Source organism: Pedobacter sp. GW822-FHT03F06 (assembly GCF_058801365.1).
Genome location: NZ_JBXANE010000002.1, coordinates 174,220 through 220,245 on the forward strand (window position 1 = coordinate 174,220; position 46,026 = coordinate 220,245).

General features: G+C 39.0%; 37 protein-coding genes and 1 tRNA gene. 20 read left to right on the forward strand and 18 right to left on the reverse strand.

Features of this window, described 5'->3' with window-relative positions:
• Positions 1 to 363 precede the first annotated feature (363 nt).
• From AC1RJ8_RS03290 to AC1RJ8_RS03300, 3 genes are read right to left on the reverse strand one after another with little or no spacing between them, the layout of a single operon-like run.
• A complete protein-coding gene (locus AC1RJ8_RS03290) occupies positions 364 to 918 on the reverse strand; it encodes an NUDIX domain-containing protein (RefSeq protein ID WP_492952513.1) in 555 nt (184 codons plus the stop codon).
• Between the two features lie 28 nt (positions 919 to 946).
• A complete protein-coding gene (locus AC1RJ8_RS03295; protein WP_492952514.1) occupies positions 947 to 3,376 on the reverse strand; it encodes a TonB-dependent receptor in 2,430 nt (809 codons plus the stop codon).
• Between the two features lie 56 nt (positions 3,377 to 3,432).
• Positions 3,433 to 5,919, reverse strand: a complete 2,487-nt coding sequence (locus tag AC1RJ8_RS03300) for a TonB-dependent receptor (RefSeq protein WP_492952515.1) — start codon at positions 5,917 to 5,919, stop codon at positions 3,433 to 3,435.
• 215 nt (positions 5,920 to 6,134) lie between these two features.
• Here AC1RJ8_RS03300 and AC1RJ8_RS03305 point away from each other — a divergent pair, with 215 nt between their 5' ends.
• The 3 genes from AC1RJ8_RS03305 to AC1RJ8_RS03315 all read left to right on the forward strand — a co-directional run bounded on the left by AC1RJ8_RS03305 (position 6,135) and on the right by AC1RJ8_RS03315 (position 8,285).
• A complete protein-coding gene (locus AC1RJ8_RS03305; protein WP_492952516.1) occupies positions 6,135 to 7,061 on the forward strand; it encodes a 2-hydroxyacid dehydrogenase in 927 nt (308 codons plus the stop codon).
• Positions 7,062 to 7,219: 158 nt separating this feature from the next.
• Complete coding sequence (locus AC1RJ8_RS03310) at positions 7,220 to 7,678, forward strand: hypothetical protein (RefSeq protein WP_492952517.1); 459 nt, start codon at positions 7,220 to 7,222, stop codon at positions 7,676 to 7,678.
• Positions 7,679 to 7,817: 139 nt separating this feature from the next.
• Complete coding sequence (locus AC1RJ8_RS03315; RefSeq protein WP_086548810.1) at positions 7,818 to 8,285, forward strand: OsmC family protein; 468 nt, start codon at positions 7,818 to 7,820, stop codon at positions 8,283 to 8,285.
• 59 nt (positions 8,286 to 8,344) lie between these two features.
• Here AC1RJ8_RS03315 and AC1RJ8_RS03320 read toward each other — a convergent pair whose 3' ends face one another.
• Positions 8,345 to 10,225, reverse strand: a complete 1,881-nt coding sequence (locus AC1RJ8_RS03320; protein ID WP_492952518.1) for a M1 family metallopeptidase — start codon at positions 10,223 to 10,225, stop codon at positions 8,345 to 8,347.
• A 319-nt stretch (positions 10,226 to 10,544) separates the two neighbouring features.
• Between AC1RJ8_RS03320 and greA the strand changes: the two genes are divergently transcribed.
• Together greA and AC1RJ8_RS03330 are read left to right on the forward strand one after the other, a co-directional pair.
• Positions 10,545 to 11,018, forward strand: a complete 474-nt coding sequence (greA, locus tag AC1RJ8_RS03325; protein WP_029276724.1) for a transcription elongation factor GreA — start codon at positions 10,545 to 10,547, stop codon at positions 11,016 to 11,018.
• 88 nt (positions 11,019 to 11,106) lie between these two features.
• The gene (locus AC1RJ8_RS03330) at positions 11,107 to 11,505 is read left to right on the forward strand and encodes an HIT family protein (protein ID WP_492952519.1); all 399 of its coding nucleotides are present in this window, start codon (positions 11,107 to 11,109) and stop codon (positions 11,503 to 11,505) included.
• A 57-nt stretch (positions 11,506 to 11,562) separates the two neighbouring features.
• Here AC1RJ8_RS03330 and AC1RJ8_RS03335 read toward each other — a convergent pair whose 3' ends face one another.
• Positions 11,563 to 12,423, reverse strand: a complete 861-nt coding sequence (locus AC1RJ8_RS03335; RefSeq protein WP_492952520.1) for a hypothetical protein — start codon at positions 12,421 to 12,423, stop codon at positions 11,563 to 11,565.
• A 174-nt stretch (positions 12,424 to 12,597) separates the two neighbouring features.
• Here AC1RJ8_RS03335 and AC1RJ8_RS03340 point away from each other — a divergent pair, with 174 nt between their 5' ends.
• The gene (locus tag AC1RJ8_RS03340; RefSeq protein ID WP_492952521.1) at positions 12,598 to 13,236 is read left to right on the forward strand and encodes an RNA polymerase sigma factor; all 639 of its coding nucleotides are present in this window, start codon (positions 12,598 to 12,600) and stop codon (positions 13,234 to 13,236) included.
• Entirely contained in the window at positions 13,233 to 14,429 is a 1,197-nt protein-coding gene (locus AC1RJ8_RS03345) for a porin family protein (RefSeq protein WP_492952522.1), read from the forward strand. Before AC1RJ8_RS03340 ends, AC1RJ8_RS03345 begins: the two co-directional genes overlap by 4 nt.
• A 27-nt stretch (positions 14,430 to 14,456) precedes the next feature.
• On the opposite strand, the gene AC1RJ8_RS03350 is transcribed toward AC1RJ8_RS03345, so the two are convergent.
• The 6 genes from AC1RJ8_RS03350 to AC1RJ8_RS03375 form a co-directional block, all read right to left on the reverse strand.
• Positions 14,457 to 15,347 (reverse strand): pirin family protein, encoded by an 891-nt coding sequence (locus tag AC1RJ8_RS03350; protein ID WP_492952523.1) that lies wholly within the window; start codon positions 15,345 to 15,347, stop codon positions 14,457 to 14,459.
• A gap of 578 nt (positions 15,348 to 15,925) precedes the next feature.
• Positions 15,926 to 17,026: an NADH:flavin oxidoreductase gene (locus AC1RJ8_RS03355; protein ID WP_492952524.1), complete on the reverse strand. Its 1,101-nt coding sequence runs from the start codon at positions 17,024 to 17,026 to the stop codon at positions 15,926 to 15,928.
• Between the two features lie 12 nt (positions 17,027 to 17,038).
• A complete protein-coding gene (locus AC1RJ8_RS03360; protein WP_492952525.1) occupies positions 17,039 to 17,341 on the reverse strand; it encodes an ArsR/SmtB family transcription factor in 303 nt (100 codons plus the stop codon).
• Between the two features lie 454 nt (positions 17,342 to 17,795).
• Positions 17,796 to 18,347, reverse strand: a complete 552-nt coding sequence (locus tag AC1RJ8_RS03365) for a hypothetical protein (protein WP_492952526.1) — start codon at positions 18,345 to 18,347, stop codon at positions 17,796 to 17,798.
• 78 nt (positions 18,348 to 18,425) lie between these two features.
• Positions 18,426 to 18,824, reverse strand: coding sequence for a winged helix-turn-helix transcriptional regulator (locus AC1RJ8_RS03370; protein ID WP_492952527.1), 399 nt, complete (start codon positions 18,822 to 18,824; stop codon positions 18,426 to 18,428).
• 103 nt (positions 18,825 to 18,927) lie between these two features.
• Positions 18,928 to 19,122 carry a hypothetical protein gene (locus AC1RJ8_RS03375; protein ID WP_492952528.1) on the reverse strand — a complete coding sequence of 65 codons (195 nt, stop codon included), beginning with the start codon at positions 19,120 to 19,122 and terminating at the stop codon, positions 18,928 to 18,930.
• Between the two features lie 147 nt (positions 19,123 to 19,269).
• Between AC1RJ8_RS03375 and AC1RJ8_RS03380 the strand changes: the two genes are divergently transcribed.
• On the forward strand, positions 19,270 to 20,148 hold the full coding sequence (locus AC1RJ8_RS03380) for an oxidoreductase (protein ID WP_492952529.1): 879 nt from the start codon (positions 19,270 to 19,272) through the stop codon (positions 20,146 to 20,148).
• 138 nt (positions 20,149 to 20,286) lie between these two features.
• Positions 20,287 to 21,090, forward strand: a complete 804-nt coding sequence (locus tag AC1RJ8_RS03385; RefSeq protein ID WP_492952530.1) for a helix-turn-helix domain-containing protein — start codon at positions 20,287 to 20,289, stop codon at positions 21,088 to 21,090.
• Between the two features lie 176 nt (positions 21,091 to 21,266).
• On the opposite strand, the gene AC1RJ8_RS03390 is transcribed toward AC1RJ8_RS03385, so the two are convergent.
• The 5 genes from AC1RJ8_RS03390 to AC1RJ8_RS03410 all read right to left on the reverse strand — a co-directional run bounded on the left by AC1RJ8_RS03390 (position 21,267) and on the right by AC1RJ8_RS03410 (position 24,761).
• The gene (locus AC1RJ8_RS03390) at positions 21,267 to 21,491 is read right to left on the reverse strand and encodes a CDGSH iron-sulfur domain-containing protein (RefSeq protein ID WP_057931468.1); all 225 of its coding nucleotides are present in this window, start codon (positions 21,489 to 21,491) and stop codon (positions 21,267 to 21,269) included.
• 84 nt (positions 21,492 to 21,575) lie between these two features.
• Positions 21,576 to 22,259 (reverse strand): GNAT family N-acetyltransferase, encoded by a 684-nt coding sequence (locus tag AC1RJ8_RS03395; RefSeq protein WP_492952531.1) that lies wholly within the window; start codon positions 22,257 to 22,259, stop codon positions 21,576 to 21,578.
• Positions 22,260 to 22,317: 58 nt separating this feature from the next.
• A complete protein-coding gene (locus tag AC1RJ8_RS03400; RefSeq protein WP_492952532.1) occupies positions 22,318 to 22,584 on the reverse strand; it encodes a MafI family immunity protein in 267 nt (88 codons plus the stop codon).
• Positions 22,585 to 22,622: 38 nt separating this feature from the next.
• Complete coding sequence (locus AC1RJ8_RS03405) at positions 22,623 to 23,405, reverse strand: alpha/beta fold hydrolase (protein ID WP_492952533.1); 783 nt, start codon at positions 23,403 to 23,405, stop codon at positions 22,623 to 22,625.
• Between the two features lie 102 nt (positions 23,406 to 23,507).
• Positions 23,508 to 24,761: an ROK family protein gene (locus AC1RJ8_RS03410; RefSeq protein WP_492952534.1), complete on the reverse strand. Its 1,254-nt coding sequence runs from the start codon at positions 24,759 to 24,761 to the stop codon at positions 23,508 to 23,510.
• 230 nt (positions 24,762 to 24,991) lie between these two features.
• Between AC1RJ8_RS03410 and AC1RJ8_RS03415 the strand changes: the two genes are divergently transcribed.
• The 4 genes from AC1RJ8_RS03415 to AC1RJ8_RS03430 are packed head-to-tail and all read left to right on the forward strand — an operon-like array spanning position 24,992 to position 32,352.
• Positions 24,992 to 26,278: a Gfo/Idh/MocA family oxidoreductase gene (locus AC1RJ8_RS03415; protein ID WP_492952535.1), complete on the forward strand. Its 1,287-nt coding sequence runs from the start codon at positions 24,992 to 24,994 to the stop codon at positions 26,276 to 26,278.
• Between the two features lie 23 nt (positions 26,279 to 26,301).
• The gene (locus tag AC1RJ8_RS03420; RefSeq protein WP_492952536.1) at positions 26,302 to 29,778 is read left to right on the forward strand and encodes a DUF1080 domain-containing protein; all 3,477 of its coding nucleotides are present in this window, start codon (positions 26,302 to 26,304) and stop codon (positions 29,776 to 29,778) included.
• A 22-nt stretch (positions 29,779 to 29,800) separates the two neighbouring features.
• A complete protein-coding gene (locus AC1RJ8_RS03425; RefSeq protein WP_492952537.1) occupies positions 29,801 to 31,258 on the forward strand; it encodes a Gfo/Idh/MocA family protein in 1,458 nt (485 codons plus the stop codon).
• Between the two features lie 8 nt (positions 31,259 to 31,266).
• Positions 31,267 to 32,352 carry a Gfo/Idh/MocA family protein gene (locus AC1RJ8_RS03430; protein ID WP_492952538.1) on the forward strand — a complete coding sequence of 362 codons (1,086 nt, stop codon included), beginning with the start codon at positions 31,267 to 31,269 and terminating at the stop codon, positions 32,350 to 32,352.
• Positions 32,353 to 32,523: 171 nt separating this feature from the next.
• Here the strand turns inward: AC1RJ8_RS03430 and AC1RJ8_RS03435 are convergent, their stop codons facing one another.
• A complete protein-coding gene (locus tag AC1RJ8_RS03435; RefSeq protein ID WP_492952539.1) occupies positions 32,524 to 32,964 on the reverse strand; it encodes an SRPBCC domain-containing protein in 441 nt (146 codons plus the stop codon).
• Between the two features lie 157 nt (positions 32,965 to 33,121).
• Between AC1RJ8_RS03435 and AC1RJ8_RS03440 the strand changes: the two genes are divergently transcribed.
• From AC1RJ8_RS03440 to AC1RJ8_RS03470, 7 genes are all read left to right on the forward strand, one after another.
• Positions 33,122 to 36,850, forward strand: a complete 3,729-nt coding sequence (locus AC1RJ8_RS03440) for a tetratricopeptide repeat protein (RefSeq protein ID WP_492952540.1) — start codon at positions 33,122 to 33,124, stop codon at positions 36,848 to 36,850.
• A gap of 778 nt (positions 36,851 to 37,628) precedes the next feature.
• Positions 37,629 to 38,246 (forward strand): TetR/AcrR family transcriptional regulator, encoded by a 618-nt coding sequence (locus AC1RJ8_RS03445; protein ID WP_492952541.1) that lies wholly within the window; start codon positions 37,629 to 37,631, stop codon positions 38,244 to 38,246.
• Positions 38,247 to 38,315: 69 nt separating this feature from the next.
• The gene (locus tag AC1RJ8_RS03450) at positions 38,316 to 39,653 is read left to right on the forward strand and encodes a TolC family protein (protein WP_492952542.1); all 1,338 of its coding nucleotides are present in this window, start codon (positions 38,316 to 38,318) and stop codon (positions 39,651 to 39,653) included.
• Positions 39,654 to 39,669: 16 nt separating this feature from the next.
• Positions 39,670 to 40,719 (forward strand): efflux RND transporter periplasmic adaptor subunit, encoded by a 1,050-nt coding sequence (locus tag AC1RJ8_RS03455; RefSeq protein WP_492952543.1) that lies wholly within the window; start codon positions 39,670 to 39,672, stop codon positions 40,717 to 40,719.
• A gap of 11 nt (positions 40,720 to 40,730) precedes the next feature.
• Positions 40,731 to 43,781, forward strand: coding sequence for an efflux RND transporter permease subunit (locus AC1RJ8_RS03460; protein WP_492952544.1), 3,051 nt, complete (start codon positions 40,731 to 40,733; stop codon positions 43,779 to 43,781).
• Between the two features lie 22 nt (positions 43,782 to 43,803).
• Positions 43,804 to 44,580 carry an SDR family NAD(P)-dependent oxidoreductase gene (locus AC1RJ8_RS03465; RefSeq protein ID WP_492952545.1) on the forward strand — a complete coding sequence of 259 codons (777 nt, stop codon included), beginning with the start codon at positions 43,804 to 43,806 and terminating at the stop codon, positions 44,578 to 44,580.
• Between the two features lie 23 nt (positions 44,581 to 44,603).
• On the forward strand, positions 44,604 to 45,623 hold the full coding sequence (locus AC1RJ8_RS03470) for an NAD(P)/FAD-dependent oxidoreductase (RefSeq protein WP_492952546.1): 1,020 nt from the start codon (positions 44,604 to 44,606) through the stop codon (positions 45,621 to 45,623).
• Between the two features lie 324 nt (positions 45,624 to 45,947).
• Here AC1RJ8_RS03470 and AC1RJ8_RS03475 read toward each other — a convergent pair.
• Positions 45,948 to 46,019, reverse strand: a tRNA-Glu gene (locus AC1RJ8_RS03475).
• Positions 46,020 to 46,026: the final 7 nt, after the last annotated feature.

Consider the following 46,026-nt stretch of genomic DNA (forward strand, 5'->3'; position numbering starts at 1 on the left):
CCGCCGTTAAAAGAACTAATAAGCAATATTCATCTGAGACATTATAATTTTTTAGGATGATTTAATATTTAGGGATTACACTAGCAATTTAAAACAAATGACGCTATAGAACAAGTGCTGATGCAATATTTTGTAGTTATAAGGTAAATTTCATAGCAAACCGCTGTTAAAAGAACTAATAAGCAATATTCATCTGAGACATTATATTTTTTAGGATGTTTAATATTTGGGGATTGTTTTAGCATTTAACATAAATAATTTTAACATTTAATGGTGCAATGTCCCATTGGGACATATGCTGGGTAGAAAAAAATATGCAACATTTTTTTATGTTCCGTTAGGAACATTTGGTGGTTGCCACGGCTACAATTCGCCATTCAATATCATGAGCTTGGCTTTTAAGATCGCAGCTACGCTCATCGAATCGGTAATCTCTCCATTCAAAACCATTTGATACGCTTCATCAAAAGACAATTTTTTAACCACAAGTTCCTCTGTTTCTTCAGGCATGGCGATACCTTGGATGAGATCGGTAGCAATGTAAATAATGCTAAGTTCATCACACACGGAGTTAGAAAGGTGCATTCTTTGAATTTCTTTCCAGTTCCTGGCGCTCATACCCGTTTCTTCTAACAGTTCCCGTCTGGCGCTTTCTAATGGCGCTTCATGAAATGGCCCACCACCTTCCGGAATTTCCCAACTGTAGGCATTAATCGCATATCGGTATTGGCCAACCAACCAGGTATTATAATTTTCATCTAAAGGAAGGATTCCGATGGCGCGATTTTTAAAATGAACGGTACCATAAATCCCTTGTCCCCCGGATGGATTAATTACCTGATGTTCGGTTAAACGAATCCAGTTGTTATCGTATTTTACCTCGCTCTCTAGTGTTTTCCAAGGGTTGATCTCTTCCATGCTGCAAGATAAGCAATATGATTTTATCTTACTGTGGTTTTGCACGAGGCGGTGGCGGTGGAATTTTATTTACGGTAATCTTAGTGAAACGATAATTCAGGCTAAAAGTGAAATTCTGTGTGTTGTTGGTCGAATAATTCTCCAGTCTGAAATTCTGGCCTTCATTGTAAAAAGTATTGGTTCTGTTTCCTAAAATATCATTTATCGTTATGCGAAGGTTTAACCGGTTACCCAAAAAGACTTTCCTTGCCGAGAAATTAGAAGTCATAGAACCTTTGTTCCGGCCTTGTGCATTGGTATTGTTGGCATAGTTTAAGTTCGATTCGAAAGCCGTTTTTAGCGGTAACTGCATCGATAGGCCAATTGCTCCTCTAAAACTCAAACCATCACGGTTTAGCGAACTATTTAATTGCGATTTATAATTACTTTGGATCACACTGAAATTTCCATTGGCCGATATCTTATTGGTAGGGCGATAATTCCCGATTAGGATAAGCGATAAAGAATTATTGCTGCCCACATTATCGTAAGTACTTTCAGATCTGGCTGTATTGGAGCCAGGAATTAAGGTGACTGTGCGGTAACGTTCTATAACCCCCTGACTGGTTGAATAAGAGAGCCGTGGGTTAAATGACCATTTCTGACCAAAAGCCCCAAAGTTAATATCAAATTGATGGGTATAAGCTGGCGATAGATTAGGATTCCCGTAGGAGATATTCAATGTATCAACATTATTAATCTGTGGGTTCAAGGTATTTTCTCTTGGCCGGTTTACACGGATGCTATACGTAGCACCAATATTATACCGTTTTCGGTAAAACCGATTTAAGGATAGGTTAGGGAAAATACTGAGATAAGGTTTTACATTATAATTCTGCCCAGTGGATAAATCGAAGGCTACATCGGTAAGTTCGGCCCTAACTCCTGTTTTAACGCCCCAGCCAACCTTACGGTAGTTATAAGATGCATAGGCCGCAGCTATGTTTTCATTGTATAAAAACTGGTTCGATAATTTGTTATTACGCACAAACTGTTGCGTGGCAAAATTAAAATTCTCGATTAACAAGTCGTTATCGTTCTTTCTGTAGTTAAAAGCCAAGCCGGTTTCAATGCGGTCGCGTTTATTGAATATTGGTTTTTCGTAATCTAATGTTATGTTTAATCCCCTGTTTCCGGTGTTATTATTGTTTTGCTGTATAGTTGGGGCTAATGTGCTTGGCTGTGCATAAGTGGTGCTGTAATCCCTAAAATCGGTACTCTTGTTGGTATTGAAATTTAATCCTAAAGATATTTTACCACCGCTGGTATCGGTCTGAAGATCGTAATCGGCATTAAAAACAAAGTTATTGCTATTGCCTTTACCTGTATTATGCTGATTGCGAAGACGGTTTTCTATCCGTTCTTCACTTAAGTAATGAAGATCGGTTGTAGCATTTGAATTCGAATTATTGAGGTTGTAATTGGTTGATAGGCGTAAACTTTGTTTTGGATTAATGGTCCAGTCTAAACCCATTCTAAAATTCCCACCATTGTTATGGTTGCGATAAGCCCCATATTGGTCATAATAGAAAGTTGTGTCAGGGAAAAAGTTTTCGCGGAAATTGTGGCTGTTACCCTTCCCAACATTATAACGATAAGCTGCGCTTCCATTTATAGCATAAGATTTTCCGCGGTAAGATGCATTTGCGTTAGTATTACCGTTGCCCTGCAATCCGCTCGAAACACCTACATTACCGTTAAAGCCAACCTTAAAGCCTTTTTTCATTACAATGTTGATGATGCCTTCCCCATCCCCGCTATATTTAGATGGTGGATTAGTGAGGACTTCTATCTTATCAATGGCATCAGAAGGAAGTACATTTAGCAGGTCGGCGATATTTGAGGTCATATAGTCTGAGGGCTTACCATCAATAAAAATCCTGGTATTTCTCTTTCCTGCGATGGTAGCATTGCCATCAATATCTACCTGCACCATCGGTACGTTTTTTAATACATCTGTTGCGGTACTACCTTCGGCTAATAGCGTTGAGCCAACATTATAAGTAACACCATCAGCTCCAAATTCGATAGGTGGTTTTTGGACGGTAATGGTTACTTCCTGCAAAGAATTTTGCTCGGAGGTTAGCTTCAATGCGCCAAGGTTTTTATCGAAATCTTTTTCTGTAATGGCTATTCCATTTACTTTTAATGAGGCATAACCAACAAAACTTACCCTAATGCTATAATTTCCTGTTTTTAGATTTTTAACGCTAAAATGGCCATCCTCATCTGTAGCAGATGTAACTATAGGTTGTTCAGATCCATCGATATAAACAGATATTACGGCCGATGGGATAGATAATCCACCAACTTCTTCAACCACTTTTCCGCTGATTACACCTTTCTCTACAGCAAGCGCAGCAAAGGCGTTGAGTAAAATCAATAGGGTAAAGCAAAGCTTAGGTAAAAGTTTTTCCAATAGCTGATTAGTTAAAAAAAGGTGCTTAGAAATATTTTTCTAAGCACCTTCGGTTATTAAAATGATCCCTCATCAGGACGGTTGTCCTGCTGATCGTCTTTCTTCTTTTTTGCTCCCGTAAATGTTGATTTTCCAAACCGGTAAGAGAACGTTAAGTTACCCATTGTCCCCTGCATTTGTCGTTCAAAATCAACAATTGTTGCTTTATCTTCGGTGGTCATGCTCCATCTTCTGGTGTTAAATACATCTCTAACATTGAAACTTAAAGATGCTTTTTTATTCGGGAAATCGTATTTGGCTCCACCGTCGATTCCGTACATGGCATTACGTTTCCCCTGTGCCATCACTTCCGGTGCTCTGTAATCGCCGCGTACCTGTAGCGATACATTTTTTGCAACAGTTAAATTTCCGGTTAGGTTGGCGTTCCAGCTAAATCCACTGCTCGATGCAATATCAAACCTCGCATCTCCGGCAAACTTAGCTTGATATAAGTTTACGTTGGTGGTAAAATTTAAAGCTTTAATCAGATCGAAACGACCAATTAACTCTAAACCACTATTGATTTGGTTTGTTAAATTTTGAGGGGTTGAAGTAATGATTCCATTAACTGGCGTACTTCTTACCCGTTGAATTACATCATTGGTTTGGCGGAAATACAAACTCGAAGTTAAGGTTACTTTTTTCCAGTATTTACTGTAGCCCAATTCGAAAGAATGTACATCCTCTGGCAATAAATTCGGGTTACCACCTCTATAGTTTAAAGGATCCGAAACATCCAGAAATGGATTGGTATCCCAAGGGCGAGGGCGATTTACACGGCGTGTATAACTCAATTGAAGCTGGTTGTCGCCTTTAAATTTTTGCGTTAAGAAAACACTGGGATAAATCCTTTTGTAGTGGATATTTCCTTCTGCTGTAGTTAACACATTGTTTGTATAGCCTTCTAAATGTGTGTCTAAACGCGCATCTTCCCCTCTTAAGCCAATTTGATAACCAAAATCTTTAATCTGGTTCTGGTAATTGAAATAAAGTGCGTGCACCTGATCTTTACTATCGAAACCGTTAATTAACTTATTATTACTGACATAAATATTCGTATTGGTAGGAATCGAATCTGCGTATTGATCGTTGTTTCCTAAGCGGATCTGGCTACGGTAACCAACTTCAATTTTACCCGCTTTACCAACAGGTAGTGCATAATCAGTCTGAATATTGTAATTGGTATTGTTACCGGTATTAAATACACGCTGTAAACTTAAAGTTTCATCAATCGGCACACCATTTCGGTTAGTGGTATTGGTACTGTACGTTTGATCGTTATTGTTTGTACCATACGAATAACCAAAGTTGAAGGTTAACTCTTCTTTCGGTTTTTTAAACTTCTGTACATAATCTAAATTCAGGTCATAACTTTTTCCATAACCGTCATTATTATTGGTTCTGTTGCTTAATAAGACAGGTGACTGGTTTGCACTTAATTGTCTAATATCAAGCAGCTCGTTACGTTCATTTTCTCTTGAGTTAAAACCACCCGATAAGCTGATTACGCTTTTTGGTGCCAAATAATAATCTAAACCAGCTTTAGCATTGTGTCCTCTGTCTAAAGAATTAGAAACTGTATTCTGATTTGCGAAAGCTGTTGAACTGCTTGGTGTTTTGTAGGTAATATCCTGGAAACCGCCACCCAAACGGTTACCATATCGATAGCCATAGTTCCCATAAAGATTTACTTTGCTATTCTGAAAACTTAAATTAGTGTTGGCATTATAGTTATCACGGTTACCTGCAGTTAGTGCAACTGAACCGTTAAAGCCAAGTTTCGTATTTTTTTTCAGTACAATGTTGATGATACCTGATTGACCTTCTGCATCATATTTAGCCGATGGGTTAGTAATTACCTCAACACTTTCGATAGAGCTTGCAGGGATCGACTGGAGGATCTGCGCTACATTACCGCCGGCAATTAAAGATGGTTTTCCATCAATTAACACTTTAACACCTGTAGAGCCACGTAAGCTCACATTGCCATCCATATCGGTAGAAACAGAAGGAACATTCTGTAATAAATCGCCTGCTGAACCGCCCTCGCTGATTACGCTCTGATCTACAGCGAAAATCTTTTTGTCGATACCCATTTGCATGCCTTGTTTTTGGCCTGTTACGGTAATTTCGCTCAGCACATTTCCTTTTGAAGGATTCATTTTAATCTCGCCAAAGTTTAAGGCTCCAGTTGCCGCGGTAATGGCCACATTGTCTCTAACCATGGTTTGGTAGCCAACAAAACTTATTTTGAAGGTGAAAGTTCCGGTAGGGATATCGGCCATTACAAAAGCACCATTTACATCGGTTTGCACAATTTTTGCGTTTTTGGCCGTAGCCTTATCAATTAAAATTGCGGTAGCGAACGGAATGGTTTCTTGTGTTTTTGCATCTTTAAGTATTCCGGTAATTTTTGCCTTTCCACTTGTTTGCGCAAAAAGGCTAAATGATAAGCTTAAAAGTAAAAGGGTAATCTGTATTGTTCTTGATTGTAAAAGTCTCATTAAAAATAAAATTTCGTGTTTTTTATAAAGGGAGACAAAGTAACGGCAACTAAGTTTAATTAAGGAGCCGTAACTATTTTATTACAGCCATTTTATAGTAATATTTTTGTGGGTAATGCACAGTTTACAGTTAACAATTTGCGGTTTTCAGTTTTACGGAAACAATAAAAGAATATTACAATTGAACAATCTGCAAAATGTTACTTTTGTTTATTATGAATAGGATATTAATTGTTGATGATTTGCACCCTGCATTTAAAGAGCAGGCCATTGCTATGGGTTACCAGGTTGATGATGAACCGCAGATTACCCGCCAACAAACATTAGATAAAATAAAAGATTATACAGGTATTGCTGTTCGGACGAAATTTAGAATCGATGCTGAGCTCTTTGCTACTGCGCCGAATTTAAAATTTGTGGCCAGGGCAGGGGCAGGGTTGGATAACATAGACGATAAAATTGCCTTCGAAAGAAATATCGAACTGATTAATGCACCTGAAGGCAATTGTGATGCCGTTGGCGAACATGCTACGGGTCTGCTTTTATCATTGATGAACAACTTCCGCAGGGCCGATATGGAGATTAGAAACGGGGTGTGGGATAGAGAAGGTAACCGTGGTTACGAATTGAAAGGCAAAAAGGTGGGGATTATTGGTTATGGCTTTATGGGACAAAGTTTTGCTAAGAAACTGGCGGGTTTTGAGGTTGATGTAATGGCTTATGATAAATATAAAACCGGATTTTCTGATGCATTTGCCCGCGAGGTAAGTATGGAAGAAATTGTGAAACACAGTGATGTGCTGAGCTTACATATTCCCCTAACAGCCGAAACCAAACAGATGGTTGATGACGAGTATTTCTTCCATTTTAAAAAGCCCATTTTCTTCATCAATACAGCAAGGGGTGAAGTTGTTGACACACAGGCGGTGCTAAATGCGATTAAAAGCGGAAAGATTTTAGGTGCTGGACTGGATGTGCTGCAAACAGAAAAATTCCCGGCATTGGGCGAGCAGGTTTGGTACGATGAACTTAAAAATAACGACAAAGTGATTCTAACGCCACATGTTGGTGGCTGGACATTCGATTCTTACCGTAAAATTTCGGAGGTTTTGGCTGAGAAGTTAAGTGGGCTTAGTTTTTAATTTAAAGCAGGCTGTATCATAAATATAGAATTGTCATCCTGAGCCTGTCGAAGGACCTGTTTAAATTCCTCGCTAAGCGTTTCGACAAGCTCAACGTGACAAGTTCGAATGATATCACAACTTATGATGCAGGCTCCCGGCGCTAAAATTAATATTTTATGACGCATACAGCTATTCAATCCAAAGGTTATATTAAAAATGTCGATTTCGAATATGTTGAAACATACTCTTTTCAACAGCAGGCCTACTATTCGGATGCCACTAGAAATACTGTGGCAATATCTTGGTATGATAACCGCATAACTGATCTGAATGGTAACCTTGATAGCTCTTCGGAAAAGATTAGTTCCTTCCTGCGTAATAGTCAGGATATGATTAAATTAAATCACATTTTAGAAACCGAGGTTGCAAACTTACCTTCTTGGATGTGTCTACCTATTTACAGGGATGCAATCATATTTTATAGTAAGAGTGGAGAAATTGTTTCTGCGCTTAATGTATGTTTCGAATGCTCATACATGGAGGATGATAAAGGGATTAATATTAATGCAGACGAATCTACTTACGGCTTGCTAAAGTCATTCTTAATCTCAAAAGGGCATAAAATTAGGACATAATTTTTTCTAAAATATTTCTTGCGTTAAAATTGTTTCTTGAGATTAAGATATTTAAACATTCTTAGTCAAAAGGGTTGAAAAGTAGATTAATCCTGATAATATTTTCTTAAATTGGCTATACAATCTAACCAATTTTATCATGCCGAAAGATCATTTATATTCAACTACAGTTACTTGGACGGGCAATAAAGGCTCGGGTACAATGGATTATCGTTCGTACGATCGCGATTATGTAATTTCAGTAAAAGGCAAAGCCGATATTTCTGGATCGTCTGATTCTGCTTTTCTGGGCGATAAATCTAAATATAATCCCGAAGACCTGTTATTGGCTTCCATATCCAGTTGCCATATGCTCTGGTATTTACATTTATGCTCTAAAAACGAGATCGTGGTAATCGATTATAAAGATGAGGCAGTAGGTACCATGGAAGAATCGGCTGATGGAAGTGGCCGTTTTAGAGAGGTTACCCTGCATCCGCAGGTTTTAATTGCTGATAAAGCACATTACGAACTTGCAGCTTCGCTGCATCATGAAGCAAATAAAATGTGTTTTATTGCCAATTCATTAAATTTTCCAGTAAAACACGAGCCGGTTCTCAGTTATTAGTTAACAATTTTCAGTTGGTAGTCATATCGAACTGCCAACTGAAAATTGCGAACTGTAAACTATTTAGCTGACCAAACATTATCCGCTGGCGTAGCATCTACATAAATGCCATTATCTAAACCAATTGACTTTACTTTTTTAGTAGTGTTAAGCACTATGTTCACCTCTTTTTGATTCGTTTTCCAAACTGCAGGTGTTTTGTGGATGGTGTCTGCTTTTCCATCGGTATAAGTAACCACCACATTAAATGGAATGGCAAAACCACCTACATTTTTAATGGTTACCGTCGATTTTCCTTTTGCTGGTGTAACCTTGGTAATGGCTAAATCAAGATAGTTGTTGGTGAAATACCAGTTCTGGAAAAACCAGTTTAAATTTTGTCCAGATCCTGCATTCATCGAGTTAAAATAATCCCATGGAATAGGGTGTTTGCCATTCCAGTTGCCCATATAGGTATGAAGTGCTTTTTTAAATAAGTCATCTCCTAACATATCTTTAAGCGCCAAATAAGATAAGGAAGCCTTTCCGTAAGAGTTATTCCCATACCCCGAACCCGAAACCTGATCAGACATCGAAATTACGGGCTGATCTTCTTCTGTCGATTTATCATTGATATATTTATTTACCCTAAAGTTTTTGTAAAACTTATCAGCTGCCTCTTTGCCGTGTTCTGCAATGCCAATTAAATATTCGAATGTTGTGGCCCAGCCTTCATCCATATAAGCATAACGGGTTTCGTTAATGCCCATATAAAAAGGGAAGTAAGTATGTGCTACTTCGTGATCCTGGACCAATTGTGCAAAAACAGGATCGCCAAACTGAGAATCGTTAACCATCATCGGATATTCCATATCGGCAAAGCCTTGAAAAGCAATGGTTTTGGCATAAGGATAGGGGATTCCTGGCCAATTGTTCGAGAACCAATCTAAAGCATTAAGGTTGTATTTAACCGAATTGATAAAATCTGTTCCGGTAGTTGGGTTGTAGGCAGCCTGGGCACTTGCGCGGCGATTGGTTTTTTTATCTACAATTACGCTTGCGCCATCCCAAACATAATGGTTGCTCAGTGCAAAAGTAACATCTGTAATGTGCTTTACGGCAAATTTCCAGGTGTTCCAGTCTTTTTGCTGGGTTACTTTGCCATCTTTCATTTCCTGCTCAGTCGCAATATGGATGAGCTCATCACCGTTATATGATTTTTTTAAACGTGCAGAAATTTCTGGTTGTAACACTTCATCTGGATTCAGGAAATCGCCGGTTGCATAAACCACATAGTTTTTAGGCGCTCTGATTGCGAATTCGTAATCATTAAAGTCGTTGTAAAACTCGGCTCTATCAGTGTGTGGAATGCGGTCCCAACCGTTATAATCATCAAATACAGAGATGCGAGGATAACTGTAGGCCACAAAAAAAGAGTTTGGATCAATCTGTCCCTCACGACCGCTTTCTTTTGATAATGGGTAATCCCACTCTATTTTAACCGCAATTTTCGATTTTGGTAGCAAGGGTTTGTTCAGTTTTACATTACCAACGGTTCCCCAGTTTTTGCTATCTACTTTATACGTTTCGCCATCAACAGAGAAAGAACTGATATTTAAGCCTGTGCTCAAAAAATCTTCGCTTACCGCACCACCTCTCGGGGAGGTTGGTTTGTGCAGGTTGTTTACAAAGCGAATGGCTAAAGTTTTTAAAGTATCAGTGCTGTTGTTGCTGTACAAAATTTCTTCTTTACCGCTCACTACTTTGGTTTCGGCATCAACCTTAATGTCCATGTTATATTTACCATGGTTTTGCCAATAATTAGCTCCTGGCTTTCCACTCATTGAACGGGTGCCCTTAGCATATGCTGCTTTTATGTTCCTGGGCATATAAAGTTCCTGGGCAGAAACAGTATAACCACCCAAACAAATGAGTAGGGCAATAGATAATAACTTTTTCATTTATGAATAATTTTAGCTAAAAATAGAACTAATGATTGAATTTTGGATAAGTGTATAAATGAATGTTACCATTGCGGTGATTCCTGCATATAATTATAATAAGGAACGAATATGTTTATCTTTATTTTAAGGGTTAATTAATGCTTCAAGTTGACCTTGAGCGTCATAAAAGGTTAAAATATTGGTCACTTCTTAATTTTTTATTTGCTTTTGTAATTTCCACATTTTATCTTCGTTATAATTGAAGCAAGACTATGTAGCAAACCAACTATATAGTCTTGTTTGTTTTTTATAGCGTTTGAATAAAATTAATAGAGCAATGACAGAGGTAACATACTACACCCAAGAGGGGTTAGATAAATTAAAAGAGGAAGTTCATTATTTAACAACCACCGGTCGTCAGCTAATATCTAAAGCAATTGCAGAGGCAAGAGATAAAGGTGATTTATCGGAGAATGCAGAATACGATGCTGCTAAAGAAGCGCAAGGTTTGCATGAAGCAAAAATTTCAAAATTAAAGAATACGTTGGCAAACGCACGTTTAATTGATGAGTCTAAATTAGATCTATCGAAAGTACTTGCTTTATCGATTGTTAAAATAAAGAATGTTAAAAACGGTGCTACAATGACTTACCAGTTGGTAGCCGAGACAGAAGCAGATTTAAAGACAGGAAAAATTTCTGTTAAATCGCCAATTGCACAAGGCTTGTTAGGTAAATCGGTAGGCGAATTCGCCGAAATCGAGGTGCCGGCAGGTAAAATGCAGTTCGAAGTTTTAGAGATATCGAGATAAGGTAGAAGGCGGAGGGTTTAAGGCTTAAGGTCTGTTCTCCGCTACAAAGCCCTAAACCTTACACCCTACACCTTTAACCTTCTACCTTATGACTATCTTTTCAAAAATTGTTGCTGGCGAAATCAGTGCACATGTTGTTGCTGAAACCGTAGAATATTTAGCGTTTTTAGATGTTCAGCCTTTAACGGCAGGGCATGTTTTGGTTATTCCGAAAATTGAAACCGATTATATCTTCGATATGGAGGAAGATCTGTATGTTGGCCTTTGGATGTTTGCCAAAATTGTAGCGAAAGGTGTAAAAATAGCTTTCCCTTGCAAAAAAGTAGGCGTTTCGGTTATTGGCCTGGAAGTTCCGCATGCACATATTCATTTAATTCCGATGAATAATGTGAGCGATATGAATTTTAGCAAAGAAAAATTGAAACCAACCAATGAAGAATTAGCTGAGGCAGCTGAAAAAATTAAACAAGCCTTACTAGAAGTATAAAAAAGGCCGGCTGTGAAAACATCAGCCGACCATTCTACCCGCCTAACCCAAATATTTTTATGGCGCTGGAGCAACTGTAGCATTTAGCTGTAATACCGGCCAAGTTAAACCTGGCCCTTTTCCGATTACGATGCCCAGGTTATCGCCTCTTTTTACATCTGATATCCAGTAATATAAAGGCCATCCCTTATAGGTTAATTGTTTTTTGTTAATGGTGGCTACGGTAATTACTGCAACATCAGTTTTTGTAACAGCCGAAGGCACACTAAGCACTTCAGATTCGTACACCGGCCAAATACCTTCTTGTGTAGCGCCCTTGGTATATGTATTTACACCATTTTTATCTGGCGCAAAAGCATACAAAGTACGTCCTTTGCTATCGGTTAAGTAAATGGTTTTGCCATCACCAACAGCATAGGTGCTGGTATAATTGATATTGTTCGCAGTTAGTTGTGCATTGGCCAACATCAATGAATAATCGGGTTTAGCCACAAACCATATTCCACCAACACCATCGCCCTTAATATCTCCTTTTGCAACGTCGCTAGCAAAGTAATAAAGTGGATAACCCCGGTAAGTGCTTTGTTTACGGCCATCAGCACGGGTAACCTCCCCAACTTCTGCTTTGTTCAGGTTTAAATCAGTACTGGCATCGGCTGAGAAGTAAAGTGGCCAAGTGGTTTCGCAACCGCCGGTGCAGGTTGGCGTACCTGCGGCATCAGATGCAAAAAAGTATAAAGTTTTACCGTCTTTATCAGTTAATACCGTCCCGAACTTGGCATCTGTTGCCAATTGAATCCCCTTTTTGTTAGATTCAGGCGGAGTTGTAGGTTCGTCCGAACTACTTTTTTTACAGGCACTAAATACCAAGGCTATATACAATACAGCCAATAGGTTTCTTTTTAAGTAGATTAGCATAAAATTTTTGTTTTTAGTTTTAACTTTAATCATTAATATGCTGCTATTACGCCGTCAGGTTGTAAATGGTTGCTTGTTGAAAAGAGAATTTTAGTATAACCGAACGAATGATAATTATTTTAAAGAAAATGCTTTTTTGAGGCAACCTTTTGTAATTTCTTGCCGTAATGTATTTTGAAAGGAGAACCTGTGACCGCTAGCCGCGATAGTGAAGATATTATACAAAAGTATATTCAAGGGTGCATTAGAAATGAAAGGGATAGTCAAAAAGCGCTATACAAACATTTCTATACCTTTGCTATGGGTATTTGTTTGCGTTATGCAAACGATCGGTTGGATGCTGCAGGAATACTGAATGATGGTTTTTTTAAAGCCTTTAAGAACATAACTAAATATGAGCCCAGCAAGGCTTTTTTACCCTGGCTTGGTCGTATCATAACCAATACAGCTATCGATTATTATCGTGCTAATCTAAAATTTGCTGATCACGTAGATATTCTGGATCATGAAAATATAGCGCAGGTAAGTTCTGTCTATGATAAGTTGGCTTACCACGATTTACTGGCACTGGTGCAAAAGCTGAGCGCGGGTTACCGTACCGTTTTTAACCTTTTTGCCATAGATGGATATACGCATGAAGAAATTGCCGAAATGCTTGGGATATCGGTAGGTACATCAAAGTCTAACCTGTTTAAGGCAAGGCAAAAATTACAGGAAATGTTAAAAGCTACGGAGACGAAAACTTACCAGGTAAGGAATTCGGAAGTAGACAGGAACCTTTTACAGGTGAGGTTAAACACAAATATGCAATGAAAGAGGGAAAAGATATAGATAAATTATTTAAGGATGGATTGGAAAATCCCGACCTTCCTTTTAATGATTTAGATTGGGATAATCTGGAGGAGAGATTGCATCCAGCACCAAAAAGACGGGTAGTGCCGCTAATTTGGTTAACTGCTGTAGCTGGGATAGCCGCAATGTTGCTGGTGGTGTTTTTATTGGTTAAGCCGAATGATAATCTGCCTAAAAACAATTCACTGGTAAAAACGGATACAAATACGAACAAAAAAGAAAACAATAAAGCTTTAGATAATACATCAGATTTAATCGAAACACCGCCAGCGAACAACGCTTCCACAGCGAATAATGAAGGGCGTTTATTGACTGGAAATAAGGAAAGTATTAAAGCTACAAATGAGCCTAAAGTAAATAATGCCGGTACGGCTAATGCACATTTTCCTAAAGTTTTGGATACTGGTCATATTATTAGTCACAACCTTTTAGCCAATGTGTTGTCTACTGCGCAATTAAGTACGGAAAGTAAACCTGTAGCATTTGAAAAACAAACTCTTTTTGCTACCGTAGCCCACAAAAAATCGGAGAAAATGCAACCACAGGTTTTTAAGAAAAGGCCAAGGCTTGTTTTAAGTATCCAGGCTGCGCCAGATTTAACCAGTGTGCAGAAATCAGGCAAAAGTAGTTTAAGTGGCGGTTTTGGGGTAGAAGCTACGCTTTTCTTAACCAAGAAATTGAGTGTTACAACCGGGGCAGCCTACGCTAAGAAAATCTACGACTCAGATTTTAGCCAATACAAGCCTAACAGCAATTATGTTTTTAAGGTAAGCCCAGCAAATATTCACGCCAATTGCGATGTAATTGATATTCCAATTAATGTGAACTATAAGGTTTTTGACGGGCGTAGAAATTCGATTTCAGTAAGTACAGGTTTATCCAGTTATTTAATGTTGAAAGAGAAATACAACTATTCTTATAATGGAGCTTATCAAGGTCCTCAAAGTTACGAAGTCAGGAACGAGAATCAGCATTATTTAGGTATAGCAAATGTTGGTGTAGAGTTTCAGCACAAGATAAATAATAATTTAAGCATCAGCGCTAAACCATTTATGAAAATTCCTTTAACAGATATTGGCTATGGAAACTCTAAACTATCATCAACAGGTGTGGCGGTTTCGGTAAATATGAATTTGTTCAGGAAAGGAAATTAAGTTTTCTAATCTTAATTGATCCAGGGATTACTTTTTGCTGAGCGGATGCTGGTCAGGTAAAGGCACAAACCCTGTTTCACCGGGAACGGGTTTAAAGCTTTGTTCCAGCCATTTAGTTTTGGCCTTTTCAATCAGTTCCTTGTCAGATGCAACAAAGTTCCAGTAAATAAAACGTTCTTCAGGAAAGGGGTCGCCTCCGAAAATATAAACGGTGGTGTTTTCGTGCATGGTAAATTCGCACAGTTTGGCGTCGTTGGCGATTAAAATTAAACGCGGCTCAAAAATATTCCCTTCGCTTTCAATTGCACCCTCTAAAATATAAAGTGCACTTTCCCCAAAAAGGTAATCGCCAATATTTAGCTTTTGCTGCTTCGTACTTTTCAATTCTAAAAAATACAAGGGACTATATACGGGAACTGGAGATTTATAACCAAAAGCTTCTCCTGCAATTAATTTAAAACTTACGCCATCTTCTGTCCAGCTTGGAATGTCTGCCCCTTCTACATGGCAAAACTCAGGGTCCATTTGTTCCAAATCTTTAGGTAAAGCTACCCAGATTTGTAAGCCATGAAGCATTTTATCGGTATGGCGAAGGTATTCAGGAGTTCTTTCCGAATGTACAATGCCACTGCCTGAGGTCATCCAGTTTACCTGTCCGGGTTTAATTACAATATCCGAACCCAAACTGTCTTTATGTGTAATTTCACCTTCAAATAAAAAAGTTAAGGTAGATAAACCGATATGTGGATGAGGTGGAACGTCGAGATTTTCATGATCGCTCATTGCGGCAGGCCCCATGTGGTCTATAAAAGAAAAAGGGCCAACCATACGTTTCTCTCTGAAAGGCAGCAACCTGCCAACCATAAAATTGCCAATATTTGCAGGTCTTTCTTCGATAATGAGTTTAATGTTCGACATGGTACAATCAGTTTTTTGATGACGTGAATTTAAGGAAAAAGGGCGGGATTTAAATTGAAATTCTATTCGTCACGTTATTTCGAGCGAAGTGCAACGGAGTCGAGAAATCTGTCTCAATGGATCTCTTCACTTCGCTTCAGTCGAGATGACGAAAACCTCATTATCAAGAAAAGGCCCTGTTTTGTTTTTGGAAAGCAGTTGCAGAAGCTTTTGGGTTGTTGTCGTCCCGCTCCCGCTTCTGCCAATTTGAAGGAAATCGGCATCTCGCTTTGACTGGCAGCGTTATCCTGATTTTTTCGTGCAGTCAGATGTTACCATCTGACTGATTAAGAGTGATATTTCGAAATAAGGATTCGCTAAGAAATTTAATTATGCTGGTATGTGCGTCAGATGGTAACATTTGGCGGCACATGAACAGGCATTACTTTTCTTAATTTACCCAAGAATTTTTTAGTGCCTTCTTTTAAAATTATATAGTTCTCCAATAGACGTCAGATGGTAACATCTGACATCACAAGAAATAAAAAAGCATCCCTTTCGAGATGCTTTTCCAAACTTAAAAAGAAAAAATAGGATTTTTATACCAATTCCATTAAAGCTTCTTTGCTAAAGCCTTTCAGTTCTTCGGTAAGGTTGTTTTTAATTTTCTCTACCCAGTTCGGGTCTGCTAAAAGCGGACGGCCAACAGCTACTAAATCGAAGTCGCCGCGGTCCATTCTGCGTACCAGCTCATCTAATGAGCTAGGTTGTGAACTTTGGCCTGCGAAAGCACCAAAAAAATCGCCATCCAAACCAACCGAGCCCACTGAGATTGTAGCTTTTCCGGTTACTTTTTTAGCCCAACCTGCAAAATTTAAGTCAGAACCTTCAAATTCAGGCTCCCAGAATCGGCGTTGCGAACAATGAAAAATATCAATTCCGGCTTCGGCCAGTGGCGTTAACCACTGTTCCATTTCCTGCTCGTTTTTAGCCAGTTTAAAATCGTAGGCAGCAGGTTTAAATTGTGATAAACGGATAATCAGTGCAAAATCTTCGCCAACCCTTTTACGTACTTCTTTAATGACTTCAACACCAAAGCGGGTACGTTCAGCTAAGGTTTTACCGCCATAAATATCGGTACGGTTGTTTGTAGCATCCCAAAAAAACTGATCGATCAGGTATTGGTGTGCACCATGTATTTCAACAGTATCAAAACCCAGCGCTTTGGCATCTGCTGCCGCCTGGCCAAAAGCCGCAATGGTATCTGCAATGGCTGCATCAGTCATCGGTACGCCGTTTTCGAAACCTGGTTTGTTCAGGCTTGATGGACCTTCAAAAGGCGCACTTGGTAACCAGCCTGATGCGTGGTTATCCATGATGCCTTGATGCCAGATCTGCGGACCCATTTTACCACCGGCCTGGTGCACACTTTTAATTACGTTCTCCCAACCTGCCAAAGCTTCGGTACCGTAAAAATGTGGAATGTTAGGATCGGCAGAAGAAGATGGACGGTTAATTACGGTTCCTTCTGATAAAATTAAACCCACTTCACCAGCTGCTCTTTTTGCGTAATAGCTGGCAACATCGGCTGTTGGCACGCCACCTGGAGAAAATGACCGCGTCATTGGAGCCATTACTATTCTGTTTTTGATATTTAATGTTTTAAGGCTAAACGGCCTGAATAAACTATCTGTGTTCATATGTTTCTAAAATTATAATTCGGTATTGATGATTTTGCTTAATTTTTCTAAGCCTTCTTTATTGCGTTTGTAATAAGTCCATTGGCCTAAACGCGTTGAACTGATTAAATCGGCGCGCTGTAAAATAGAGAGGTATTCGGAAATGGTACTTTGTGATAAACCACTTTTAAGCTGAATCTGCCCAACGCAAACCCCTACATTTTCAAAATCGGCATTGGGCTGTTCAGGAAAATGTAGCTCAGGCGCTTTTAACCAGCCTAAAATCTGTAAACGTGTTTTGTTCGAAAGGGCTTTGAATATTTCTACCTGATCCATGGTACAAATGTATATCGACTTTTCCCGATATGCCAATTAAAAGGATAAAGTTTACAATTGGATGTAAAACTGGGAGATGGGTAAAAATGAATTAAGGTACAAGCTGAAAGATTCTTTGTTACATATTACATAGTTGCGTCATCTCGACTGGAGTGCAATCCCGAACTTTCGGGAGAGAGATCTTTGAAGCAAATTATTTAAGTGAAATTTAAAAGATTTCTCCACTGCGGTCGAAATGACGATCTGGTGAGAATTTCGGAGTCGTTATTTGTGAACGACTAATTCTAAGATTCTTCGCTTTGCTCAGAATGACAAAGATATATGCAAGGGCAAAAAACTGCCAAAAAAGAACGGGGATAAATCATACCGACCTATCCCCGTCATCTAAATTAACGCTCTCATATATATAAACAACCAAAAAGGTGATTTATTATATTTGATGTAAAATATTTTTTTATTTTTTTGCTGCCGGCTTTTTTGTTGCTGCTTTTGCTTTCTTTTCAGCTACTGGAGCCTCTTCAATCGCTTCCGCTTTTTTCTTCGCAGGCGCTTTGGTTTTTTTTACTTCTACAGTCGGTTCTTCAATTGCTTCAGCTTTCTTTTTAGCAGGTGCTTTTGCTTTTTTAACCTCGGCAGGCAATTCTTCCACTACAGCTTCTTTCTTCTTAGCTGGAGCCTTCGCTTTTTTAACTTCGGTAACCGGTGCTTCAACAACAGGTTCTTCTTTAACCGCTACTGCTTTCGGAGCATGGTCTTGTTGTAGATAGTTGGCCAGGATCTGCCGCAAATATACCTCTGGTTTCGGCATATTGATGATAGTTCCGGGTTCTTTATCCTGAGATTGTTTAATGTAAGCCGATTTAATTTTGCCCCAATCTTTAGAGTAAAGTCTGATAAACATCTCTACAAATTGTTCGTCTGTATATTTTTTAGGCAACCTACCCAGCACTGCCTGAATTTTTTCTTCTTTTTTATGTAATACCGCCATCGATTTTATTTTGTACAAAGATAGCCGAATTTTATCATTATCAGTTTTTTGCTTTTTTTGGCAAAATGGATGGCCTGGCAGATCAAATTTATCGGCCTAAATCGGGGTCGCCATTGCTGCTTCAACCAATTCGGTTTTTCTGTTTTTAACCAACCGTTCGCGATGTTTTAATCCCCAATCCCTTAATTCATCAATTACCCTTTCAAGCGATTCGCTATAAAGGGTAAGTTCGTAAGTTACGGTAACCGGAGTGGTAGAAAATACTTTCCGGATCACAAATTCATTTAATTCTAAATCTTTAAGTTCTTTCGATAATATTTTGGGCGTAATTTCTCCAAGTGATTTTTGAATCTCATTAAAACGCAGTGGTCCTTCTTGCAAAGAAATAATCAGCGGAAGCTTCCACTTACCATTTAACACATAGAGCGCATCCTTTACCGCATTTAAACTTGCCGTACAGGTTTCTAGATTACGGTGTTCTTTTCTTGGTCCCATAGTACAAAGGTATAAGCTTTCGTAAAGGATACCACTATCCTTTGGGATACTAGTATCTTTTAGATAGTTAGCCGTCCAAGTTTTACCGCAGTATAACAAACGGCTACTTTTTCCATCCTTTCTTCATCTTCTTATAAGCCTTTTTACTGATGGTTGATTTCTTCTTCGATCTCGATTTTTTTTTCTTTTTTCGGGCATTAATATTGTTTACCAATGAATTTTTAACACCGAGTTTATTCTTTTTTCCACTTTCTTTCTTCTTTTTTTTATTTTTCCCTTTTTTCTTTTCTTTCGCCATAGTTTATGTATTACTGATTAAATAACAGCAGATGGTGCTTAAAAGTTCTGGCAAGCCAATTGAGCTTTTTAACAAAGTAAATTGAGCCTTGAAGCAAAACTTTACCTTGATTATCAACCTACCTTTGATTCTATAAAATTTAGAAAAATGAAAAAAGTATGGTTTATAACAGGTAGCTCCCGTGGATTGGGACGTGACCTAACAGCACAAGTATTGGCAAAAGGCGATTTAGTTGCGGCAACAGCAAGAAATACAGCAGCCTTAAAAGATTTTGTAGAAAAATACCCTGATCAGATTTTTCCGATCACTTTAGACGTTACCGATTACGATCAGGTGTATTTAGCAGTAGAATCGGCTGTGGCACATTTTGGTAAAATAGATGTTTTGGTTAACAATGCCGGTTTTGGTATTGTTGGTGCAGCAGAAGCTTTTACTGAAGAACAGGTGCGCAGTCAGTTGGAAACAAATTTATATGCACCGATCGAAATTACGAGAGCTGTATTGCCATTTATGCGTAAACAACGTTCGGGTAGAATTCTTCAAATCAGCTCGATAGGCGGGCGGGTAGGTAATGCCGGAGTAAGCATTTACCAGGCTGCAAAGTTTGGGTTGAGCGGCTTTAGTGAAGCCCTGGCAAAAGAAGTAGCAGATTTAGGAATTTATGTAACCAGTGTAGAACCTGGCGGTTTTCGTACCGATTGGGCTGGTGCCTCAATGTCATATGCACCTCATGTTGAAGGGTATGAATCTACCGTAGAAAAACGCTCAGATTTTTTCCAAAGTGGTAACTTTATACCGATGGGCGATCCGCAAAAAGCAGCGAAAGCCATGCTGGCACTGGTAGAGAGCCCTGAACCACCGGTACATTTGGTATTTGGAAGTGAAGCCATTGGAATGCTTAAACATGCCGATGCTACCAGAACTGCCGAAATGGAGAAATGGATGGAGGTAAGTTTATCAACAGATCACGATGAGGCAGAGAATTTTTTAACAACGGATCTGGGTAAATCTTTTACTAAAAAATAGTTTCATTAATCCTCCAGCTTTCATAAGTATATTAACCACAGATGCACACAGATAAACACAGATTTTAGCAGTGCATATTTTATCTGTGTGCATCCTTTTTATCTGTGGTTAAATGTTAAATCCATAAATTTGATTAAGATGCCAAATCAAGAGAAACGTCCCAAGATTCTGTATTCCTGCTATGCGCAAAAAAGCAGTGAGGGCGAACAGTTTATTCCCTATCATTCGCTAGGACTGGTTATTGCGGGTACATCAGAAATTTTTATCGGAGGAGAGAAATTCGTGTTTTCGGATGGCGATTTTCGTTTTTTCAGGCGAAATCAATTGGCCCGGTATACCAAATACCCACCAGCAGGAGGAGAGTTTAAGTCGGTTAGCATTAACATTGATCAGGATATTCTGCATAGTATCAGCAATGAATATGATCTGCATATGCAAAAACCGAATCACGATATTAAAGGCCTGGCGTTAGAAGCCAATGGCCTTTTGAAGAATTATATCGATTCGATATGGCCGTATTTAGACGGAAATAATGAATTTAACCAGGCTTTGATCGATTTAAAAGTTAAAGAAGCGGTAATGATTTTATTGCAGACCAATCCAATATTAAAAGATGTGCTTTTCGATTTTTCCGAACCTGGAAAAATTGATCTCGAAGCCTACATGAATGCCAATTATAAGTTCAATGTAGATATTAACCGTTTTGCTTATTTAACGGGAAGAAGTTTGGCCACATTTAAAAGAGATTTTGAGAAGATCTTTAACCTTTCGCCCAATCGCTGGCTGCAGAAAAAACGCTTGAACGATGCCTATTATCTCTTAACCGAAAAAGGCTGGAAATCATCAGATGTGTACCTCGAAGTCGGGTTTAAAGACCTGTCACACTTCTCCTTCGCTTTTAAAAAAGCTTATGGCATGGCGCCATCAAGGGTAGGTGTTTAATTTATGCTGCTTTCAAAATATAAAAGAGGTTATATCATAAAGGTGATTTTACCTCAGATGCTGCCATGTTGAGCTTGTCGAAACACCTTAAGGAGCAACTTAAAAGGCCCTTCTACAAGCTCAGGATGACAAATCTATATTTATGATATAACCTCTTTAAAAATTTAATTTCGTTATTAAACCTTTTTTGGAGGAAGATCAAAGGCTATTGCTTCATGCTCAAAATGGCCGTTATGTGCACCATCGCAAAAAGGCTTGTTTTTTGATAAACCACAACGGCAGATCGAAAGTACTTCTCTGCCCTGTAAGCCATAAATATTCCCGTTTCTATCTACAATTTCGAAATCGCCCTCAATTTTAACAGAGCCGTTATTGTTAATGGTAAGTTTTGTTTTAGACATGTATATGTTAGTTTAGTGCAAAACTAAAGCATTGAAGTGGTAATTTCTGAACGGTTTTCTATTTAGAAACATTCTCTCCTTGGTTTAAGCCTCTTTTTTAATGACATAGGCAATCATATCAGTCCTGATCTCGAAACCTAATTTATGATAAAGTTTAATGGCCCCTTCATTATCACTTCTAACATGTAAAAACGGTATTTCCGAACGGAGTAATATTCTTTTAATCTGTTCTTGTAAAATCTTAAATGCATAACCTTTGCCTAAGTGATCAGGATGGGTGCAAACCGCACTTATTTCACGGTAAGGGCTGGGATGGAACCGGTGTCCGGCCATAGCAGCCAGTCTACCATCAACAAATATGCCTGTGTAATTACTAAGATTGATCGTTTTTGCTAGAAAAGGCCCTGGTTTAGTTAACTCCACAAGATCGATCATTTCTGCAACATGTTCCAGATCAAGGTCTGCTATCCCAGTTGCATCTACGGTTGGCATTTCCTTGCCGCGGAAAATAAATTGAAACATATCGATATGGGTTAGCAACTTCCACTGTGCAGGTATTTCGACAGGTAATTTAGAGAAAAACACGAAAAGACTTTCTGCTGGACTGATCTGATAAAGGGTGTTTAGATTCTCCTGCGAATTATCTTTTAAGCCTGCAAATGCGGTGATATCTTCATGATAATATTTTACCTCATCATGGCCTTTTGCAATATGGCTATGTCCAGATGTTAAGGCATAATAAATTGGATTATCCAATACGTGTTCCATCTGGTAAAGATATTAAATGGTATTTTATCTAAAGGAGTTAAGTCTTGACTCCTAATTTCTAAGAAATTTCAGTCTTTATGCGAACTAAATCTTTCATAAACAGATAATCATCTTCGGAAAGGCTGAGGTCTTTAGCAACTTTCGAAATTAGCATATATATCTTATGGTCAATTTCTATATCGTACTCATACAATTGTGTTATAACTGTGTCGTAACATAGGCCATATTCATGGTTAATTAAAAAATCACTTGCATAGTCTAGATCACGCTGAGGTAAACCTAGTATTTTAGCCTCTTCAATTAATATTGCTAATTTCTTTTTCATATAGCTGCGTTAATTTTTATGCAGATTAGCTTAAGACATTAATTATTTAAGAAAGTTTCCACCAAATGTACCGTAATCTCAATTGTTTTGTTGCTTACATTCGGATTCAGGTTTTCGCCAATCATAGCGCCATGCACACCAGGTAAAATAACCAGTTGCGCATTTGCAATCAATGCCGACATTTTAACCACATGTTCGGGCTTGATCACATCTTTATCTGCTACCATTAAAAGCGCATCGGAAGTAATTCCGCTCAGGTCATCATCGCTCAGATCCGTAAAATCGAGCATGCGCTGTTTGTCCTTTTCGAACATCGTTTGCAGTGCGTTTTGATCTGGATTTACTGCTAAAAAAGCGGCTTTAAGTGGCTCCGGCATATGGTCGATGGTTGCATCTCCAAAACCATTATAAAAGCCATCAATTAAACCTTCGCGTTGGTAATTGGCTGAAATGACAATGATTTTATTCACCACAGCCGGATGGTGTGCTGCAATATGCAAAGTTGTTGTTCCGCCGTTGCTGAAACCTAGAAAATTGGCTCTTGTTATTTTTAGCTGATGTAATAAAGTGATCACATCTTTCGCATCCTGCTCAAAAGATTCTGCCTGGTCACGGTCGCTTGTACGTCCGTGAGCCTGAAGTTCAACAGCTATAACCCGACCGGATTTTGCCAAAAGCGGAATAAGCCTACCAAACGTAGACTGAATGGTAGAGCCGCCACCATGTATTAATACCAGTGGAATTTCTCCTTCACCGTAAATTTCGTAATACATATTGATGCCGTTTATCTTTTCGTGGCCTGCTTTTTTATATGTTTCCATCAGTCTTGGTTTTTAATATTTGCTGTACAAATCTAATTAAGCTATAGGAAAAAGAGGTGCACATAACAGACAAGTTTAGGGCTTTTTGGGCCAGTTAATGCCCTACTTCTTCAGTTTTTTTGCCTTTCTGATAAAAGCTTCCAGAAATTGATCAATGCCACTTGCTGCGTAGCCGAGTAACCTGGAGTTTTCGCCCAGTTCGGAAGAAACTATCGTTGTTTTTTCTCTAATTTGAGTCATACAATAGGTATTTATTGCCTGTTGCATGGGTAATGTGATGTATTGTTTAGCTCCGGCAATTTTGCCGCTTAAAATAATCAGTTCAGGGTTGAATAACTGGATTAGGACCGCTATTCCTTTGCCCATATGAGTGCCAACATTGGAGAGTAGTTGAATGGCATATTGATCACCTTTATTTGCTGCCTTAATAATCAGGGCAGGCTCAATTCTCTCCAGTTCTTCATTCGAGAGGTTAGTAAGCATAGAATTTTTGCCCAATAAAATACCTTCTTTTGCCATTTCTGACAGCGCGTTTCCAGATGCAACGGTTTCGAGGCAGCCGTGTTTTCCGCAGTAACAGAGTGCGCCATTCTCTACAAAAGGCATATGGCCCAGTTCGCCCGAGAAACCGCAGGTGCCCTGCCTCAATTTTCCGTCCATGATGATGCCCAAGCCCACGCCCCAATCCATTAACAATACGAGTACATTTTTTTTGCCCTTAGCCATTCCGTGCGTAAATTCTGCCATTGATGAGCCATTCACATCATTTTGGATCACCACAGGTATATTCAGCATTTTTTCAAATGCGGCACTTAAAGGAATATTTTCATCATCGTTTAAGAAATAACTGTAGTTTTCTCCCTTTTCAGCATCAATTAAACCAGGCATGCCAACACTACAGCCAATAAACTGCCTGTTTTTAATGCCTGCCGATTTTAAGATATCCTGAAGGTGGGTATGTAGGATATTGAAAAAATCAGTCCTGCTTTTTGAGATCGGCGCTGAAATGGTTTTAACATCCAGCACAAAATTATAGTTGTTATCAATGATGGCTATTTTAGTATGAAATAATTCAATGTCGATACAGAGAATCAGGATCTTTTTATCTTTTAAACGATAAAGGTCGGGTTTTCGCCCACCAATAGATAAGCCATATCCCTTCTTTTCAACCCAACCCTCATCAATCAGGCCAGTCAGAAGTTTTAGAATGCTCGGCGTGCTCATTTCCATGATCCCGCATAAAGTAGATACCGAAGATGCACCTAAATTAAAAAGGTATTTAATGAGCTTGTGTTTTTGGATCGATTGCTTGTCGTTGGTGTCTGATGTTAGGTTATTTAATAGATTAAGATTCATGTTATTGATTGCACTATTTCGATAAATATAGATAACTTCTATTAAAAATTTATTAAAGTTTTTTTAATTCGTAAAGAAATCAACGATGTTTTGTCTTTATAATAATTTCTTATTAACATTAACCTTGTAATTTTAATCTAACCAGATCAATAAACCGTACGTTCCGGCATCCTAATGCTTTTGGAACCAAACTATTATCGTATAAGTTTTTTTACAACACCGATAAACAAATGAAAACTAAAGAAGAACCACAAAAAGAACAGCGCACCAGACGCGATTTTATCAAAAAATCTGCAATTGGCCTGGCAGCATTTACTATTGTACCAAGATATGTATTGGGCGGACAAGGATATCTTGCCCCAAGCGATAAGTTAACCAAAGCCGTAATAGGTGTTGGGGGGATGGGTAGAGGCCATTTTGGCTACGAGGGCACCCAGGTAGTAGCTATATGTGATGTTGATCAGAACCACCTTAAGCAAGCTGCGGCAATGTTAGATAAAGGTGTAAAAACATTTAGTGATTATAGAGAACTTATACAATTACCTGAGGTAGATATTGTACACATTGCCACCCCGCCACACTGGCATGGTATAATGGCTGTAGATGCTGCAAATGCAGGAAAAGATATCTGGTGCGAAAAACCAATGACCCACACCATAGGCGAAGGAAAAAGAGTAGTAGAGGCGGTAAAACAGCATGGTAGGATGTTTAGGCTAAATACCTGGTTTAGGTTTAAAGATACTTTTTACGGAATGGGTACAACTGTAAAACCGATTAAAAAATTGGTAGATAGCGGTATGTTGGGTTGGCCATTAAAAGTAACCGTAAGTAAACATACCGGCTACGACTGGAAATTTTATTGGGTGGGCAAAGACCATTTAGAGACTCAGCCTGTACCACCGGAATTAGATTATAATGCATGGTTAGGCCCTGCACCATATAAACCTTACAATGCACACCGTGTTCACCAAACTTTTAGGGGTTATTGGGACTATGATGGTGGTGGATTAAGCGATATGGGGCAACACTATATCGACCCGATACAATACTTTTTAGGTAAGGATGATACCAACCCAATTTCGGTAGAGGTTGATGCCCCACAACAACATACCGATGCAGTAGGCATTTGGCGCAGGATTACCTATACTTATGCCGATGGCTGCCAGATTATTTTAGATGGGGAAGGTAAAGATACCAATGTGCCCTATATAGAAGGGCCAAAAGGTAAACTGTATCCGGGCTTTAAATCAGATATTCCTGATCTGGAACGTAAACTGGCGCAATTCCCTGATCCTGATCCGGAGATTGTAGAATTTTCGGAATCGGTAAGGACGAGGAAAAAATTCGCTTTAAATGAAGAGAACGGACACCGTTCATGCAACATTGTAAATATTGGTTTGGCTGCCCTAAGATTGGGAAGATCGTTAAAGTTCGACCCGGTTAAGCAAGAATTCGTAGATGATGAGGCTGCTAACAGATTAATTAATCCCGTAATGCGTGCACCATTTTCTATTTAAAACATCCCAAAATACAAACCATCATGAACAAAAAAATATTATTGGTGCTGTTAGCCATTCTAATGCTTTCAAATGCATTATTAACGGTAAGGGCCCTGGCTCAAGATAAAAAAGACGAGAGAACTACAACCACACGTATTGCCGATTTATTGGCGCAGTTACCAGCCAGAGACGCTGCGCAACTAGAACGCAATATGAAAGAAGTTGCCGATTTAGGGGAGGGGGGTTACGTAACCTTAATTAGTGGTTTAACCGCTTCAGCAAAAGGAAACAACGCCCTTATTGAGTATGCAGTAGGTGGTTTTACCGCCTATGCAACCAAAACTGGTCAACAGAATTTAAGGAACATGGCCATCAGTGCCTATTGCAAATCGCTGGCTAAACTATCCGATAAACAGAATAAAGCATTTATCATCAGTCAGTTCGATTTAGTAGGAAATGATGCTGCGGTATCTTGTTTAACAGATTACCTGGCTGACGAGCAATTGGCAGATGAAGCATCGAGAGCACTAGCCAAGATTGGTACTGCCTCTGCTACAAATGCATTGGTTAGCGGTTTAAGTAAAGCAAATGGCAAAGCAAAAATTGCCATTGTAGAAGCATTGGGCCATACTAATACTAAAGCAGCAGCAACAGCTATTGCACCATTGGCTACCGGAGCAGACAAAACATTAACCAAAGCTAGTTTGTATGCCTTAGCCAATATTGGCGATGCATCTGCTAAAGAAATTTTGGTAAAAGCAGCTGAACAGGCAGGCTATAAATACGACCAAACCAATGCCGTTGCCGCTTTATTGGTGTATGCACAAAAAAACGTAGCAACAGATAAAACCGGAGTAGAAACAATAGCGAAAACAATACTAGAAAAAGCAACGGCCGATGATCAGGTAAATGAGCGTACTGCGGCCTTAAAACTACTTTCGGCAACACAGACTGATCAACAGGCTTTGTTAGCTGCAATGACCGATAAGCAGTTCGAATTTCGTGCGGCTGCGGTTAAATTCGCTGCTGATGGCGTAAATGACACTAATAGTGCAGCCTGGGTAAGCCAGTTAAAAAAGGTTGATGCCCCAACTCAGGTTTCTATTTTAGACATGCTGGGCAATAGCAAAGCAAAATCTGCCTTGCCAGCCGTACTCAAACTCATTAGAAGCGACGATGAGCAGGTGAAACTGGCTGCAATTAACGCCGCTGTAAAACTTGGACAGGAAGCGGTTATAGACGACTTGTTAAAGTTAATGGGCAAAGGAGATGCAGCCAGTATTACGGGTATTTCTAATGGTATACTAAGAATAAAAGGCGAAAGTGTAGCCACTAAAGTTGGTGCTTATCTTCCGAAAGCTAAACCAGAAGTACAGGTTGCCTTAATTAATATTTTAGCTGCACGCGCTGCAACAAGCCAAATAGAAGTTATTTATGCGGCATTAAACAGTAAAAAACCTGAAGTACGAAAAGCAGCATTCCTTTCATTACAACATGTTGCTACAGCAGAAAATAAAGCACAATTATTTGATCTTTTAAACAAAACAACCGATGCCGGCGAACTTACTGCTGTACAAGATGCCATTATTGCTTCGGTAAAAGGATCAGCGGATAAAGAAGCACAAACCAATGCCATTCTTCAGCAAATGAACAATACACCGGCTGATAAGAAATTGTTGTTTTATAAGGTACTGGGCAGTTTAGGTGGCCAACAATCTTTGAAATCTGTGTCAGAAGCGTATGCTACAGGCGATGACGCTACCAAAAAAGCTGCAATTGAAGCACTTTCCTCATGGTCGGATGCAGGCTCAACAGATGCATTGATCAGTATTGCACGTACCACCACCAATCCAGACTTTTTGAACCAGGCGATTGTGGGTTATTTAACTTTAGTAAGAAATACAAAGTATACGGCTGAGCAACGTTTACTACTATTGCGCAACGCGATGGCAGTGGCTAAAACACCAGCACAACAACAGCAGATTCTTAAAGATACCGAACAGGCCAAATGCTTTAATGCGATTGTATTTGCAGGCCAGTATTTAGATAATGCTACTTTACAACAGGCTGCAGCAAACGCGGTGATGAATATTACTATGGCAGGAACTTACAATGGCGACATTGTAAAGGGCCTGTTAAATAAAACCATTGCCGTAATTACCGGAGGCGATGCCGGTTATCAGAAAGAGGGTATGCGTAAGTATATTTCTGAAATGAAAGCTGGCGAAGGCTTTGTTCAGGTTTTTAACGGCAAAGATTTATCCGGTTGGAAAGGGCTTGTGGCCGATCCGATCAAAAGATCAAAAATGGATGAAAAAACTTTGGCCGAAGCGCAAATAAAAGCTGATGCCGAAGCAAAGGAAAGCTGGAAAGTAATCAACGGCGAACTACAGTTTCAAAGTCATGGCAATAACCTTGCTACCGTTAAAAAATATGGCGATTTTGAAATGCTGGTAGACTGGAAAATCATCGACGATAAAAAAGGAGAAGGCGATGCTGGTATTTACCTGCGCGGTACGCCACAGGTGCAGATCTGGGATCTTGCCCGTACAAAAGTTGGTGCCCAGGTAGGCTCTGGTGGTTTGTATAACAATCAAACGAACGAAAGTAAGCCGCTTAAAGTAGCCGATAACAAGTTGGATGAGTGGAATACCTTCAGAATCTTAATGAAAGGCGACCGTGTTACCGTTTATCTGAACGGGCAGTTGGTGACCGATAATGTGATTTTAGAAAATTATTGGGACAGAAGTTTGCCGATTTTCGCAGAAGAGCAGATCGAATTGCAGGCGCACGGATCGCCAGTAGCTTATCGCGATATCTATATCAAAGAAATTCCCCGTCCAAAACCTTTTGAGCTAAGTGCACAAGAGAAAAAAGAAGGTTATAAAGTATTGTTCGATGGTACCAATATGCACAGCTGGACAGGTAATACTACCGATTATGTTATCGAAGATGGAAACATCGCTATCCGACCAAAACCAGGTAAAGGATCTGGTGGTAACTTATTCACCAAAGAAGAATTCAGCGATTTTGTTTACCGTTTCGAATTTCAGCTCACTCCAGGTGCAAACAACGGTTTAGGAATCAGAGCGCCTTTAGAAGGTGATGCCGCTTACGTGGGTATGGAACTGCAGATACTGGATAATGATGCGCCGATTTATAAGGACCTGAAAGCGTACCAGTACCATGGTTCAGTTTACGGCACTATTGCTGCAAAAAGAGGGTTTTTAAAGCCTACCGGAGAGTGGAACTATGAAGAAGTAATTGCCAATGGATCGAAGATCAAAGTAATTTTAAACGGCACCGTAATTTTAGATGGCGATATCGAACCATTTAAGAAAAACGGTACACCAGATCATAAAGAACACCCGGGTTTATTACGTGAAAGTGGACATATCGGCTTTTTAGGTCATGGTTCTCCTGTTCAGTTCCGCAACATCAGGATTAAAGACCTGAGCAAGAAAGCGACAGCTCAAAAAGAAACTGATACAAAGTCACAGGTAAAAAGAAATAAGTAAATTTAGCATTATAAAAGGTTAAATGATGATAGAAGATAAGGCAAATTCGAAAACTGAAAATTCGAGAAGAAACTTTATTAAAACAACAGCGCTTGCTGCCGCTGGATTTATGATTGTACCCCGCCATGTGTTGGGTGGGCAAGGTTTTCTGGCGCCAAGCGATCGTTTGCAATTGGCCGGAATAGGTGCGGGTGGAAAAGGAGAGGGCGATATTGCCAGTATTGTTAGGGGAGGAAAAACAGATGTTGCTTTTTTATGCGATGTAGACGATAGAAGAGCTGCAAATTCTCTAAAAAACTTCCCAAAGGCAAAATATTACAAAGACTACCGTGAGTTATTAGATAAGGAAGGTAAAAACATTGATGCCGTAACGGTATCTACACCCGATCATACCCATGCACAAATTGCCATGGCAGCCATGCAATTGGGCAAACACGTGTATGTGCAAAAGCCTTTAACGCACGATATTTACGAAGCCAGGATGTTAACCGAAGCTGCAAGCCGCTATAAAGTGGTTACGCAGATGGGTAATCAGGGTGCTTCGGGCGATGGTGTAAGAAGACTTCAGGAATGGTACGATGCAGGCAGGATAGGTAAAGTTCATACGGTTTACTGCTGGACTAATAGACCAGTATGGCCACAAGGAATTTCGTGGCCAAGCGGGAAAGCCGAAATACCAAAAGAACTCGATTGGGATTTGTGGTTAGGCAGTGCTCCATACAAAGAATATGTAAATAAATTGGTTCCCTTCAACTGGAGGGGATGGTGGGATTATGGTACCGGTGCCATTGGCGATATGGGCTGCCACTTGGTAGAGCCTCCTGTTAGGGTGTTAGGCCTCGATACCCCAATTAGCGTTGAATGCAGTGTAGGTAGTGTATATGTTGATGAATTTAAGCGTGCCTACTTACCAGAAAGCTGTCCGCCATCAAGCCATGTAATTTTAACCTTTGCCAAAACACCAAAAACCAAACACGAGGTTCAGGTGCATTGGATGGATGGAGGCATTAAACCAGAGCGTCCGGAAGAGTTGGGACCTAATGAAAGTTTCGGCGATAACGGTGTGCTTTTTATCGGCACAAAAGGTAAAATGATCTGCGAAACCTATGGCAAAAATCCAAAGTTATTGCCTCTGTCGCGCAATGAATCAGATAGAACGAAAATCACTATTCCGCGTATCGCTAATCAGGAAGAAGGGCATTATACGCAGTTTGCCGAAGCCGCGATTGCTGGTTACGGGAAAATGGAGCTGAGTTCGCCCTTTGAAATTGCCGGACCACTTACCGAAACTTTATTGATAGCCAATTTGGCCATTAGAGGAACAGATGTGCAGCGCAGAGATGCAGCAGGTAAAATCACTTACCCAGGCAGAGATATCAAAATGCTTTGGGACAAAGTAAATATGAAGGTGACCAATTTTGACGAGGTAAATCAATTTGTGAAACGCGAATACCGCAAAGGCTGGACATTGGGTGTTTAAGAATTAGTATGTCGACAAGAAATAAGAATTTAAAGGTATTAGTAGTAGGCTGTGGTAATATGGGTGCGTCCCATGCCACAGCTTATCACACCTTACCCGGTTTTGAAATTTGCGGATTGGTTTCTACCGGTAAAAGCAAAGAAAAACTTAACGAAAAATTAGGCGGACAATATAATCTGTATACTGATTTTTACGAAGCACTTGAAATAACCAAACCCGATGCTGTGTGCATTTCTACTTATCCCGATACGCACGAAGCTTATGCCATAAAATCTTTCGAAAGCGGTTGCCATGTGTTTATCGAAAAGCCATTGGCAGATAGTGTAGCAGGCGCTATAAAGGTGGCAGAAGCGGCTAAAAAAGCGAATAAAAAATTATTGGTGGGTTATATCCTCCGCTATCATCCTTCATGGGAGAAATTTACAGCGCTCGCTCAGGAAATGGGAAAACCTTTGGTAATGCGCATGAACCTGAATCAACAGAGTCATGGCCCCAAATGGACGGTACACCGTAACCTGATGAAAAGTTTAAGCCCCATTGTCGATTGTGCCGTGCATTATATCGATATTATGTGCCAAATGACCCGATCGAAGCCTGTACAGGTGAGTGCTATTGGAGCCAGGCTTACTGACGATATCCCGGAATGGAATTACAATTACGGGCAGCTGCAGATCCGTTTCGAAGATGGTTCTATTGGTTGGTACGAAGCTGGCTGGGGCCCGATGGTGAGCGATAATGCTTTTTTTATTAAAGATGTTTTTGGCCCAAAAGGATCAGTATCTATCACAGCTAAAAAAGCAGGTGCAGCCGGGAACTCCGATAATATTGATGCGCATACCAAAACAGAATCGATTAAAATACATCATGCCGATTTAGATGCCAATGATGAATTCAGCAAAGCTGATGAATGGGTGGATTTAACCGATGAACCCGATCATCAGGAACTGTGCAACCGCGAGCAACGTTATTTTCTAAAAGCCATTACCGAAGATATCGATTTAACCGATGCTACAGAAGATGCGATAAACAGCTTGAGGATTGCTTTTGCCTGCGATGAATCGGTAAAAACCGGTGAAATGATCCGCCTGGAATAAAATTCTTGCACTATTTCTATTTCTGCGATCGTCCTACTGAATTTGTTTTATTAGCAGTTTTTATTGTTTTAAAGGCCTAATAGCTACTTCGTGGTCAGCATCTATGTAGATAGTGAATTCAGAAATAGAACATCTTATGGAAAGACTTGGTTAGTTTTTAGGGGACCTAACCTAATCGGTTGATAGTTCAAAAAGGTATTCTCCAAGTCTTTCCATATTTTCCTTTAACCCATCTTCCGCTTTATGCACTTTAACTATTGTTTCGCGCATCTCAGGAGTGTCGAATAACATCGTCCAGTTTATCTGGGTTTCTTCATCCTTGGCCTCAAAAAGAACTGTAGTGAAAAAATGTGGGTTGAAGTGTTCGAATACAATTTTTTCAAGTGGAATAATCTCTTTAAAAATGCTGCGGTTGGCATAGTCTTTACCATCAGGTCCATGTAAGGTGAGCTTCCATTCACCACCTGCCTGCAAATCCATTTTATGGATGGGGGCACTAAATCCTTTTGGTCCCCACCAGTTTTTAAGGTGCTCGGGTTTGGTCCAAACGTCCCAAAGCAATTGCATATTTGCTTTAAAAGTTCCCTTAATCTGCATCGATCTGTTCTTCATTTTTTTCTATCGCAGTTTAATTCTATTTTTTAGTCTGATTATCTAAGTTAGAAAATATTACCTGCACATTAAACGCCGTAAATGAGTGAGGTTTTTCTTACTTATTTTTAATCTAAATTGCTTTGATTCAGATTTGTTTTTTTTCTATAATTACAAAATGAAATTTAAACTATTAATTCTCTCAATTCTTGTTTCTTCGTCTATTCAGGCACAAACAAATTTGAACCCAGGTTGGGAATATTTTTTCAAAAACAACCGCACAGCGGCACGCGATTTTTTTACCAAGGCAGCACTTAAGCCTGCATTTTCAGATGAAGCAAATGTTGCGCTCTATATGATGACTGAAATGGACCGGCCGGCCAAAGAAGGTTTTAACTATTTAAATAAATTATCCAATACCTCCAAAAACCCACAACCATACCTTGTTGCGCTTTGGAGCGATTTGCCCAATAACGCTTCGAGGATAAAAACGGCCGACCAGTTGGAGTTTTATAAAAAACTGGCCACTAGAAAAGATGTTGACGGTACCATTAATGCATTGGCCTACGCGTCGTTAGGTTCGCATTTCGAAGAGAAAAAACAATACACTGAAGCTGATCAGTATTTCAGTAAGATTGGCGAAATCGAAAATTGGTTAATCACAGGCGAGTATGAGAACATTTCGACCAGTGGTTTCGATAAACAGTACGATGATGTTTTAGCCCACCCAGAACTTAATTATGTTTTTACAGGGAAAAAGAACCGAAAATTTAGCTGGAGAACGGTACCTTATGTACGGCACGATAAATGGTTTGATTTTACTTATTATAACACCTACGAAAATGCATTACAATTTGCCCAAACATTTGTTAATGCACCCGCAAGTACAACGGCACAGTTAAGAATCGGTGTATCCGGATCGGTAAAGGTTTGGGTAAACGATCAGCTTTTAATCAGCGAATCTGAAGAAAGAAACAACGACCTTGATGCATACATTGTACCAATTAAGTTAAATCAAGGCTATAACCGTGTTTTGGTGCAGATAGGCGAAAGCTATGCAGGTAGATCAAATTTTATGCTGCGCTTAACAGATGCCAACGGAATGCCATTAAACAATCTTTCTACTACAAGTACGCCGCAGGCCTATTCAAAAGAGACGAGTCCGGCTCCTGCTCAGCTAAAACCAGTTGGGTTTAAATATTTCGAAGATGCCCTTAAAGCAAAACCGCAGAGCTATTTAAATCAGTTAATGATGGCTAAGCTTTATTTGCGTTTAGGAAATGTGTTCGATGCAAGGTTGATCCTGGAAAAACTTAAAAAACGTTTTCCTGAAAGTACCTATCTCAACCTGATGATGATAGAACTGTTTGTTAAAGCCGATAATAGAACAGGAATTGAAACCCTCAGGGAAGAAATTAAAACACACGATCCGGAATGTTCTTTAGCTTTAGAACTTGTATACACGGAGCACTTTCAACAGAATGATTATGTGCGTGCAAAGGAAGTTCTTGCTAAACTGGAGAAAATTTATGGCGAGAATGAAACGGTGTTGATGAAAAAACTGAATATACTCGGCCAGGAGAAAAAACAACCTGAAATTATAGACCTGGTTGAGAAAATTTATCCACAATATTTGAATTCAGCAGACATTGTCAATTTAAAATACCTGATCGAAGTGCAGATTAGAAAGAACCCTAAGGCGATTGATATTTTGCAGAAATACATTGATGAAAATAACGATTATAAGGCTGCTAAATATGTAGCGAAGCTGCATTTGGATAAAGGAGAAACCGATGCAGGTATAGATATTTACAAAAAGGAATTGCAGAACGATCCGATCGGATTTTCCATCTACACCGACCTTGCAGGTATTTACTATCAGTTGCAACAATATGATGAGGCAGAAAAATTATATTTAAAAGTACTCGAGATCGATCCTAACAATGCATTTGTGTATTCTCAGTTGGGTACGCTGTATAATGCAAATAAACAGAAAGAGAAAAGTATTAAGGCATACGAAAGGAGTTTACAGATCGATCCAAATAATTACACTGTTATCCAGTTATTAAGAACACTTCAGGATAAAAAAGCGGTATTTGATTATTTCGATAAACCTGATGTTAAAGTGATGGTTAACAAGGCGCCATCCAAAACAGAATATCCCGATGGGCAGGTTGTGGTTTTGAACAATGAGGTACAGAAAGTTGTTTATGAAAACGGTGGATCAGAAGAGAAACACTATTTTACTGCAAAAATACTCACCCAAAAAGGGCTTGAAAGTTTTAAAGAATATGTTATTCCTTACAACAGTGACCAGAATTATGCGGTAGAAATTGCTGAGGTAATAAAAAGCAATGGAACAAAAGTGCCTGCCGAAGCCAATAACAGTGAGCTGGTATTTACAAACCTCGAAATTGGCGATGTGATTAATATCCGCTATAAAATCGAAAATTTTCATGTTGGGGCAATGTCTACCCACTTCTGGGATTCTTTCTATTTTAGCGATGGTTTGGATAATCTTAACATTAAATATTCATTGTTAATCCATCGCGATAAAGCTTTCAAATATGTTTTTTCACAGCAGGACATTGCACCAGTTAAAACGGCTAAGGATGAGTTTGACCTGTATGTATGGGAAAAGAATAAACAGGAAGCCTTAAGGTATGAGGATAAAATGCCTCCAATGGATGATGTTACCAATATGCTGTATTTATCATCTATCCCCGACTGGAAATTTATTGCAGATTGGTACGACAATATTGCATCGGCTAAAGCGCGGAGCAGTTATGAAATAAAAACAGTAGTAAATGATTTGTTTGCTGGTAAAAGTAATTTAGATGATTTAACTAAAATCAAGATGATTTATAATTACATCATTACCAACATCGCATACAGCTCTGTATCGTTTAGGCAAAGTGGTATTATTCCTCAAAATCCATCAACAGTTATTAATACAAGAATTGGCGACTGTAAAGATGTATCTACGCTTTTTGTGAGTATGTGCAAAGAAGCTGGAATTACAGCAACACTGGCTTTGGTAAACACCAGAGATCGTGGGCAAAATACACTGTTGCTACCTAGTATCGAATTTAATCACTGTATTGCCAAATCTACAATAGGAGGGAAAGATTATTGGGTAGAGCTTACTTCGGGAACATTGCCTTTTAATACTTTCAGTAATACTTTCCTGGGGTCTAATATTCTCGAAATTAATAAAACAGGCACAGCTTTAACCAAATTTAATCCTGGTATAAGAGGAAGAAATATGATGGGCTACAAAACCGAGGTTAAGCTTGAAAATGCCGATATGACGGTTAAGGAAACCAATTGGAATACCGGATCGATGTCTAGTTATATCAGAAGTGTTTTTAACGATTTGAGCAGTGCAGATCAAATCAAGAAAATGAAGGAAGACCTGACTGGCATTTACCCAGAAAACGAAATTTATAACCTTAGTTTTACTAACCTCAATACTTCGAAAGCTACATCAGATACGGTGGGCACAGCCTGTTCATATAAATTGCTTAATGTAAGCAAAAGTGTAGCGGGCATGTCGATATTTTCTATTCCGTGGTCAAACAAATCGTATGCAACAGCCTTGCAAGTGGTTTCGCCCCGGAAATTTGGTATCGATCTTACCCAGTTATTTGGTGTTGATGAGTCTAATCAGGAATTATCATTAGAGCTTCCAATCGGAAAAGCTATGGTTCAGCCTTTTAAAGCGGTTCAACTAAGCAATGATTTTGTCGATTTTAAACTAGAGAGTGTACAACAAGGAAATAAACTCGTTTTAAAGCGGAGTTTTGCATTAAAGAAAGATTATGTTCCTTTAGATAAGATCGACCAGTTTAAGGCTTTTTATAAAGAAATGGCTGAGGCTGATGATCAGCAACTGGCTATGAAGTAAGAACAACTTAGAGAGCTTGTATCATAAACGTATTTTATCCTTAGATTTTTGTCATGTTGAGCTTGTCGAAACACATAAAATTATATTTAACTAAGTCCTTCGACAGGCTCAGGATGACAAATCTATATTTATGATACAAGCGCTTAATTATTGAAGAGCAGCCAGATCCTTAGACACTACGGTTTATAAAACTTATTGAGTTAGTGAATTATTGAAGGGTAAGACGTTCACCTTATCAATAATTTTTACTTAAATAATTTTCAGTAAAAACACAAAACCCGCTAACAATTCATTTGTTAGCGGGTTTTCGTAGCCCTAACGGGAAATTCTTTGAACCGCTTTTTAATTTTTTAGACCTTTTGGAAAAATTACTCCAGAGATCTATATCCAGAAAATCAAGTCGTTTTTGACTTTGGATTGGCAAGGATATAAACATTTATGAATTATTAATTTCATGATTGTCAATTTTTGATCTCACAAAAGTAGATCCACTTAATACCTGTGTTTTAACCGAAAAGAGGAACGTCTGACAAGAAATGACATTAAAATAGATTGGAGTAAAATCCGTTCAAATTTTATCCAAGGTCCGGTCTGCCTGACAAAACGCTTGAATCAAATTCCCTAAAATTATTACCTTAAAACTTTCCGCTTATTTGGGCTGAAAATGAAGAATGTTGGCTGATATAGGTTCACTAATGATAAAATTTCAAAAATAAAAATCAATTTATTTGGAAAAGTGAACGATGTTCATTTTATTTGTGCTCAAATTTATTCAACAATGAGTAGCGCAGACCGCAAAGCAAGAGAAAAAGAAGAACTGAAAGCCCTGATACTAAAAGAATCAATGAAGTTGTTTGTTGAAAAAGGTGTTAACCAGACAACCATCCGCAATATTGCTGATGCAATTGATTACAGTATCGGCACTGTTTATATTTATTTCAAGGATAAGAATGCCATCCTCCATGCCCTGCACACGCAGTGCTTTACCGAACTGGGAGGGCAATTCAGGGTACTATATAATGTAAAAGATCCGATGGAGCGGCTAAAAGCCATGGGGCAGCTTTATATTCAGTATGCAATGGAGAATCCCGATAAATATGACCTGATGTTCAGTTTAAAGGCGCCAATGGAGTTTCTGAATGATATGCAGGAAAAAGAGTGGGAAGAGGGAACCGCTAACTTCGAGGTATTACGAACAACAGTGCAGGAATGTATTAGTGCTGGCCATTTCGAAGGGCATAAACTGGAGCCGCTGTCTTTTCTGATATGGGGTTGTGTGCATGGCATGTGTAGCCTGGAAATAGGGGGGCGTACAAAAAATGTGAGTATTAAAAACCCTGAAAACATAGTAACAGAGGCATATGATGAGTTTTTGAAAATTATAAGTAAGCTATAAATTTTTTTACCCCTTTTATGAACATTGTTCATTAAGTTTATTATGTTCAATAATTTAAAATAAAATAAGATGAAAAAAATACTCACGCTATTTTTATTGTTATTGGTTGGCAGCGCTTATGCGCAAACACACCTGGATCAGTATATCCGCACGGGTCTCAGCAGTAATGAAACAATCCGCCAGCAGCAATTTTTACTTGATAAAAGCCTGTGGGCTTTGAAAGAAGCTAAATCGTTATTCCTCCCCAATGTTGAGTTTAATGGAAGCTATACCCTTGCAGGTGGCGGACGCACAGTGGATATTCCGGTGGGAGATTTAATGAATCCAGTTTACAAAACGCTTAACCAACTGACAGGCACCAATAATTTTCCGCAAATACAAAACCAAAGTGTACTGCTGAACCCCAATCATTTTTATGATGTAAAACTACATACCACTTTTCCGGTCATCAATGCAGAAATAGCTTACAATAAAAAAATAAAAACCCAGCAGTATGATTTGCAAAAGATAGAAATAGCCATTTACAAGCGGGAACTTGCAAAAGAAATCAAAATCGCTTATTATAATTATTTACAGGTAACAACAGCCATCGGGATTTATGAAAATGCCCTTGCACTTGTAAAAGAAAATGAAAGGATAAACACTTCTCTTTTTAATAATCAAAAAGTAAACCGCACGGCAGTTGCAAGGAGCAATAATGAAGTAATAAAAATTACTGCGCAACTGAATACAGCCATGATAAACCGTGCTAATGCCAGAGATTTTTTTAATTTCTTAATCAACCAACCGCTGACCACTCCCGTACTTATTGATTCAATAACTAATATTCCTGACCCACAGGTTGCAGATAATACTGCTATCAATAAAAGAGAAGAATTATTAAAGTTAAATACAGCAGCCGCAATCAATAAGAACCTTATTGGTCTTGCAAACTCCTACAAAATACCAAAACTTAATTCCTTTCTTGATGTAGGGTCACAGGCTTTTGACTTTAAAGTAAATGATAAATCGCCTTATTATTTTTTCGGGATCTCACTTGGTTTCGATATTTTTTCTGGAGGTAAAAATAAATACAGAGTAAACCAGGCGAAGGCAGATGCTAAAGCGATTGAATCGCAGATAAGTAATACCGAGCAGCAGCTGAAATTACAGGTTAGTATTGCTGCCAATTCATTTAGTACTGCTCTTATCAATTACAATGCTGCTGTTTCACAAGTGGCTTCCTCTGAAAAATATTATAAGGATGAATTGCGGCTGTACAAAGAAGGCATTGCACTTTACATAGAGCTGCTGGATGCACAAAACCAACTGGTATCTGCCCAACTGCAGGTAAATATTTCACTTTACGACACATTGAAAAAGCAGGCAGAAATAGAACGCGCCAATGCAAGTTTCATCATTCAATAAATAAATATCAAACTATATGAAAAAAATAAAAATACTCAGCCTTACTGCAATAATATTGGTTTTATTTTCTTGTAAGGAGAACGAGAAAGCAAAAAAATCATTGGGAGAAGCAGATGTTATCCCTGTAAAGGTTTCTGCTGTATCTGCGTTAGGATTACCACAAAAAATAAGTGCTACAGGTCTCGTAAGCACAGAAAATGAAGCTAAATATTCTTTCAAAATAGGCGGCGTAATTAGCCGTGTTTTTGTAGAAGAAGGTCAGTTCTTCCGCAAAGGGCAGTTGCTCGCCACACTCAATTCAACAGAAATTGCCGCCGGCCTATCACAGTCCAGTTTAAATGTAGACAAGGCGCAACGTGATTATGAACGAGCGGCTAATCTTTACAAAGACAGCGTTTTTACACTGGAGCAGTTGCAAAACACAAAGACAGCCCTGGATATTGCTTACAAAGCAAAGGAGGCCGTTGCCTTTAATGCACATTATTCAAAAATATATGCAGCCTCTGATGGGTTTGTAAGTCAGAAAATCGCCAGTGAAGGGGAAGTGATTGCGCCTGGTATGCCAGTGCTTGCCATTAACGAAACACGGCAAAATAATAACTACATACTTAAAGTCGGCGTAACTGACCGGGAGTGGGCAGCGATTAATCAGGGACAAACGGCAACAGTGACGCTGGATGGATATGCTGATAAGAAATTTGACGCCTTCGTGTTTCGCAAGTCACAGGCAGCAGATCCTACACTTGGCTCCTTTCAGGTAGAACTGAAATTGAAATTAAACGACATAAAACCGGCGGTGGGCATGTTCGGCAAAGCGGAAATAGCTACAAACCAGGGTGAGAATGTTAAGGTCATCCCATACGGATCGTTAGTAGAAGCGGATGGTGATAAAGCATTCGTATTTACACCCGATGGAGCTAATAAGGTCAGGAAAATTCCGATAACTATTTCAAGGTTCGACAATCAACAGGTTTATCTAAAAGATGGACTTGACGGAGTAAAAGAAATCGTGATATCCAATAGTGCCTACCTCAACGAAAAATCTACAATAAAAATCATCAGGTAATAATAACAGATATGAAGATTACAAATTTTGCCGTAAAAAATTATCAGTTCACCCTCATTATATTTCTGCTGTTTGCAGTAGTTGGTGTACTCGCTTTGTTTACAATGCCCCGTTCGGAAGATCCAACTATACATCCACCCGAATATCTTATAACTGTGATATATCCGGGCACAAGTCCTAAAGACATGGAAGAGCAGGTGGCAAAACCAATTGAAAATAAAATTTACGGCCTGGAAAACATTGATAAAATTCTTACTACAATTGAGGATGGTGTAGCGGCAATCCAGGTTAAATTCAAATATGGCGTTGATATAGACAATAAATACCAGGAAATATCAACAGAAATAAACGCTTTAAAAAATAGCGAGCTTCCTAAGGATATCTATCTTATCAAAACAGAAAAGATTTCTTCTTCCGATGTCAAAATTTTACAGGTTGCATTGGTTTCAGGTAATGCTTCCGATAAACTGCTAAGAGATGAAGCTGATATCCTGAAAACAAATCTGGAGAAAATAACAAGCCTGAAAGAAGTCAAGTATTCCGGAATGCCGGAACAGGAAATCCGGATTGATGTACAATTGGACAAACTGGCACAACTGAAAATTCCGCTAAACGTAGTTATTGGTAGTTTACAAAGTGAAGCAGCAGACATTCCCGGAGGAAGCATCAACCTAGAGAGTAAGATTTTTAATGTAAAGACCAGTGGTAAGCTGAAGAACGTGGAGGACGTTGCCAATACCGTCGTCTACAATGCCAATGGAAAGATTATATACCTGAAAGATGTAGCGGAAGTAAGTTATAAAAACGAAATGGTCAGCCATATTACACGTGTAAATGGACATCGTTGTGTCCTGGTTACAGCAGCGATGAAAGACAATGTTAATATAACGAAAGTGCAGAAAGAGTTTCTGCCAATACTGGAAGAATTTTCTAAAAGATTGCCTTCTAATATCCAGCTTGTCAAAACTTTCGACCAGGCTACTATGGTTTCACAACGTTTGGGACATCTCGGATTTGATTTTGCCCTGGCCATTCTTCTGGTGGTCATTACTTTATTGCCTTTGGGATTCAGGGCATCACTGATTGTGATGATCTCCATTCCGCTTTCTTTAGCATTAGGGCTTATTGCGATGAACTTATTGGGATTTTCTTTGAACCAGCTAAGCATTGTTGGCCTCGTTGTGGCTTTAGGGTTATTGGTCGACGACAGCATTGTGGTAGTAGAAAATATAGAGCGATGGCTTAGGGAAGGACATTCACGAATGGATGCAGTTCTGAAAGGCACTAAACAAATAGGTGTAGCAGTTGTAGGATGTACAGCCACTTTGGTAATTGCGTTTTTGCCTCTTGCCTTCCTACCGGATTCAGCTGGTGAATTTATGCGCAGTCTGCCCATGGCTGTTATCACCAGTGTGCTGGCATCAATGATCGTGGCTTTAACGCTGGTTCCTTTTATGGGAAGCCGGTTATTGAAAACACATACACATGGGGAAGGCAATTTTTTTCTGAAGCAACTGCAAAAATTTCTCACCTACAGTTATCGCGGTATTATGCCACGGGCTTTAAAATATCCTAAAGCAACCATTGGAATATCATTAATACTTAGTGCTCTCGCCTTTTTCTTATTTACAAAAGCAGGATTCAAACTTTTTCCCACCTCTGAAAAGCCAATGTTTCTTATCAATATCAAAATGCCATTGCAGGCTGATATTCCTGAAAGTGATCGTGTGACTAAACTTGTAGAATATGAATTAAAGCAACACAAAGAGATTGTATATTATACAAGCAATGTAGGCAAAGGAAACCCTCAGATATATTACAACGTACACCAACAGGATGTTAAGCCCGACTTTGCCCAGGTTTTTGTACAAATGGATGATGAGGCAAGTCCTCATACTAAAGTAGGGTTGGTTAAGCAGCTAAGGCAAAAGTTTAAAGAGTTTCCTTATGCCAAAATTGAAGTGAAAGATTTTGAGCAGGGCCCCCCGATAGAAGCAAACATAGTGGTCAGGGTTTTTGGCGAAGACCCAAATAAATTGCGTGAGCTTTCCTTTAAAGTGGAAGATCTGTTACGCAAACATCCAGGAACTGTTTACATCAATAATGAATTAAACACCTACAAGTCGGATGTTAAAATAGAAATAAACAAAGAAAAAGCCCGCACATTGGGTGTGCTTACAAGCGATGTTGATAAGGTAATTCGAATGGCGGTAGCAGGATTAACTGTTGGTGATTATATAGATGACAGGGGCGACTCACGCAATGTTGTTTTAACGCTTACCAGGGATAAATTTTCAAATTTAGATGCATTTAAAAACCTTTATGTGAATAATATACAAGGTGTTCCTGTATTGGTTAATCAGATTGCAACCATTTCTTTTGAAACATCGCCTACGGCAATAAATCATTTTAATAAATCGCGTTTCGCAAAGGTTACCTCCCTAACTAAAGAAGGTGTATATGCAAACGATGTGCTAAAGGATATTGTTCCGCAACTGGACAAACTTAAAATGCCACCTGGATACTATTACAAGCTATCTGGTGAAGCGGAATCGGAAGGTGATACACTGGGTGGAAATTTTTTGTCAGTTATCCTGTTAAGTACATTCCTTTTTATTGGAGTTCTGTTACTGCAATTCAAAACGTTTAAAGGTATCATCATTGTACTATCTATTATTCCATTAGGGATTTTGGGTGGTGTGGTAATGCTATTGATCACCGGCCATCCGATGTCAATAGTTTCTATCATTGGTTTCATTGGTTTGTCTGGCATACAGGTCAAGAATTCGCTGTTACTCGTTGATTTCACCAACCAGTTGCGGGCTGAAGGACATAGCATTGACAGCGCAATTAAGATAGCAGGAGAAACCCGTTTTTTGCCGGTTGTGCTTACGTCCATAACCGCTATTTGCGGATTAATTCCCCTCGCCTGGAATCCCAATCCACTTATCGCGCCATTGGCAATTGTGCTGATTGGTGGATTGATCAGTTCAACCATTCTTTCAAGAATTGTAACGCCTGTTATGTATAAGCTTATACCACCTTCCATTGAAAGTATTTAATCATTCATAAAAAAAGAACAAAATGAAACAATACATCCTAATAACCGGAGCATCATCCGGAATTGGCTACGAAATGGCCCAACAGCTTGCGGCTTTAGAATACAATCTGATCCTCACTGCCCGCAGCGAGGATAAATTGGCAGCCATGCAGCAGGAATTATCTTCCAGATACGGGATCGTCGTACATTACATACCCAAAGACTTAAGCAAAACAGAGCAAGCGACCCAGTTATTTGATGATATCAAATCAGCAAACTATCAGGTATCTCATTTGGTTAACAATGCCGGATTTGGCGAGTATGGAAGTTTTCTGGAAAGCTCGCTGGACATGGAGTTGAATATGATCGATCTCAACATCAGCAGCCTGGTTATCCTTACCAAATTGTTTGCAAAAGACATGGCGGCCAGAAAGTCGGGCCGAATCATGAACGTGTCTTCAGTTATTGCATATTTACCTTTCCCTTACCAGTCGGTGTATTCAGCAACCAAGTCTTTTGTCTTAGCCTTTTCGCAAACCCTCGCTGCTGAGCTGGAAGGAACTGGCGTAGTGGTTACCACGCTTGCCCCTGGGGTTACAGAAACAGCATTTATTTCACCGGAAATGCGGGAAACCAATCTGTTGAAATCCAACAAGCCCACTTCTGTAAAAACAGTGGCTACTGAAGGAGTGAATCTGTTGCTACATGGAAAAGGAAAGAAAATTGTAGGCTTTCAAAACCGGTTTAATTCCATTTTAGCAGGAATACTGCCAGACTCTGTAATGATGAAAATTAAGATGAAGCTGGCAAGCGTCAAGTGATATTGCACAAATCTAAAAAACAAATGACTGAACCGAAAAGAATATCAAGACGAGAACTAATTAAACAAGGGGGGCTTGCTTTATCAGTTTTAGCTCTACCTTTATCATTAACAGCATTTTCAAATTTTAACGAGATGACAGATAACAAAAAATTTGACGTAATCATAGTTGGCGGAAGCTATGCAGGACTTTCGGCAGCAATGGCTTTGGGACGAGCATTAAGAAGTGTTTTAATTATTGACAGCGGTTTGCCCTGTAACCGACAAACACCTCATTCACATAACTTCATTACGCAAGACGGAGAAAAACCAAGCGCTATTGCGGAAAAAGCAAAAATTGAAGTATTGAAATACGACACAGTAAAATTCATAACTGACCTTGCCGTTAACGGAACAAAAACCGACAAAGGATTTGAGATTTCGACCCAATCAGGAAAAATATTTTCTGCTAAAAAACTGGTTTTTGCAACTGGGTTAAAAGACAAAATGCTAAACATTAAGGGGTTTTCTGAATGTTGGGGAATTACAGTGCTTCATTGTCCCTATTGCCACGGATATGAAGTAAGGAATCAAAAAACAGGGATTTTTGCAAATGGATATGGTGCATTTCATCTGGCTCGGCTCATTCATAACTGGACAAAGGATTTGACGATATTTACCAATGGAAAGTCGGAACTGACACAAGAGCAAACCGATGAAATCAAAAGACACAATATTTCAATAGTTGAAAAGGAGATCACCTCATTGAAACACAAAAACGGAGTTGTTGAAGAAATAATTTTTTCAGACAATTCAACTTTTCAATTAAAAGTTATCTATTCAAGACCTCCTTTTGAACAACACTGTAAAATCCCCGAATTATTGGGTTGTGAATTGACAGAACAGGGACTTATCAAAGTAGATGGATTTCAGAAAACAACGGTGGATAATGTATTCGCTTGTGGAGACAGTAGCAATCCTCTTCGTGCTGTATCATATGCTGTATCGACAGGGAATAATACAGGAGTGTTCTTAAATAACGCAATGGCAGAAGAGGAATTTTAAAATAACAATAAAGACTGCATTGCATTGGCAAATTGGGGCTTGAAATTCAGGCGGGTATAATTTTGGACTTTCTCTATTTGCTTGCTAAGAGATTTAGACGTCCCGAGGATACAGAAATAGTCAATGACCTTAAGGGTAAATCGAACACCTAAATGGTTGCTTAACCAACTCAGGAAGTTTTTTAAAAGAAATTGAAATTAAGTTAAGATTTCGATGAATTGTCGAACACCTTTATTTTGAAGAAACTACACTTTTAAATCACTTATAGTCAAAAAGTTAGTTTCATAAAAAAAGTGAACAATCCTAATAGATTGTTCACTTAAGTAGCCCGTAGGGGAATCGAACCCCTGTTTCCAGAATGAAAATCTGGCGTCCTCACCCCTAGACGAACGGGCCATTAAAA

Excerpts from the sequence above, each read along its gene's own strand:
- AC1RJ8_RS03440 (WP_492952540.1), top strand. The coding sequence starts at position 33,122 with ATGAAATTTAAACTATTAATTCTCTCAATTCTTGTTTCTTCGTCTATT.
- AC1RJ8_RS03335 (WP_492952520.1), bottom strand. The coding sequence starts at position 12,423 with ATGCTAATCTACTTAAAAAGAAACCTATTGGCTGTATTGTATATAGCC.
- AC1RJ8_RS03390 (WP_057931468.1), bottom strand. The coding sequence starts at position 21,491 with ATGTCTAAAACAAAACTTACCATTAACAATAACGGCTCTGTTAAAATT.
- AC1RJ8_RS03305 (WP_492952516.1), top strand. The coding sequence starts at position 6,135 with ATGAATAGGATATTAATTGTTGATGATTTGCACCCTGCATTTAAAGAG.
- AC1RJ8_RS03300 (WP_492952515.1), bottom strand. The coding sequence starts at position 5,919 with ATGAGACTTTTACAATCAAGAACAATACAGATTACCCTTTTACTTTTA.
- AC1RJ8_RS03380 (WP_492952529.1), top strand. The coding sequence starts at position 19,270 with ATGAAAAAAGTATGGTTTATAACAGGTAGCTCCCGTGGATTGGGACGT.
- AC1RJ8_RS03360 (WP_492952525.1), bottom strand. The coding sequence starts at position 17,341 with ATGGATCAGGTAGAAATATTCAAAGCCCTTTCGAACAAAACACGTTTA.
- AC1RJ8_RS03320 (WP_492952518.1), bottom strand. The coding sequence starts at position 10,225 with ATGAAAAAGTTATTATCTATTGCCCTACTCATTTGTTTGGGTGGTTAT.
- AC1RJ8_RS03355 (WP_492952524.1), bottom strand. The coding sequence starts at position 17,026 with ATGAACACAGATAGTTTATTCAGGCCGTTTAGCCTTAAAACATTAAAT.
- AC1RJ8_RS03420 (WP_492952536.1), top strand. The coding sequence starts at position 26,302 with ATGAACAAAAAAATATTATTGGTGCTGTTAGCCATTCTAATGCTTTCA.
- AC1RJ8_RS03470 (WP_492952546.1), top strand. The coding sequence starts at position 44,604 with ATGACTGAACCGAAAAGAATATCAAGACGAGAACTAATTAAACAAGGG.
- AC1RJ8_RS03410 (WP_492952534.1), bottom strand. The coding sequence starts at position 24,761 with ATGAATCTTAATCTATTAAATAACCTAACATCAGACACCAACGACAAG.
- AC1RJ8_RS03310 (WP_492952517.1), top strand. The coding sequence starts at position 7,220 with ATGACGCATACAGCTATTCAATCCAAAGGTTATATTAAAAATGTCGAT.
- AC1RJ8_RS03350 (WP_492952523.1), bottom strand. The coding sequence starts at position 15,347 with ATGTCGAACATTAAACTCATTATCGAAGAAAGACCTGCAAATATTGGC.
- AC1RJ8_RS03370 (WP_492952527.1), bottom strand. The coding sequence starts at position 18,824 with ATGGGACCAAGAAAAGAACACCGTAATCTAGAAACCTGTACGGCAAGT.
- AC1RJ8_RS03345 (WP_492952522.1), top strand. The coding sequence starts at position 13,233 with ATGAAAGAGGGAAAAGATATAGATAAATTATTTAAGGATGGATTGGAA.
- AC1RJ8_RS03465 (WP_492952545.1), top strand. The coding sequence starts at position 43,804 with ATGAAACAATACATCCTAATAACCGGAGCATCATCCGGAATTGGCTAC.
- AC1RJ8_RS03395 (WP_492952531.1), bottom strand. The coding sequence starts at position 22,259 with ATGGAACACGTATTGGATAATCCAATTTATTATGCCTTAACATCTGGA.
- AC1RJ8_RS03455 (WP_492952543.1), top strand. The coding sequence starts at position 39,670 with ATGAAAAAAATAAAAATACTCAGCCTTACTGCAATAATATTGGTTTTA.
- AC1RJ8_RS03430 (WP_492952538.1), top strand. The coding sequence starts at position 31,267 with ATGTCGACAAGAAATAAGAATTTAAAGGTATTAGTAGTAGGCTGTGGT.
- AC1RJ8_RS03330 (WP_492952519.1), top strand. The coding sequence starts at position 11,107 with ATGACTATCTTTTCAAAAATTGTTGCTGGCGAAATCAGTGCACATGTT.
- AC1RJ8_RS03415 (WP_492952535.1), top strand. The coding sequence starts at position 24,992 with ATGAAAACTAAAGAAGAACCACAAAAAGAACAGCGCACCAGACGCGAT.
- AC1RJ8_RS03385 (WP_492952530.1), top strand. The coding sequence starts at position 20,287 with ATGCCAAATCAAGAGAAACGTCCCAAGATTCTGTATTCCTGCTATGCG.
- AC1RJ8_RS03425 (WP_492952537.1), top strand. The coding sequence starts at position 29,801 with ATGATGATAGAAGATAAGGCAAATTCGAAAACTGAAAATTCGAGAAGA.
- AC1RJ8_RS03445 (WP_492952541.1), top strand. The coding sequence starts at position 37,629 with ATGAGTAGCGCAGACCGCAAAGCAAGAGAAAAAGAAGAACTGAAAGCC.
- AC1RJ8_RS03315 (WP_086548810.1), top strand. The coding sequence starts at position 7,818 with ATGCCGAAAGATCATTTATATTCAACTACAGTTACTTGGACGGGCAAT.
- greA (WP_029276724.1), top strand. The coding sequence starts at position 10,545 with ATGACAGAGGTAACATACTACACCCAAGAGGGGTTAGATAAATTAAAA.
- AC1RJ8_RS03290 (WP_492952513.1), bottom strand. The coding sequence starts at position 918 with ATGGAAGAGATCAACCCTTGGAAAACACTAGAGAGCGAGGTAAAATAC.
- AC1RJ8_RS03435 (WP_492952539.1), bottom strand. The coding sequence starts at position 32,964 with ATGAAGAACAGATCGATGCAGATTAAGGGAACTTTTAAAGCAAATATG.
- AC1RJ8_RS03400 (WP_492952532.1), bottom strand. The coding sequence starts at position 22,584 with ATGAAAAAGAAATTAGCAATATTAATTGAAGAGGCTAAAATACTAGGT.
- AC1RJ8_RS03375 (WP_492952528.1), bottom strand. The coding sequence starts at position 19,122 with ATGGCGAAAGAAAAGAAAAAAGGGAAAAATAAAAAAAAGAAGAAAGAA.
- AC1RJ8_RS03405 (WP_492952533.1), bottom strand. The coding sequence starts at position 23,405 with ATGGAAACATATAAAAAAGCAGGCCACGAAAAGATAAACGGCATCAAT.
- AC1RJ8_RS03460 (WP_492952544.1), top strand. The coding sequence starts at position 40,731 with ATGAAGATTACAAATTTTGCCGTAAAAAATTATCAGTTCACCCTCATT.
- AC1RJ8_RS03450 (WP_492952542.1), top strand. The coding sequence starts at position 38,316 with ATGAAAAAAATACTCACGCTATTTTTATTGTTATTGGTTGGCAGCGCT.